General features: G+C 47.3%; 53 protein-coding genes (2 of these 53 cut by a window edge). 24 read left to right on the top strand and 29 right to left on the bottom strand.

The window, feature by feature from the left end:
• The 5 genes in view from ubiB to tatC are tightly spaced (at most 20 nt apart) and all read left to right on the top strand, a layout consistent with a single transcriptional unit that may run on beyond the window.
• Positions 1 to 1,617: the 3' portion of a ubiquinone biosynthesis regulatory protein kinase UbiB gene (gene ubiB, locus ACZ5DR_RS07655; RefSeq protein WP_377366502.1), read on the top strand. Its footprint begins 27 nt before the window's first position; 1,617 of the gene's 1,644 nt are visible here — the last part of the coding sequence; its start codon lies beyond the left edge, outside the window; the stop codon is at positions 1,615 to 1,617.
• Positions 1,618 to 1,633: 16 nt separating this feature from the next.
• A complete protein-coding gene (locus ACZ5DR_RS07650) occupies positions 1,634 to 1,966 on the top strand; it encodes a phosphoribosyl-ATP diphosphatase (protein ID WP_377366503.1) in 333 nt (110 codons plus the stop codon).
• A gap of 11 nt (positions 1,967 to 1,977) precedes the next feature.
• The gene (tatA, locus tag ACZ5DR_RS07645; protein ID WP_377366504.1) at positions 1,978 to 2,193 is read left to right on the top strand and encodes a Sec-independent protein translocase subunit TatA; all 216 of its coding nucleotides are present in this window, start codon (positions 1,978 to 1,980) and stop codon (positions 2,191 to 2,193) included.
• Between the two features lie 3 nt (positions 2,194 to 2,196).
• Complete coding sequence (gene tatB / locus ACZ5DR_RS07640) at positions 2,197 to 2,559, top strand: Sec-independent protein translocase protein TatB (protein WP_377366505.1); 363 nt, start codon at positions 2,197 to 2,199, stop codon at positions 2,557 to 2,559.
• 20 nt (positions 2,560 to 2,579) lie between these two features.
• Complete coding sequence (gene tatC, locus ACZ5DR_RS07635) at positions 2,580 to 3,338, top strand: twin-arginine translocase subunit TatC (protein ID WP_377366506.1); 759 nt, start codon at positions 2,580 to 2,582, stop codon at positions 3,336 to 3,338.
• A 59-nt stretch (positions 3,339 to 3,397) separates the two neighbouring features.
• On the opposite strand, the gene dtd is transcribed toward tatC, so the two are convergent.
• From dtd to thiI, 3 genes are all read right to left on the bottom strand, one after another.
• Complete coding sequence (gene dtd, locus ACZ5DR_RS07630; RefSeq protein ID WP_377366507.1) at positions 3,398 to 3,832, bottom strand: D-aminoacyl-tRNA deacylase; 435 nt, start codon at positions 3,830 to 3,832, stop codon at positions 3,398 to 3,400.
• A 105-nt stretch (positions 3,833 to 3,937) separates the two neighbouring features.
• The gene (gene typA / locus ACZ5DR_RS07625; RefSeq protein ID WP_464543892.1) at positions 3,938 to 5,755 is read right to left on the bottom strand and encodes a translational GTPase TypA; all 1,818 of its coding nucleotides are present in this window, start codon (positions 5,753 to 5,755) and stop codon (positions 3,938 to 3,940) included.
• 237 nt (positions 5,756 to 5,992) lie between these two features.
• The gene (gene thiI, locus ACZ5DR_RS07620; RefSeq protein ID WP_377366508.1) at positions 5,993 to 7,444 is read right to left on the bottom strand and encodes a tRNA uracil 4-sulfurtransferase ThiI; all 1,452 of its coding nucleotides are present in this window, start codon (positions 7,442 to 7,444) and stop codon (positions 5,993 to 5,995) included.
• A 331-nt stretch (positions 7,445 to 7,775) separates the two neighbouring features.
• Between thiI and glnA the strand changes: the two genes are divergently transcribed.
• The 5 genes from glnA to tsaC all read left to right on the top strand — a co-directional run bounded on the left by glnA (position 7,776) and on the right by tsaC (position 13,130).
• A complete protein-coding gene (gene glnA / locus ACZ5DR_RS07615; protein ID WP_377366509.1) occupies positions 7,776 to 9,182 on the top strand; it encodes a glutamate--ammonia ligase in 1,407 nt (468 codons plus the stop codon).
• A gap of 261 nt (positions 9,183 to 9,443) precedes the next feature.
• Positions 9,444 to 10,514, top strand: a complete 1,071-nt coding sequence (gene glnL / locus ACZ5DR_RS07610; RefSeq protein WP_377366510.1) for a nitrogen regulation protein NR(II) — start codon at positions 9,444 to 9,446, stop codon at positions 10,512 to 10,514.
• A 9-nt stretch (positions 10,515 to 10,523) separates the two neighbouring features.
• Positions 10,524 to 11,948 carry a nitrogen regulation protein NR(I) gene (gene ntrC / locus ACZ5DR_RS07605; RefSeq protein WP_377366512.1) on the top strand — a complete coding sequence of 475 codons (1,425 nt, stop codon included), beginning with the start codon at positions 10,524 to 10,526 and terminating at the stop codon, positions 11,946 to 11,948.
• A gap of 159 nt (positions 11,949 to 12,107) precedes the next feature.
• Positions 12,108 to 12,488 carry a DUF3461 family protein gene (locus tag ACZ5DR_RS07600; RefSeq protein WP_377366514.1) on the top strand — a complete coding sequence of 127 codons (381 nt, stop codon included), beginning with the start codon at positions 12,108 to 12,110 and terminating at the stop codon, positions 12,486 to 12,488.
• An 84-nt stretch (positions 12,489 to 12,572) separates the two neighbouring features.
• Positions 12,573 to 13,130 carry an L-threonylcarbamoyladenylate synthase type 1 TsaC gene (gene tsaC, locus ACZ5DR_RS07595; protein ID WP_377366516.1) on the top strand — a complete coding sequence of 186 codons (558 nt, stop codon included), beginning with the start codon at positions 12,573 to 12,575 and terminating at the stop codon, positions 13,128 to 13,130.
• A 61-nt stretch (positions 13,131 to 13,191) separates the two neighbouring features.
• Here tsaC and ACZ5DR_RS07590 read toward each other — a convergent pair whose 3' ends face one another.
• The 12 genes from ACZ5DR_RS07590 to amaB form a co-directional block, all read right to left on the bottom strand.
• Positions 13,192 to 13,905, bottom strand: coding sequence for an ABC transporter ATP-binding protein (locus ACZ5DR_RS07590; protein WP_452600450.1), 714 nt, complete (start codon positions 13,903 to 13,905; stop codon positions 13,192 to 13,194).
• Positions 13,902 to 14,783 (bottom strand): ABC transporter ATP-binding protein, encoded by an 882-nt coding sequence (locus ACZ5DR_RS07585; protein ID WP_377366518.1) that lies wholly within the window; start codon positions 14,781 to 14,783, stop codon positions 13,902 to 13,904. The genes ACZ5DR_RS07590 and ACZ5DR_RS07585 overlap by 4 nt, the downstream gene beginning before the upstream one ends.
• Entirely contained in the window at positions 14,780 to 16,057 is a 1,278-nt protein-coding gene (gene livM, locus ACZ5DR_RS07580) for a high-affinity branched-chain amino acid ABC transporter permease LivM (protein ID WP_377366520.1), read from the bottom strand. Before livM ends, ACZ5DR_RS07585 begins: the two co-directional genes overlap by 4 nt.
• Positions 16,057 to 16,968 (bottom strand): ABC transporter permease subunit, encoded by a 912-nt coding sequence (locus ACZ5DR_RS07575; protein WP_377366522.1) that lies wholly within the window; start codon positions 16,966 to 16,968, stop codon positions 16,057 to 16,059. The genes livM and ACZ5DR_RS07575 overlap by 1 nt, the downstream gene beginning before the upstream one ends.
• A gap of 82 nt (positions 16,969 to 17,050) precedes the next feature.
• Positions 17,051 to 18,166: a branched-chain amino acid ABC transporter substrate-binding protein gene (locus ACZ5DR_RS07570; RefSeq protein ID WP_377366524.1), complete on the bottom strand. Its 1,116-nt coding sequence runs from the start codon at positions 18,164 to 18,166 to the stop codon at positions 17,051 to 17,053.
• A 438-nt stretch (positions 18,167 to 18,604) separates the two neighbouring features.
• Positions 18,605 to 19,564, bottom strand: coding sequence for a divergent polysaccharide deacetylase family protein (locus ACZ5DR_RS07565; RefSeq protein WP_377366525.1), 960 nt, complete (start codon positions 19,562 to 19,564; stop codon positions 18,605 to 18,607).
• Complete coding sequence (locus ACZ5DR_RS07560) at positions 19,565 to 20,842, bottom strand: S41 family peptidase (protein ID WP_377366526.1); 1,278 nt, start codon at positions 20,840 to 20,842, stop codon at positions 19,565 to 19,567. It abuts the gene before it with no gap.
• 28 nt (positions 20,843 to 20,870) lie between these two features.
• Positions 20,871 to 22,004 (bottom strand): murein hydrolase activator EnvC family protein, encoded by a 1,134-nt coding sequence (locus ACZ5DR_RS07555; RefSeq protein ID WP_377366528.1) that lies wholly within the window; start codon positions 22,002 to 22,004, stop codon positions 20,871 to 20,873.
• 15 nt (positions 22,005 to 22,019) lie between these two features.
• Positions 22,020 to 23,549, bottom strand: coding sequence for a 2,3-bisphosphoglycerate-independent phosphoglycerate mutase (gene gpmI / locus ACZ5DR_RS07550; protein ID WP_377366530.1), 1,530 nt, complete (start codon positions 23,547 to 23,549; stop codon positions 22,020 to 22,022).
• Between the two features lie 97 nt (positions 23,550 to 23,646).
• Complete coding sequence (locus ACZ5DR_RS07545; RefSeq protein WP_464543891.1) at positions 23,647 to 24,480, bottom strand: LysR substrate-binding domain-containing protein; 834 nt, start codon at positions 24,478 to 24,480, stop codon at positions 23,647 to 23,649.
• 198 nt (positions 24,481 to 24,678) lie between these two features.
• Positions 24,679 to 25,953 (bottom strand): NAD(P)/FAD-dependent oxidoreductase, encoded by a 1,275-nt coding sequence (locus tag ACZ5DR_RS07540; RefSeq protein ID WP_377366534.1) that lies wholly within the window; start codon positions 25,951 to 25,953, stop codon positions 24,679 to 24,681.
• Between the two features lie 100 nt (positions 25,954 to 26,053).
• On the bottom strand, positions 26,054 to 27,598 hold the full coding sequence (gene amaB, locus ACZ5DR_RS07535) for an L-piperidine-6-carboxylate dehydrogenase (RefSeq protein ID WP_377366536.1): 1,545 nt from the start codon (positions 27,596 to 27,598) through the stop codon (positions 26,054 to 26,056).
• A gap of 152 nt (positions 27,599 to 27,750) precedes the next feature.
• Between amaB and ACZ5DR_RS07530 the strand changes: the two genes are divergently transcribed.
• Both ACZ5DR_RS07530 and ACZ5DR_RS07525 read left to right on the top strand, forming a co-directional pair.
• On the top strand, positions 27,751 to 28,599 hold the full coding sequence (locus ACZ5DR_RS07530) for a LysR family transcriptional regulator (RefSeq protein ID WP_377366538.1): 849 nt from the start codon (positions 27,751 to 27,753) through the stop codon (positions 28,597 to 28,599).
• A 153-nt stretch (positions 28,600 to 28,752) separates the two neighbouring features.
• Positions 28,753 to 29,556: a DUF1338 domain-containing protein gene (locus tag ACZ5DR_RS07525; RefSeq protein ID WP_377366539.1), complete on the top strand. Its 804-nt coding sequence runs from the start codon at positions 28,753 to 28,755 to the stop codon at positions 29,554 to 29,556.
• An 86-nt stretch (positions 29,557 to 29,642) separates the two neighbouring features.
• On the opposite strand, the gene ACZ5DR_RS07520 is transcribed toward ACZ5DR_RS07525, so the two are convergent.
• A complete protein-coding gene (locus ACZ5DR_RS07520) occupies positions 29,643 to 30,275 on the bottom strand; it encodes a hypothetical protein (protein WP_377366541.1) in 633 nt (210 codons plus the stop codon).
• 95 nt (positions 30,276 to 30,370) lie between these two features.
• Between ACZ5DR_RS07520 and ACZ5DR_RS07515 the strand changes: the two genes are divergently transcribed.
• From ACZ5DR_RS07515 to ACZ5DR_RS07490, 6 genes are all read left to right on the top strand, one after another.
• Positions 30,371 to 30,787, top strand: a complete 417-nt coding sequence (locus tag ACZ5DR_RS07515) for a rhodanese-like domain-containing protein (protein WP_377366543.1) — start codon at positions 30,371 to 30,373, stop codon at positions 30,785 to 30,787.
• A gap of 15 nt (positions 30,788 to 30,802) precedes the next feature.
• Entirely contained in the window at positions 30,803 to 31,060 is a 258-nt protein-coding gene (gene grxC, locus ACZ5DR_RS07510; RefSeq protein WP_377366545.1) for a glutaredoxin 3, read from the top strand.
• A gap of 18 nt (positions 31,061 to 31,078) precedes the next feature.
• Complete coding sequence (secB, locus tag ACZ5DR_RS07505; RefSeq protein WP_377366547.1) at positions 31,079 to 31,546, top strand: protein-export chaperone SecB; 468 nt, start codon at positions 31,079 to 31,081, stop codon at positions 31,544 to 31,546.
• Between the two features lie 230 nt (positions 31,547 to 31,776).
• Entirely contained in the window at positions 31,777 to 33,459 is a 1,683-nt protein-coding gene (locus tag ACZ5DR_RS07500; RefSeq protein ID WP_377366549.1) for a COG3014 family protein, read from the top strand.
• A gap of 31 nt (positions 33,460 to 33,490) precedes the next feature.
• A complete protein-coding gene (locus ACZ5DR_RS07495) occupies positions 33,491 to 34,084 on the top strand; it encodes a penicillin-binding protein activator LpoB (protein WP_377366551.1) in 594 nt (197 codons plus the stop codon).
• Between the two features lie 6 nt (positions 34,085 to 34,090).
• On the top strand, positions 34,091 to 35,086 hold the full coding sequence (locus tag ACZ5DR_RS07490; RefSeq protein WP_377366553.1) for an LPP20 family lipoprotein: 996 nt from the start codon (positions 34,091 to 34,093) through the stop codon (positions 35,084 to 35,086).
• An 89-nt stretch (positions 35,087 to 35,175) separates the two neighbouring features.
• Here ACZ5DR_RS07490 and ACZ5DR_RS07485 read toward each other — a convergent pair whose 3' ends face one another.
• From ACZ5DR_RS07485 to pobA, 4 genes are all read right to left on the bottom strand, one after another.
• Positions 35,176 to 36,462, bottom strand: a complete 1,287-nt coding sequence (locus ACZ5DR_RS07485) for a TRAP transporter large permease (protein WP_377366555.1) — start codon at positions 36,460 to 36,462, stop codon at positions 35,176 to 35,178.
• On the bottom strand, positions 36,459 to 36,968 hold the full coding sequence (locus tag ACZ5DR_RS07480; protein WP_377366557.1) for a TRAP transporter small permease: 510 nt from the start codon (positions 36,966 to 36,968) through the stop codon (positions 36,459 to 36,461). Before ACZ5DR_RS07480 ends, ACZ5DR_RS07485 begins: the two co-directional genes overlap by 4 nt.
• Before the next feature lie 108 nt (positions 36,969 to 37,076).
• On the bottom strand, positions 37,077 to 38,105 hold the full coding sequence (locus ACZ5DR_RS07475) for a TRAP transporter substrate-binding protein (protein WP_377366559.1): 1,029 nt from the start codon (positions 38,103 to 38,105) through the stop codon (positions 37,077 to 37,079).
• Positions 38,106 to 38,354: 249 nt separating this feature from the next.
• On the bottom strand, positions 38,355 to 39,566 hold the full coding sequence (pobA, locus tag ACZ5DR_RS07470) for a 4-hydroxybenzoate 3-monooxygenase (protein WP_377366561.1): 1,212 nt from the start codon (positions 39,564 to 39,566) through the stop codon (positions 38,355 to 38,357).
• A gap of 264 nt (positions 39,567 to 39,830) precedes the next feature.
• On the opposite strand from pobA, the gene ACZ5DR_RS07465 reads away from it, so the two are divergent.
• From ACZ5DR_RS07465 to ACZ5DR_RS07450, 4 genes are all read left to right on the top strand, one after another.
• Positions 39,831 to 40,712 carry a helix-turn-helix domain-containing protein gene (locus ACZ5DR_RS07465; protein WP_377366563.1) on the top strand — a complete coding sequence of 294 codons (882 nt, stop codon included), beginning with the start codon at positions 39,831 to 39,833 and terminating at the stop codon, positions 40,710 to 40,712.
• 152 nt (positions 40,713 to 40,864) lie between these two features.
• A complete protein-coding gene (locus ACZ5DR_RS07460) occupies positions 40,865 to 41,029 on the top strand; it encodes an RSP_7527 family protein (RefSeq protein WP_377366565.1) in 165 nt (54 codons plus the stop codon).
• A gap of 212 nt (positions 41,030 to 41,241) precedes the next feature.
• Positions 41,242 to 43,044, top strand: a complete 1,803-nt coding sequence (locus ACZ5DR_RS07455) for a GGDEF domain-containing protein (RefSeq protein ID WP_377366567.1) — start codon at positions 41,242 to 41,244, stop codon at positions 43,042 to 43,044.
• A 77-nt stretch (positions 43,045 to 43,121) separates the two neighbouring features.
• On the top strand, positions 43,122 to 43,919 hold the full coding sequence (locus ACZ5DR_RS07450; protein ID WP_377366569.1) for a UDP-2,3-diacylglucosamine diphosphatase: 798 nt from the start codon (positions 43,122 to 43,124) through the stop codon (positions 43,917 to 43,919).
• A gap of 25 nt (positions 43,920 to 43,944) precedes the next feature.
• Here ACZ5DR_RS07450 and ACZ5DR_RS07445 read toward each other — a convergent pair whose 3' ends face one another.
• The 9 genes from ACZ5DR_RS07445 to ACZ5DR_RS07405 form a co-directional block, all read right to left on the bottom strand.
• Positions 43,945 to 44,616, bottom strand: a complete 672-nt coding sequence (locus tag ACZ5DR_RS07445; RefSeq protein ID WP_377366571.1) for a 3'-5' exonuclease — start codon at positions 44,614 to 44,616, stop codon at positions 43,945 to 43,947.
• 24 nt (positions 44,617 to 44,640) lie between these two features.
• A complete protein-coding gene (locus tag ACZ5DR_RS07440) occupies positions 44,641 to 46,506 on the bottom strand; it encodes a DUF294 nucleotidyltransferase-like domain-containing protein (protein WP_377366573.1) in 1,866 nt (621 codons plus the stop codon).
• 111 nt (positions 46,507 to 46,617) lie between these two features.
• Positions 46,618 to 47,400 (bottom strand): diguanylate cyclase, encoded by a 783-nt coding sequence (locus tag ACZ5DR_RS07435; RefSeq protein ID WP_377366575.1) that lies wholly within the window; start codon positions 47,398 to 47,400, stop codon positions 46,618 to 46,620.
• Entirely contained in the window at positions 47,397 to 47,774 is a 378-nt protein-coding gene (gene siaC, locus ACZ5DR_RS07430) for a biofilm regulation phosphoprotein SiaC (protein ID WP_377366576.1), read from the bottom strand. Before siaC ends, ACZ5DR_RS07435 begins: the two co-directional genes overlap by 4 nt.
• Before the next feature lie 10 nt (positions 47,775 to 47,784).
• Positions 47,785 to 48,321: a biofilm regulation protein kinase SiaB gene (siaB, locus tag ACZ5DR_RS07425; protein WP_377366578.1), complete on the bottom strand. Its 537-nt coding sequence runs from the start codon at positions 48,319 to 48,321 to the stop codon at positions 47,785 to 47,787.
• Between the two features lies 1 nt (position 48,322).
• On the bottom strand, positions 48,323 to 50,287 hold the full coding sequence (siaA, locus tag ACZ5DR_RS07420) for a biofilm regulation protein phosphatase SiaA (protein ID WP_464543888.1): 1,965 nt from the start codon (positions 50,285 to 50,287) through the stop codon (positions 48,323 to 48,325).
• Between the two features lie 78 nt (positions 50,288 to 50,365).
• Positions 50,366 to 53,332: a bifunctional diguanylate cyclase/phosphodiesterase gene (locus ACZ5DR_RS07415; protein WP_377366582.1), complete on the bottom strand. Its 2,967-nt coding sequence runs from the start codon at positions 53,330 to 53,332 to the stop codon at positions 50,366 to 50,368.
• Positions 53,333 to 54,003: 671 nt separating this feature from the next.
• Entirely contained in the window at positions 54,004 to 55,257 is a 1,254-nt protein-coding gene (locus tag ACZ5DR_RS07410) for an NAD(P)/FAD-dependent oxidoreductase (protein ID WP_377366584.1), read from the bottom strand.
• A gap of 14 nt (positions 55,258 to 55,271) precedes the next feature.
• Positions 55,272 to 55,679 (bottom strand): protein tyrosine phosphatase family protein, encoded by a 408-nt coding sequence (locus ACZ5DR_RS07405; RefSeq protein WP_377366586.1) that lies wholly within the window; start codon positions 55,677 to 55,679, stop codon positions 55,272 to 55,274.
• Between the two features lie 400 nt (positions 55,680 to 56,079).
• Between ACZ5DR_RS07405 and ACZ5DR_RS07400 the strand changes: the two genes are divergently transcribed.
• Positions 56,080 to 57,405 carry an aminotransferase class I/II-fold pyridoxal phosphate-dependent enzyme gene (locus ACZ5DR_RS07400; RefSeq protein ID WP_377366588.1) on the top strand — a complete coding sequence of 442 codons (1,326 nt, stop codon included), beginning with the start codon at positions 56,080 to 56,082 and terminating at the stop codon, positions 57,403 to 57,405.
• A gap of 177 nt (positions 57,406 to 57,582) precedes the next feature.
• A protein-coding gene (gene nspC, locus ACZ5DR_RS07395; RefSeq protein WP_377366590.1) for a carboxynorspermidine decarboxylase crosses the window boundary here: on the top strand, positions 57,583 to 57,671 show its beginning. The gene runs 1,009 nt beyond the window's last position; only the first 89 of its 1,098 coding nucleotides appear in the window; the start codon lies at positions 57,583 to 57,585; the stop codon falls past the right edge of the window.

The following is a 57,671-nucleotide window of genomic DNA, read 5'->3' as shown; positions in this document are numbered from 1 at the left end:
CGAATCTTTCTAACGGTCCTGCGCTATCGCCTAGACGTTTTCATCCCACTTCAGTTGCTGCCTTGGTATGTTAAATACACCCTAGGTTTGTTCCTTATGGTGGGGCGAGAACGCGCCCTTAAAAATCGCGGGGAGCGTCTGCGTTTAGCACTGGAATCACTAGGCCCTATCTTTGTGAAGTTCGGGCAAATTCTGTCTACCCGAAGGGATCTCTTACCCGATGATGTGGCGGACGAATTAGCACGCCTCCAAGACCGAGTCCCCCCTTTTTCTGGCGAGCTGGCCACCAAGATCATTGAGAAAGACCTAGGGGCCTCGGTTGATGACATTTTCGATCAATTTGATAAAACACCTCTGGCTTCAGCGTCCATTGCGCAAGTACATACCGCACGCCTAAAAACCGGTGAAGAGGTGGTCGTAAAGGTCATCCGTCCTAAGATCGAGCGTACGATCCGCCAAGACATTGGCCTGCTTTACACCTTGGCTCATTTTGTCGCCAAGATCAGTGCTGATGGCCGCCGACTGCGTCCAGTTGAAGTGGTGACAGATTACGAATACACCATCTTAGACGAACTGGACCTTGCCAAAGAAGCAGCGAACACAGGCTTACTTCAGCGCAACTTCACCGATTCTGAACTCCTCTATGTGCCGCAGATTTACTGGGACTATAGCCGTCGCAACGTCATGGTCATGGAGCGAATTTCTGGGATTCCTGTGGCAGATATTGCCGCTCTAAACGCAAAAAACGTCAATATGAAGGTGCTCGCGGAGCGAGGCGTGGAGATCTTCTTCACCCAGGTGTTTTCCCACAGCTTCTTCCATGCTGATATGCACCCTGGCAATATTTTTGTGGACGCTTCGAACCCAGAAAGTCCAAAGTACATCGCCATCGACTGCGCCATCATGGGTAGCCTAGACGATGCCGACAAAAATTACCTCGCCCGCAACCTACTGGCCTTTTTTAAGCGTGATTACCGCATGGTGGCAGAGCTGCACGTAGAAAGTGGCTGGGTCCCCAAAGGCACGCCTGTCCATGCGTTCGAATCCGCCATTCGCAGTGTCTGTGAACCCATGTTCGCCAAGCCACTAAAGGACATTTCTTTCGGGCAAGTTCTACTGGGGTTATTTCAGACGGCACGACGCTTCAACATGGAAGTACAGCCACAGCTTGTATTACTCGAAAAGACTCTACTTAACATTGAAGGCCTAGGTCGCCAGCTTTACCCAGATCTAGACCTGTGGGTAACGGCTAAACCCTTCCTAGAGCGCTGGATGAGTGAGCAAGTGGGTCCTCGCCGCCTGTTCGAAGAGGTGAAAAAACAAGCCCCTGATTGGGCTGCACATTTGCCGCAGATACCAAACCTTGTATTCTCGACCATGACTCATGTTGCGAAGCAAGAAGAACGCATGCAAGAGCAAACTAAAGCGATTCAGCAATTGCATAAGGAACTGAAACGCTCCCGTAAAAACCAACCCTTCAAACTGCTTGGTATTCTATCCTTGGGAGCGGCATGGCTAACGACGGACAGCATTGCCTTAGAGCATTTAGCTCAGGCAGATATTTTGAGCCTAGCACTGTTTATAGCCGGTATTTACCTGCTAGTATTAAAACCGTAACAATTGAGAGACTATAATGAAAATCGATGTTTTGGCTGAATTAGCCACTACGTTAGCTGAACGAAAAGCTGCATCCCCTGACTCATCTTATGTTGCTAGCCTCCATGCAAAAGGCCTGAACAAAATACTTGAGAAAGTGGGAGAAGAAAGCGTTGAAACCATTATCGCAGCGAAAGATGCCGTGATCTCTGGAGACAAACAAGACGTTATCTACGAAACCGCAGACCTTTGGTTCCATACATTAGTCATGCTGTCTCACCTAGACTTGGAACCTCAAGATATTCTAGATGAGCTAGCACGCAGATTTAACTTATCTGGCTTAGAAGAAAAAGCCAATCGCACCAAGTAGGAGTAGCACACATGGGCGGCATCAGCATCTGGCAACTACTTATCGTTTTAGCCATTCTTGTATTGATCTTTGGCACCAAGAAACTCAAAAGCTTAGGCTCTGATCTTGGCGGCGCAGTTAAAGGCTTTAAAGAAGCCGTTAATAACGACGAAGAGCAGAATAAAGATGGCCAAAGCCAAGCAAAGGTCATCGAAGGCGAATCCAAAAAAGACGACAAGAGCGCTTAATCTGTGTTCGACATTGGCTTTTCTGAACTACTGGTTGTCTTTGTCGTAGGCCTAATTATTTTAGGGCCTGAACGCCTACCTATGGCGGCAAAGACAGCAGGACTTTGGGTACGCAAGATTCGCCGAAGCATACAATCGGTTCAGCGTGAGATTAACGCACAGTTGGATCAAGAGGAGTTACAACGCTCCATCAAAGAAACCAACGATCGTATCCTGCGCGAGACAGCAGACTTCCAAAAACAAGCGGAAGCCCCTGCAACACCGAAACAGACCAGCGAAGCACCATCATCAACATCTCCGCAAAACGTTGCAGCTACCAAGAGCCAATCAAGCCAAGCCGCTGACGACGTTCAAACTCGCGCATAAGCGTATTTGGAACTGTTTTCATGAGTCAAGACGAACACTCTCAGGCACCATTAGTTGCTCATCTAATCGAGTTGCGAAACCGCTTACTCAAAGCCGTTTTAGTGATTCTGATACTGTTTGCAGGCCTATACAGCTTTGCCAATGAACTGTATTCGTTTATCTCTGAACCACTACGTATGCTGCTCCCAGAGGGAAGCTCTTTGATTGCGACAGAAGTCGCCTCGCCCTTCTTGGCTCCCTTAAAGCTGACCTTTGCTTTATCTGTGCTAATCAGTATCCCTTATACCCTTTATCAGGCTTGGTCGTTTATCGCCCCAGCCCTGTATAAAGAAGAAAAAACCATTGCGATCCCACTACTCATTTCCAGTGTATTGCTGTTTTACTGTGGCGTGGCCTTCGCTTACTTTGTTGTTCTGCCCCTAATCTTTGGTTTCTTTACCTCTGTAGGACCTGGGGAAGTAGCAGTCATGACAGACATCAACAACTATTTAAACTTCGTATTGAAGCTGTTCTTCGCATTTGGTGTGACATTCGAGATTCCAGTCGCCACTTACCTATTGATCAAAGCAGGGGTTACCACGGTTGCCTCGTTATCAAAGAAGCGACCCTATGTGTTTCTAGGGTGTTTTGTCATTGGCATGTTGATCACACCGCCAGACATTTTTTCTCAAACCTTGCTTGCCATCCCAATGTGGCTACTGTTTGAAATAGGTCTAATCGCTGGGCGCAGCGTCCCCGTTGAAAAAGACGAAGAAGAAACCGAAGCAAGCCAAGCTTAAGCTAAGCAATGTCGAATGAAGCAATATCAAAAAAAGCCAGTCAGTGACTGGCTTTTTTATTACTCCAACATAAAGGTGACTGGCCCATCATTGGTAAATTCGACCTTCATGTCTGCCCCAAATTGGCCTGTTGCCACATGGGGGTATTGAGCCTTAACCTTGGCGACAAAGTCATTAAAGAGGCGCTCGCCTTCTTCTGGAATGGCTGCCGTCGAGAAGCCCGGACGCAATCCCTTTTTAGTCTCTGCAGCTAAGGTAAACTGAGAGACCAGTAACACACCGCCGTTGACCTGCTGGACATTCAGGTTCATCTTACCGTCTTCATCGCTAAACATTCGGTACTTTAAGAGTTTATCTGCCAAGCGCTGGGTGTCAGCCTCAGTATCACCTTTCTCGATTCCGACCAGCACCATTTGCCCATGTTCAATGGCACCCACTACCTTTCCGTCCACCTTAACACTTGCTGCAAGGGAACGCTGAACCAGTACTTTCATAACTCTCCTTACCCGCTCTCCAATCACCAGACAAAATAAAAGCGCCCTAAGGCGCTTCTATTCCGCTCAAGACCTTGCGGTCTATTTGCTGCTGCTCATTACAGATTAACGGCTCGCACGTTTACGTTCGTTCTCTGTCAAAAGCTTCTTACGAAGACGAATGCTTTCTGGCGTAACTTCTACCAGTTCGTCATCTTCGATGAACTCTAACGCCTGCTCAAGAGTGTGGCGAATAGGTGGCGTCAAAGTCAACGCTTCGTCTGTACCAGACGCACGTACGTTGGTCAGCTGCTTCGCTTTCGTTGGGTTAACCGTTAGGTCATTTGAACGAGAGTGAATACCGATGATTTGGCCTTCGTATACTTCTTCACCGTGACCTTTAAATAGGCGACCACGCTCTTGAAGGTTAAACAGACCGTATGACAAGGTTTTACCTTTCACCATACTGATCAATACGCCATTTTGGCGACCTGACATGTCACCTTCTTTCACTGGACCATAGTGATCGAAGACACTTGTCATGATACCAGAACCAGACGTCAAGGTTAGGAACAAGCCACGGAAACCGATCAAACCACGAGAAGGCACGATGAACTCAAGACGCACTCGGCCTTTGCCATCTGGCTCCATGTTGGTTAGCTCAGCTTTACGTAGACCAAGCTCTTCCATGATGGAACCTTGGTGCTGCTCTTCAACGTCAATAACAACTTGCTCGTATGGCTCTTGGATAATGCCATCGATCTCTTTCTGAACTACTTCAGGACGAGACACACCTAGCTCAAAGCCTTCACGACGCATGTTTTCAATCAATACAGACAAGTGCAGCTCACCACGACCAGATACGATGAATTTATCTGGTGAATCACCTTGAACAACACGTAGTGCCACGTTGTGGATCAACTCTTGGTCTAGACGGTCTTTGATGTTTCGAGAGGTAACGAATTTACCTTCTTTACCAGCGAATGGTGAGTCATTAACCATGAAAGTCATGCTTACAGTTGGCTCATCAACCGTCAATGCTGGCAATGCTTCAACGCAATCTGGGTTACATAGCGTGTCAGAGATACTCAGACCATCAATACCAGTAATACAAACGATGTCACCTGCAGACGCTTTGTCTGTATCCACACGGGATAGACCATGGTAGCCCTTAACATTTAGGACTTTACCTTTACGCTCTTTGCCATCACGTGATTTAACGATCACTTGTTGGTTTGGAGACAAGGTACCACGGGTGATTCGACCGATACCGATAACCCCTACGTAGCTGTCGTAATCCAATGCAGAAACCTGCATTTGGAACGGTGCTTCTGGATCAACCTCAGGAGCCGGCACGTTGTCCACGATCATTTGGTAAAGTGGTTCCATGCTGTCTTCTAGCGCTTCAGGATCATCACCCGCCAAACCATTTAGTGCCGATGCGTAAATCACAGGGAAGTCTAGCTGCTCTTCCGTCGCACCAAGGGAGTCAAACAAATCAAATACTTGATCCATAACCCAATCTGGACGAGAGCCTGGACGGTCAATTTTGTTGATAACAAGAATTGGTTTAAGGCCACGCTCAAAAGCTTTAGACGTTACAAAACGAGTTTGTGGCATCGGGCCGTCTACTGCATCAACCAATAGCAAAACAGAGTCTACCATCGACATTACACGCTCTACTTCACCACCGAAATCGGCGTGCCCAGGGGTGTCCACGATGTTGATGCGGTAATCATTCCATTTGATAGCGGTGTTTTTCGCTAGGATGGTGATACCACGCTCTTTCTCTTGGTCGTTGGAGTCCATGATACGTTCTGAACCCATTTCTTTACGGTCCAGTGTACCTGATTGACTTAGAAGCTGGTCAACCAGCGTTGTTTTACCATGGTCAACGTGCGCGATGATGGCGACGTTACGTAACTTACTGATATCAATAGACATTAAAATTTCTCTGCATTTAGCGACATGGAATGAGGCAACACGGCAAGCGGGACTTCGGTACGCTAACTGCCGCCTAGATTCATCATTCGGGGTAAAATTCGCGCAATTGTACCCTTATATTTATGAACTTCCTATGAAGTTCCCGAAAAAAGGCAAAATAAAATCAGCGCATTTAAGCTATTAAAAAGGGGATATGACATGGACTCAGCCAATAACCATCGACTGAGCCCCGCAATATTAAGGTAAATACACCCCAACGTTTTTATAACCTTTCGACATAAGATGCGACGCATGAATACGGCTCATCACACCCTTGCCACAATAAAGTAAGTATTCTTTCTCTTGATCCAATTCAGGCCACTTTGTCCCCAAAGTAAAGAAAGGCACATTCACCACAGGACGACCAGCCACTTTAACGGGCTTACGCTCTGCTTCATCAGGATGGCGAATATCAACGATCACTTCCTCACCAACAGGCATGCGCACGACGGGCACATCCCCTTGATACTGCTGATCGACGTCTTTAATAACATCCTGAATCGACATAACACGCGCGGTGTCCACCGCACGTTGCAGCACATCAAAGTCGAACTTGCCTTCTTCACGCTCCACTCGGTGCATTTTGGCCCGAGTCGTTGGCTTCACAGAAATCACACCACAGAACTCTGGCATGCTGGCCGCAAAAGGAGCCGTACCGATTTCCTTGGCCTTATCAATGATTTCTTGTTTATTGCTAGTGACCAAAGGACGTAATACCAGCTCATCAGTCACAGTATCAATCACTTTTAAATTCACCAAGGTTTGACTAGAGACCTGAGCAATACTCTCGCCTGTCACCAAAGCCTTCGCACTGACACCTTCCATCACCTGTGACGCGGCACGCAACATCATGCGCTTCAGTACTACACCCATTTCGGCGTTATCAACGTTATTTAAAATCTCTCCCACTACTTCTTCAAATGGAATGGTGATGAATTTAACCCCAAGGTTCGAGCCATACTTGCTCCACAAGAAGTGAGACACCTGCTTCACACCTATTTCGTGAGCATCTCCCCCTAGATTGAAGAAACAAAAGTGTGTCTTCAATCCACGACTCATGGTCATGAAAGAACTCACCGTGGAGTCATAACCACCTGAAATGAGAGACAAGACAGAATCTTGTGAACCGAGAGGGTAGCCACCTAAGCCTTCCACTCGCTGCTCGATGATCCAGACACGGTCGTCACGAATATCGATAGGCACCAAAACTTCAGGATCTTTCAATCGTACTGCTAGGGCACCACACTGGGCCTTAAGGCACCCGCCCACATGACGCTCAGCTTCCACTGAAGAGAAGTCATGCTTGCCGACACGTTTCACACGCACCGCAAACACCGAATCTTTCAATACGTCACCGTAAGATGCAGCGGCTTCCGCCACAATGCCATCAAGGTCGGTTAAGGGAAACTCACGCACATATTGGAAGTGTGCAATACCCGCAATGTTTGATAAGGACTCTGTGAAGGCATCACGTTGGTCATCACGTTCTGACAACACCTCAATGAAGTCCCAATTACCCGCCACTGTCACGTTGTCGTCATGCTCACGCAACACCAAACGAATATTGTGTCTTAGCTGTTTGACAAAGGCCTTGCGGACTGGGCGGCTTTTGATAGTAATTTCAGGGAAAAATTTAACGATGAATTTCATGAGGTGTGTGTTTTTCGTACAGTCTGATTTAAAAGGCGCACAGTATAAAGGAATCCCACACGAAACCAACCCCAAAAAGATGCACCAATAAGGACCACTGCACCAAATTAGCGCACCAATAGTGAGCGCATTTTTATTTACCTAGGTTTTTTATTGTGCGTTTTATTAAGCCGAAAACTAATCGCGTATATAAATATTTGAATTTATTAGATTTTTAACAACGCCCAAAATTCTGGCACAGCTTGTGCTTTCAATTACGGCAATTACGCTTCATATTGAAGCAGTATAAGTTCCGAAAGCAATTTCGAATAAACAACACTGGAGAACCATTATGTCAAACAAGACTCTTAGTTTGATTGCTGAACACGACGTAAAGTGGGCAGACCTTCGCTTTACAGACTTCAAAGGTAAAGAACAGCACGTAACCATTCCTGCCTCAAGCGTAGACGAAGAATTCTTCGAAACAGGTCAAATGTTTGATGGTTCTTCTATCGCTGGTTGGAAAGGTATCAACGAGTCTGACATGATCATGATGCCACAAGATGACACTTCTCTTCTTGACCCTTTCACAGAAGATGCAACCGTTATCATCCGTTGTAACATCATCGAGCCTGCAACAATGCAAGGTTACGACCGTGACCCACGTTCTGTTGCACTTCGCGCGGAAGAATTCCTTAAGTCTACTGGTCTAGGCGACACAGCATTCTTCGGTCCTGAGCCAGAATTCTTCATCTTTGACGACGTAAAATGGCACGCAGACATGTCTGGCTGTGGCGTTCAAATCAACTCTGAAGAAGCAGCTTGGTCTTCTAACAAGTCTTTCGAAGGCGGCAACACAGGCCACCGTCCACGCGTTAAAGGCGGCTACTTCCCAGTACCACCAGTGGATTCTCACCACGAAATCCGTACTGCAATGTGTTCTGCTATCGAAGCAATGGGCCAAGAAGTTGAAGTACACCACCACGAAGTTGCGACTGCTGGTCAAAACGAAATCGGTGTTAAATTCAACACTCTAGTTAAGAAAGCTGACGAAGTTCAGGTAATGAAGTACTGCGTACACAACGTTGCTCACGCATACGGTAAAACAGCTACTTTCATGCCTAAGCCGATCGTTGGTGATAACGGTTCTGGCATGCACGTTCACCAGTCTTTCTGGAAAGACGGCGAAAACCAATTCGCAGGTGACAAATACGCTGGTCTATCTGATATGGCCCTTTACTACATCGGCGGTATCATCAAGCACGCTAAAGCTATCAACGCTTTCGCGAACGCTTCTACTAACTCTTACAAGCGTCTTGTACCAGGTTTCGAAGCGCCAGTTATGCTTGCTTACTCTGCACGTAACCGTTCAGCTTCTATCCGTATCCCATACGTTGCGTCTCCTAAAGGCAAGCGTATCGAAGCACGTTTCGCGGATCCAACCGCTAACCCATACCTATGTTTCGCAGCAATGCTGATGGCTGGTATCGACGGTATCAAGAACAAGATCCACCCTGGCGATGCTGCTGACAAAGACCTTTACGATCTTCCACCAGAAGAAGGTAAATTGATCCCAACAGTTGCTGGTAGCCTTGAAGAAGCGCTTCAGTGCCTAAGCGATGACCGCTCTTTCCTAACAGAAGGTGGCGTATTCTCTGACGACATGATCGATGCTTACATCGCTCTTAAGTCTGAAGAAGTTGAGCGCGTAAACATGACAACTCACCCAGTTGAGTTCGAACTTTACTACAGCGTTTAATACTCGCTTAAGTTAATCGAAAAGCCCCGACCTCAGTTGGGGCTTTTTTTTGCCCCCATTTCACGCACCCCAAAATAGTTGCACCAAAACAGAACACGCGAGACCATTTACTGCTTATAAAACATAGAAAACATAAGGCATTAAAAACGCCCAATGTTGGTTCGTATTTTGCAATACATAGAAATCCAGCCGATCCCCCATAATACCTTCGGCCTGGAAGACATCAGCTTACGGGCGAAATAACAAAGAGGCACACTCAAAGTGTACAGTTTACTGATAGACCATTTATCCACTGCCGTACTACAGCTCAATCGTGAGCTATGTATTGAGTACCTTAATCCGTCTGCAGAAATGATGCTGGAAGTAAGCCGCCGTAGAATCTATGGCCAGGACCTGGCCGCCGCTTTTTTCGAAAACAACGAGAGCCGTGAAGCCCTATTAAATGCAATAGAATCAGGACATGCCTTTACCAAACGTGAAGCGGAAATCACCCTGACCACAGGCAAAACGGTACTTTGCGATTACAACGTGACACCTGTCATGGGTGCCCTGAATCTAACGGATAGTTTACTGATAGAGCTCCATCCTCGAGATCGCATGAAGCGCATATCCCAAGAAGATGAGCTCATCGCCAACCATCAGACCAGCAAAGAACTTATTCGCGGTTTGGCCCATGAGATAAAAAACCCTCTTGGTGGCATTCGCGGTGCAGCACAACTTATCAGTCGTGTATTTAACGACGAAGGCCTTAAAGACTACACCCAAGTCATCATTGAAGAATCGGACCGCCTTAGAGATCTTGTTGATCGTCTACTGGGGCCAAGACAACTGCCCCAATACCGTCCACTCAATATTCACCGGGTAACCGAGCGCGTTAACCAACTGATCTCTGTCGAATCAGAAGGCCAAATCACCTTAACTCGCGATTACGACCCCAGCATTCCTGATTTAGTCGGTGACGAAGCCCAGCTTATTCAAGCCGTGCTAAATGTCATGCGTAACGCTATGCAAGCCCTATTAAACCAGGAAGACAACCAAGATAAGCACATTACCGTCTCTACTCGCACCCTGCGTCAATTCACCATTGGCGCTAAACGTCACCGCTTGGTATGCCGTATCAGCATTGTGGATAACGGTCCTGGTATCCCAGATAACATTATGAAAACACTCTTCTACCCAATGGTAAGTGGACGCGCGGATGGTACAGGCCTTGGTCTATCCATTGCGCAATCCGTTGTCCACCAACACCACGGAATAATAGAGTGCAAAAGTCAGCCACAGCTCACTGAATTTAATATCCTTATACCGATCGAAAAAACGGTAGCAGGCTAGGAGGAACACATGTCACAACAAGAAACTGTCTGGATCGTAGATGATGATCGGTCTATCCGCTGGGTACTAGAGAAAACCCTCGAGCAAGAAGGCATTCAGTGCCGCCTGTTTGACTCTGCCGATGCTCTAGCAAACATGATCGGCAAAGAGCAACCTACTGTCATCATCAGTGATATTCGTATGCCAGGCATGGACGGCCTCACTCTGCTCAACAAATTGCAAGAAGATCACCCTTATATCCCGGTGATCATCATGACGGCCCATTCAGATTTAGAGAGTGCCGTGGCGTCCTATCAGGGAGGTGCCTTCGAATACCTACCTAAGCCTTTTGATGTGGAAGAAGCCGTAAGCCTTATTAAGCGCGCAATCCTGCACCACAATAAGTCTAAACCAGAAGCAACCACCGAAGACATTGAACCCCTTGCACAGACAGAAATTATTGGCGAAGCCCCAGCCATGCAAGAAGTCTTTCGTGCCATCGGTCGCTTAGCAAATTCCAATATCACCGTATTAATTAACGGAGAATCAGGTACTGGTAAGGAACTGGTAGCGCAAGCACTGCACCGCCATAGTCCACGAGCAGCTAACCCCTTTATCGCCCTAAACATGGCAGCCATCCCCCATGACCTAATCGAGTCAGAACTGTTTGGTCACGAAAAAGGCGCATTTACAGGGGCCAACACCCAGCGCCGCGGACGGTTTGAACAGGCAAATGGCGGTACGCTTTTCCTAGACGAAATCGGTGATATGCCAGCAGAAACCCAAACTCGTTTGCTACGAGTATTAGCCGACGGGGAATTCTACCGCGTGGGCGGCCACACCCCAGTGAAAGTAGATGTACGTATCATTGCTGCCACCCACCAAAACCTAGAAGGTCTGGTTGAAAAAGGCTCCTTCCGTGAGGATTTATTTCACCGTCTAAATGTCATCCGCATTCATTTGCCTAAACTTGCGGAGCGCCGTGAAGACATCCCGAAATTAGCTCGACATTTCCTAAGCCGAGCGGCAGAAGAACTGGCAGTAGAACCAAAGATCCTAACCAAGGACACTGAAAACTACCTAAGCCGATTAGATTGGCCTGGTAACGTACGTCAGCTTGAAAATACCTGTCGCTGGTTGATCGTCATGGCTTCTGGCCGCGAAGTACTCATTGAGGACTTACCACCAGAACTGTTGAACACCACACCATCCGAACGCCCATTTGGTTCTTGGGAAGATGCTCTGAAAAACTGGGTGGACAGTGCCTTAGCAAGCGGCCAAAAAGGCATCTTGGAACAAGCGGTGCCGAAGTTTGAACGCATCATGATCGAAACCGCCCTCACCCATACAGCCGGTCGTCGTCGGGATGCCTCTCTACTACTCGGTTGGGGACGCAATACCCTCACCCGTAAGATCAAAGAGCTCGGCATAGACAATGCAGATATGGACGATTAACCCTTCCCGTTATTTCCATTGACCTAACGCAAGCCCAACAGAAGAATCTGTTGGGCTTTGTGCAATTTGATGAAGTTTTATACAAAATCTCTTGCGTTTATCCTAATGATCCCCTAAAAATACCCTTTGATTTAGGCATAAATACACAAGGACCTTCACATGTACCCTACTCTTGAGTCGATGGGAATCAACAGTTTTGAAAATATCGAGAAATACACCCTGCGTTACGAAGGTGGTTTCGATGTTTTGAAGATCTATTACCGTCGTGAAAAAGGCTCATTGCTACCAAAAAGCAAGAAATTCAAATTCGGTCGCGCTACTCGCACCGTACTTGCTGATGGCGGCTTACAACAATACCGCGAAGTCAGCGAACCATCTTTGGTCGTACTGCGCGCTGTAGACGAACTTGGCCGCCTACTTGGCCAAGAGTTCGAAGACAAGCTAACCAAAGAAGATCTAATCAAAGAATTGGATCATCTTGAGCGTGTTGTTGCTAATAAAGTGGCTGAGCTTAAAGAAAAAATCGAGAAACTGTCTTAATTTCTCAATCACGGCCATAGACAACTATGGCCGTTTTTCATCCAAAGCATTACACTCCGCAGATATTTTTTGACGGAGCCCAATATGCTTATCTCTTCTAACGCCTCCGAAATTGCTGACATTATCCGCCAAGGTGGCGTAGTTGCTTACCCGACTGAAGCCGTATGGGGATTAGGTTGTGACCCCTTTAACGAGCAAGCAGTTCAACAAATTCTGACCCTAAAGTCTCGCCCAATGGAAAAGGGCCTAATCCTTATTACGGGTCATGAAAGCCAATTAACACCTTGGCAATATATGTTGCCCGCTGAACAGTTTGCCCGTCTTATTGCTAAGACAGAACGTCCAACCTCTTGGGTTGTGCCAGACACTCAAATCACCCCTGCTTGGGTTCGCGGTCAGCACCCTAGCGTCGCCATCAGACTCAGTCAACACGAGCCCGTTCAAGCGCTCTGTCATGCCTATCAAGGGGCTATTGTTTCTACTTCTGCTAACCCTGCCGGACTCGAACCAGCAATATCTAAAGAGAAAGTGATCGCTTACTTCAGCGATAAACTTGATGCAATTTTTGATCAACCCCTAGGCCAAGCAAGCAAGCCTTCACAGGTACTCGACTTAATGACCGGACAGCAATTCCGAGCCTAACGCCATGCACAAAAAAGCCGAGACACGTCTCGGCTTTTTAACCCTAAATCATGGATTATGATCAATGACCACCCAGATACGCCTCGCGCACCTCAGGGTTCACCAAGAGTTCTTCACCGGTACCCGTAAGACGAATCTCTCCGTTCACCATGACATAACCTCGATCGGCCAACTTCAATGCATGGTTGGCGTTCTGCTCCACCAAGAAAATGGTCATTCCTGTACTGGCCACATCCTCTAGGATTTTAAAAATCTGTTTCACAATGATAGGCGCCAAACCTAAGCTTGGCTCATCTAGAAGCAATAACTTAGGACGGCTCATCAAAGCACGCGCAATGGCCAACATTTGCTGCTCACCACCGGACATGGTCGATGCCCGTTGGTTACGGCGCTCTTTTAGACGAGGAAATAACTCAAACATACGCTGCATGTCTTCGTCACAGTGCTCCATACCAATTGGAATCGTCCCCATTAGCAGGTTCTCCTCCACGGACATACCAGGGAAGATACGACGACCTTCTGGCGATTGTGCCAAACCATTGGATGCCACGTAGTGAGCCGATTTATCAGAGATGTCTTCACCACGATAAATGATCTGACCACTGGAAATACGAGGCTGTCCAAAAATCGACATCAATAGTGTGGATTTACCCGCACCATTGGAGCCAATCATGGTAGCAATCTCACCCTCTTTCACATCAAGACTGACCTTTTTCAAGGCTTGGATGGGTCCGTAGTGGACATCAACATCCTTAAATTCTAACAAGGTTGTCATAGTGTCACCTCTTCACCTTCTTCCGCACCGAGATATGCCGCGATCACCTTAGGATTCGACTTGATATCATCTGGGCCGCCTTTTGCAATCACTTCCCCATGATCCAACACCACAATGTAATCGGAGATATTCATTACCATCCCCATATCATGCTCGATCAACAGCACAGTCGTATTATGCTCATCTCGAAGGACTCGAATCATAGCCGCTAGGGCTTCCGTCTCAGAAGGGTTCAAACCTGCTGCTGGCTCATCCAAGCAAATAAGCTCAGGATTGGTACACATAGCACGAGCAATTTCTAAACGACGCTGCTGGCCGTAAGACAACTCACCCGCCAAGCGGTTAGCAAACTCAGTCAAGTGCACCACTTCCAGCCAATAAAAAGCTCGCTGAAGGGCCTCTTCTTCAGATTTTTTAAACCCTGGCGTATTAAGAATCCCGGCAATCATGCTGCGATTGGCACGCATATGCTGGGCCACTAGCAGGTTTTCAACCACCGACATTTCTTTAAATAAGCGGATGTTTTGGAAGGTACGCGCCAAGCCCGCACGGTTAACTAAGTGAGAGCCACCAAACATCTTGTATTTGATACGCTCATACAATTTTGCTGGGGAGGTAAAATCTGCCCCAGAAAATTTCTGGCCCAACACTTTCACCACACTGGTCTCTTTCCCCCCAGCATTTAGCATGATGCTACCGCCAGTTGCCTTATAGAACCCCGTAAGACAGTTAAATACTGTTGTCTTACCTGCACCGTTAGGACCAATAAGAGCAGAAACAGAGCCGCGCTTGATATCAAAGGTCACGTCATTCAACGCCTTAATACCACCAAAGTGCATCACCAAGTTTTCTACTTTTAGAATGTTTTCTTGGCTCATTTAACTGCTCCCTTTCTCGTAGCAAAACCTGTTCGCGTTACACGAACCAAACCGCGAGGTTTCCAAATCATCATGATTACCATCAAGCAACCAAACATCAACACACGGTAATCAGCGAATTCACGAAGCATTTCAGGCAAAACGGTGAGAACGAACGCCGCAATAACGACGCCAACGGTCGAGCCCATACCCCCCAATACCACGATCGCTAGAATCAACGCTGACTCAAAGAAGGTGAACGACGAGGGATTAACAAACCCTTGGTACGTTGCAAAAAACACCCCAGCAAGACCACCCGTAGAAGCACCTAGCATGAAAGCAGACAATTTCACTAGTACGTGGTTTAAGCCCAACGAACGACATGCAATCTCGTCTTCACGCAAAGCTTCCCAAGCACGGCCAATAGGCATGCGAGTTAAACGGTGCTTAACGTACAAGACAGCCAAACAAACCAAGAACAACACCAAATAAATAAAGATATATTTGTAAGCGGAATCGTAAGGCAAACCGAAGAATTCATGGAATGGTGTCCCCTCTCGGGAACGGCGGGTAAACTCAAGACCAAACAAGGTAGGTAGCGGCGCAGAGACACCGTTTGGACCATGGGTAAACTCAGTCCAGTTGGTTAATACCAAACGGATAATCTCACCAAAGCCCAAGGTTACAATGGCCAAGTAGTCACCATGCATCCGCAACACAGGGAAGCCAAGTATGGCCCCAGCAATGGCGGCCATGATGGCTGCCAGCGGTAACATAGACCAAAAGCCTAACCCTAGATTTTCATAACCTAGCGCCAAACCATAAGCACCAATGGCATAAAACCCCACGAAGCCTAAGTCCAATAGACCCGCAAGCCCCACCACAATGTTTAGACCTAGCCCCAATAAGACGTAAATCAAACCTAGGATCACCACTGTCAAAACATACTTAGAGGCAATGAATGGCACCAACAAGCCCACTACAATCACTACAGGGATGATAAAGCGCATCTTGCTCTTGTAATCCGGAGCCGTGACCACAACCCCATCATCTTTGGTGGACTGGCGATAAAGGAAAGCGGCACCAAATTCAGATTGAGCAAATAATGACACAGCAAAACGCCCTGCCATGACCACAGCAATGATCCATGCCACATCAGCGCCTTGGAAGTTAAACTCGTAACCATCCAACAAGACACCAACGACCGGACCAAATACGATCAACGCCAAAAGACCTGCAATCAGCGTGTCTTTAATGGCTGCTCCAATATTAATTCCTGACGTTTGTTGGCTCATTACACTTTCTCCACTTCAGGTTTACCAAGCAAGCCACTTGGACGGAAGATCAAGATGATCACCAACAAAGAGAAAGAGAAAACGTCTTTGTAATCAGACGAAATCAAACCAGCAAACAAGGCTTCGGACAAACCAAGAATAACCCCACCAAGCATAGCGCCCGGCAAAGATCCTATACCGCCCAATACCGCTGCGGTAAATGCCTTAATACCAATGATGAATCCCACATAGAAATCGAATGCACCGTAATCAAGGGTAATCAATACCCCAGCCAGAGCAGCCATGGCAGCACCGATCACAAATACAGAAGAAATGATGCGATCTGTGTTGATACCCAGAATGGACGCCATTTTACGATCTTGCTGTGTCGCACGACACATACGGCCTAGCTTGGTTTTCTGAATGATATAGGTAAGCACCCCCATACCCAAAAACGCAGCACACAAAATAAACAGCTTCATGTAAGTCAGCTGAACAAAACCATCCCCTACATCGATACGAATCGCACCAGTTAGCATGGTAGGAACACCTTGCTGACGAGCACCTTGGGCGATCTGAACATAGTTTTGCAGAATAAGAGACATACCAATCGCAGAGATTAATACAGCTAAGCGGCTAGAGTTACGAAGAGGACGGTAAGCAACTCGTTCAATAACCCAACCATAAGCACCTGTCACCACAATGGTGAAAATCAGCGTACCGAAAATGATGATTGGGAAAGACTCCAAACCGAAAAAAGAAAGAAGGGCAATAGCGATAGCCGTTAGGTAACTAGAAACCATGTAGACATCACCATGGGCGAAGTTAATCATCCCAATAATGCCGTATACCATGGTGTAACCGATCGCGATGAGCCCGTAAACGGAACCAAGTGTTAAGCCGTTTACTAACTGCTGGAGAACGATATCCATCAAAAAAACCTCTGGGGAATTTAAAACAGGGGGAGTAAGGGAGGCGAGATAATGCCTCCCTATTTTTCATCAACTAAGGGTATTAATTGTCTAGCATTGAGTATTTACCGTTCGCATCCCACTCGTACATGACGTAGTCAGACACTAGCAAATCACCCTTGTCGTCAAATTGCTTGGTTCCCATAACCGTTTCAATTTTGTTGGAATGCAACCAGTCAGATGCTGCGATTGGGTCAAGATCACTTGCTTCTAGGGCCGCTGCAACCACCTGCATCGCAGTGTAGGAGTACATGACATAACCTTCTGGCTCAATACCTTCAGCACGGTATTGTTCCACTACCGCTTTACCTGCTGGGTAAGAGGTTGGATCTGCACCAAATGTCATCAATACGCCATCAACGTATTCTGGAGAACCAGCAACCGATACAAATTCGTCAGATACGATACCGTCACCAGAAATGAACTTCGCCGTTAAGCCTTGCTCACGCATTTGGCGAACCAATGGACCCGCCTCAGAGTGCAAACCACCGAAGTAAACCACGTCAGCATCTACTGAACGAATCTTAGTTACTAGAGCGTTAAAGTCTTTCTCACCACGGGTTAGACCTTCGTATAGCACTTCATCTAGACCGTAGGCGTTCATCGTCGCCTTCATGGCATCAGCCAGACCTTTACCGTAGGTATCTTTGTCGTGAATGATGGCAACACGTTTCGCACCTAGCTCACCCACGATGTAGCTTGCCGCCACATCACCTTGCTGGTCATCACGACCACATACGCGGAAGACACTTGGTAGACCACGATCAGTCAATGCTGGGTTAGTAGATGCCGGTGTGACCATTAGCACACCCGCTTCGTCGTAGATTGCAGAAGCTGGAATGGAAGAAGAAGAACAGAAGTGGCCGACAACCGCGACAGCTTCGTCGGAGTCCACTAGACGGTTAGCAATAGAAACGGCTTGCTTTGGTTCACAGGCGTCATCTGCTTTAACAAGCTTGATCATTTCGCCATTGATACCACCTTTAGCATTGATGTCCATGGCAGCCTTCTCAGCACCACGCCATAGCTGCTCACCGAATGCTGCGTACGCACCAGTATGAGGACCTGCTACACCAATTACTACATCCGCTTGAGCCAAAGTTGCTGCACCAGCTACTGCCAATGAAACAAGCGTTTTTCTAACAACTGCTTTAGACATGTTCTGAACTCCTAACTCGTTTTGGTTTTATCGTTATAATTAAAAAGCAAGAAGCGTTCCAAAAATTTCAACCCATGAAAGTGAGTAAATTTAGGAAGCATTACGTAAACAATTTAAGAAATGTGCACCGTAATATGGCTCAAACAATAATCTCTGTTCAATCTGTGGTCAATAGGAGTGCACAAAATAAGCGCAACAAACATTCTATAAGGCACAATAATGGCAGCATAAAGCACTAGAATTATCTTGTTTTATAGCTTAAAAAACTTTTTAGTATTAAATTTGCACAGAAATGTGCGAGGAGAAAATAGCCAGGTGAGCGTCATCAAGGTGACGAATGATTCGAATTTAAGAATTATTAATATATAGGAAGCGACAGCCAAATTCCTATCAAAAAACTACGGTTTTTTATCAAAAAAATCTGGCTGTGGATCAACCCTAATGTAACTGCTCTTTTATCGAGACCAATTGCACTGATAAAGGCTGGGCAAGACGCTCATGAAGGTAATGCATGGTTTCAGGGTAAGGGTGACCAATCGCAACGGCCGCCCCATATTTGTGGGCTTTCTTGATTAAGATTTCGAACTGCTTATTAATAGCGCTTTGAGTTTTCACATTGTCTAAAAAGACATCCCGTGTAACGGTCCTGATCTGTCTTTCCGACGCCACCACGTGAGCCACACTCTTAGCGTCCGTCAAACTGTCCACAAAGAACAAAGACCGCTTCGCCATCACATCCATTACCCATTCCATGGAGGCCCTATGGGTCGTCAACAAGCTTCCCATGTGGTTATTGACCCCTTGAACCCAAGGCACGCTATCTAGATCTTCATTCAATACTTTTTTAAACGCCGCCTCATCCATGTTGACATATAGTCCTCCGGGGCCCAGTTTCAACTCACGCTGGTTTTCCATTGGTGCATGCAAGATGGTCACTCGTTGCTGCTTTTTAGCCGCTTCTGCCGCTTGATTGGCATAGGGAGTCATTGGCAATATGGCCAGCACCACTGGGAGCGGCAGAGCAAGGCTTTCCTCCATCCCTCGGCGGTTATAGCCCACATCATCAATGATTACAGAAATCTTGGGAGGCGCTGGCAGAAAATCCATTGCCGAGATGTTCCCCAATGCCATGTCGCTTTTGGAATCGTCCAACATTGGGGAATCAGGCTGTTTAAAAAGCGGAGGCCACTCGGGTTTCGACTTTTCTACCGGCATCAAGATGGGAAAGAGGTGATCATGGGCAGGCTTAGAGCGATCCAACACAGGAAAAAGCACGCTCGCCTCTTGCCCTTTCACCACATCAGAATCACCGACTAACGCCCAGCCGAAAGATCCCCACAGCAAGGCAAAAACAAGCAGAGTCTTTTTAACGACTCCTAAGGTCTCACTCAATTTCATTTAACGAGCCATAAACTGCTGAGCACTTTGTAATACAGAGAATGCTTGGAACAATTGGAAATCAGACGTGGCTAGCTCATTAAGCGTATTATCCACATCGGAGCTGGTGCGTTCTTTTCCACCGGTACCATTTCCCAAATGCCCTTTGAGTTCCGCTTCTTTGATAAAGAAGCGTCCTGTTTCGACACTTACTTTCGCCTGTGGAATCACCATATCAGGTAAGATGCCCTGAGCCTGAATAGAGCGACCATTTGGCGTGTAGTACAGTGCTGTGGTGAGTTTGACAGCCGCGCCATTAGACAAGGGCACTACTGTCTGAACAGAGCCTTTCCCAAAGGTTTCCATCCCCATTACCATGCCACGCTTATGGTCTTGTATCGCCCCCGCCACAACTTCTGAAGCGGATGCCGAGCCCTCGTTAACCAGCACCACTAATGGCGCTTTAGGCAGCAGGGTGCCTTCTTTGGTCGCATTAAACTCGGACTTTGAAAAATCGTGACGCCCATCGGTATAAACAATTAATCCCTCATCGATAAAGCTGTCTACAATAGACACGGCACTTTGTAGGACGCCACCAGGGTTATTTCGTAAATCTAAAATCAGGCCTTTAATAGGGCGCTGCTTTTGCAGAGCAACCATTTCATCCCGGAACTCTTCCGCTGAGTTACCCAAAAACTGGCTAATACGAGCGTAGGCAATGTCGTTACCAAGCCACTCAGTGGTGACACTGCTGTCTTTGATCTCATCACGCTTTAACTCGAATTGAGTAATTTCGTCATCTCGCTCAACATCCAGTACGACCGTTGTCCCCTTTTTGCCTCGCATTAGGGTCACGATTTCTTGCAGGCTCATACCAGAAACCAGCTGATTGTCGATGCGTATGATCACGTCACCGGCTTTGATTCCCCCTTCTGCAGCTGGGGAGCCATCGATAGGAGCGACGACGGTTAATTTGCCCTCTACCATCTCCACTTGCACGCCAATACCCGCGTAGTTGCCAGACGTTTGTTCATCAAAGTCGGCCACTTCTTCTTTAGTCAAAAACTCAGAATGGGGATCAAGAGAAGACACCATGCCCTTTAACGCTTTGTTCAAAATGGTTTGATCATCCATTTCTTCCACATAGCCAGCACTGATGGTTTCAAAGGTTTCCACGAAGGTTTGAATCTCTTCTAGAGGTATTGTCTTTTTCGTCGCCCCTTCGTCAGCTGCCCAAACAGCCCCCGATAATGCGAGACTCATTCCCACTGCGATAAGAGATCGCTTGAAACCTAACATATACTTTTCCTTATTTTGGAGCGGAATATTAACCCGTACGCACCCAACTTAATGGAGATAAAGGCTCGCCATCATGACGAATTGAAAAAAACAAGCTCGTTTCAGAGCGCCCGCCAGAACTGCCTGCTGTGGCAATCACATCATTGGCGCTGACCCACTCACCTACTTCTTTGAGTAAGCTTTGGTTATAGCCATAAAGCGACATGTAGCCGTCACCATGATCTATAATCATTAAAAAGCCGAAACCACGCATCCAATCAGCGAAAACCACTCTGCCATGGTAGGTCGCTCTGACTGACTCCCCATCACGGGCCGCTAGCGCCACACCTCCCAAGTTGATTTGGGAATTATCCGGTAAGCGCTTCAACACGTTAAGTGGTTTGATCAACTTTCCTTTTTGCGTTCCAAAAGGCGTGTCTTGGTCAGGAATCTGTATGTCTGCAAGGGCTTGCTCAAGCTGTTTTAGCAATGCCTGCATTTGCGCTTCGTTTTTTTTGAGCTGTGCCGCCTTTCGATCACCAGAATTCAAATCGGTTTCAATTTTCGCAAGTAATTTTTTACGCTGGGCTTGCTCTTCGGTGACCCGAGACTGTCGCTTTTTTAAATCCGCTTGCTCTTGAACCATTTGCGCCCGCTGGCTGCGGATGCTTTTTTCAATCAAGTTAAGATCGTTTGCTTCCGCCGAAAAGCCATTAACAAGGGACTGACGGGCATTAGAAAAATAGCGGTTGTAGTGGATCAGACGCATGGATTCATCCGTGGGCCGATCATTGAGTAGGTATTTCAGACCATCATCATCACCAGAACGATAAACCGCCCTGAGTTGGGCGGCTATCTGTTCATGCTGTTGTTGGATGCTAAGCTGCAAACTACGTTGCTGGGATTGCAACGTTTTCAGTTGAGCAGCGCCCTTTTCCAAGCTTTGTTGCAGCTCTTGGATCTGTTTCGACAGGTCTTGAATCGATTGCTCTTTGCTTTCCAGTTGCTTCTCAACACTGGAGCGCTCGTCTTTCAAATCCTTAAGCCAATCATTTAACTTGGCCAGATCTTTTTGCAACGCTTGAATCTGTTGGCGCGCCTCCTCCGGTGTTTGCGGCGCTGCCGACCAGGCAAAGCTGGTCAGCAGGAGGCTTAGCATCAATAAGCAGGTCTTCAATCCCATTAGGATTTCCTTACATTATTGACGAATAAGTAGGCTGTGGCCGGTCATCTCTTCTGGTTTATCCATGCCCATCATATCCAGTAGGGTCGGAGCAATGTCACACAGTGCACCTTCTTGCAGAGCGAGGTCAGCATTAGGTGAGACAAGTACCAGCGGCACAGGTTCCAATGTATGTGAAGTCAGTGGCTGGGAGCCATCGTCGCTCAACATTTGTTCTACGTTACCATGGTCCGCTGTAATCAAGCACTGGCCACCGTTCACTTCCAGAGCAGCCAAGATACGACCTAGACAAGCATCCACGGCCTCTACTGCTGCCACCGCAGCTTCAAAGATACCACTGTGCCCCACCATGTCACCGTTAGCGAAGTTACAAATGATGGTGTCGTACTTACCCGCTTCGATTACTTCCACCAGTTTGTCCGTGACTTCAGGCGCACTCATTTCTGGTTTAAGGTCGTAGGTTGCCACATCTGGTGAAGGAATCAATTCACGCTCTTCACCATCAAATACGGCCTCTTCACCACCATTGAAGAAGAAGGTAACGTGGGCGTATTTTTCCGTTTCTGCGATACGCAGTTGCTTTTTGCCAGTCTTAGACAAGACTTCGCCCAGCGTATTACTTAGGGCAACAGGTGGGTAAGCCACATCCGCTTTGATGTCGGACGCAAATTCCGTGAAGGTTACAAAGCTCGCCAAGGCTGGCGTGGACTTGCGAGCAAAACCATCAAAGTCAGCGTCAGTGAAGGCGCGAGTCAGTTGACGAGCACGGTCAGGGCGGAAGTTAGCAAAGATCACAGCATCGCCATCTTCTACACTCACTGCCTCACCAATGGCAGTCGCTTTAACGAATTCGTCGTTTTCATCACGGTCGTAAGCCGCCTCAATGGCCGCTTTAGCGGAATCCGCTTGGTACTCAGAAGCACCGTCGACAATGACATTGTAGGCTTGCTCGACACGATCCCAACGGCTATCACGATCCATAGCATAGTAACGACCAGTCAAAGACGCGATACGTCCTACGCCAAGCTCTGCTAACTTAGCTTCAAGCTCTGCAATAGGATCTTGTGCGGAGCGTGGCGGTGTGTCGCGGCCATCAGTGAAGCCATGGACATAGACAGCTTTGGCACCTTTACGGGCTGCCAATTCACACATTGCCATAATTTGTTCGTGGTGACTGTGAACGCCACCTGGCGATAGAAGCCCTAGTATGTGTACGGCTTTACCCGCCGCCACCGCTTTGTCTACCGCGCTTACTAAGGCGTCATTTTCAAAAAAGCTACCGTCTTCAATGGCTTTCCCGATACGGGTAAAGTTTTGGTACACCACTCGGCCTGCGCCAAGGTTCATGTGACCTACTTCTGAGTTACCCATTTGCCCGTCTGGTAATCCAACGGCCATACCAGAGGTTTTAATCAGAGTATGTGGGCGATTGCCCCACAGTTTGTCCCAATTCGGAGTGTTTGCGGCTGCGATCGCGTTAGAAGTAGAGGTTTCGCTGTATCCCCAGCCATCCAGAATAAACAGTGCCGTTGTTTTCTTATTCATGTGTACCAATCCCGATGAGTAATTGACGATTACATTTGATACTACCATAGCCCTCCCACGGCTTTACAGCACGTAAAAGGCTATAGCTGTAATAAAATTACATAATGTCCGAGTGCTTGAGCAACCAATCCCTAAAGGTCACCACCTGCTCAAGGTCCGCTTTGTCCGCCGGATACGATAAAAGGTACTCGTGGGGGGTTTCCACACTGTCACCAAATGGCGCGATCAAATCCCCTGCGGCTAAGGCTTGTCCTGCAATAATAGTGGGCAAGATGGCAATACCCATACCGTGCTTAGCGGCCTCTAACAACATATGAAAGTGGGCAAAGGATGGCCCCGCAAACGAGCCACTTTCGAGGTCTTGCGCCACCATCCAATCCGGCCAAGCATTGATGCGAGAGGATAAATGCAGCATCGGGAAATCCACTACATCTTTAGGTTCTAACCCTGTTAATTCAAGCCCTTCTAACAAGCTTGGCGCACAGACTGCTACGACTCGCTCACTGAGCAAATGGTGACTCACGGCCCTTGGCCAATGGTCGCCACCGTAGTGCAGAATAATATCGATGCTTTCTGGGTCAATCTTGGCCGCATCATCAAGGGATCGAACTTTGATTTGGAAGCGGGGGTGTGCCTTTTCAAAGGCAGCGAGTTTGGGCATTAACCAGTAGGAAGCAAAGGTGGGCAGTGCAGAAATCGTCAAAGTCGTCTTTTCATCTTCCCGATGCAGCATACGCAAACTAGCGTTCTCCATGCTGTCTAATAAGGGCACCACTTCTTTGTAATAAGCCGCCCCAGTACTGGTTAAGACCAAGCGCTTGTTAAGGCGGATAAACAAGTCCCGGGATAGGAACTCTTCGAGGTTACGGATTTGGCGGCTGACCGCACTTTGGGTTAGATGCAGCTCTTGAGCTGCCCGGGTAAAACTCAAATGCCGAACAGACGCTTCAAAACATTTAAGCGCCGTAGAAGAAGGGATGTATCTCCGCATTGATATGCCATATTTACCGAATGTTATGGGAAGTCGTAACTTTACAGCAAGTCGTCACATTCGCCTATCAAGAGAACAAAGGAACACCCATAGATTACGCATTCCTTTGCATTTGTTTGCCAATATATGGCGTCTATCCTAGTCCAATACGTGGGTACGCTGCCCCACATGGTAAGTGTGTGCCCCCACTTCATAGAACATACGCTTCACCTCACGTAGAGGAATATCACGCAAGGTCGTCATTGGTGCCGACAGAGCATCCCGTTTACCGGCAAACCATTGGGCTAACTCTTTGCCCATAATGGTGCCTGGGCCGATGCCTCGCCCACTGTAACCGGCCACACTATACAACCCACGCTGAAGCTGCTGACAATGGGGCAGATGGTCTTCGCTGTAGGCGATCTTGCCTGTCCAAGAGTATTCCCAGCTGACCTTCTCTAGAACTGGCCACAGCTCCTTAACACGCTGTGTCGCCCAGCTTGCGTGGTAATGCTTTTCGCCCCCCATACCGCCAAACACCAAACGGCCCTGCTGATCTAGGCGGAATGAGCTCATCACGGTACAAGTGTCCCAACAGCCTTCTTTATTCGGGAGAATGACGTCTAATACGTCTTGCGGTAACGGCTGGGTGGCGAGTTGGCTATAAAAAATAGGGACAAACTTACGCGCCTGTTGTTTTACCCCATATTCGCCGTAGGCGTTGGTGGCCAGAACCACCTTGTCAGCTTTCACACTGCCGCGGGCGGTTTTTACCAACCATCGATCCCCCTCAGGTAAGACATTTTCTACCGGAGATTGGTCAAATAGTTGAGCCCCTTCTTTCAGAGCCGCATGGGCCAACCCTCGAGCATAGCCCAATGGTTGAATCGTCCCTGCACGAGGGTCGAATAGTGCCGAATTGAACTTTTTCGAGCCAATACGCGCCTGCGCCTCAGGCGCATCTAATAAGGTTACTGGCGCTCCCCGCTGTTGCATTTGTTCACAGCGGCGTTGTAGCTGAGCCAAGCCAGCCTTTCCTACACCACAGTGCAGAGTGCCATTGCGAGTGGCCTCACATTGAATGCCGTATTCTTCCACCAAGCCATAAACGTAATCTGGAGCGACGGCTAAAGCATCGTATAAAGTTTTACCCGCTTCTTTACCTAGCTGGCGGTCAAGATCGTCTGGCTCCAGCCATAGTCCAGCATTGGCCAATCCCACATTACGTCCAGAGCCGCCATAACCGATTTCAGATGCCTCAACCAGAGCCACACTTAAACCAAACTTTGCTAGATGCAGTGCCGCAGACAAGCCAGTAAACCCACCACCAACGATAGCAACATCAACGTCTAATTCTTGCTCCAATGGCATCAGTTCCGAAGCCGCTGGGGCACTCGCGCGCCATAGGGAATCACAAGGCTGTTGAATAGACATAAAGACGACCTCTCAAAAAAAACAGACAGGGAAAACAATCAACAAAAACCAAAACAGGCGAGCTAGACTCGCCTGTTTACTTTATGGAAGGTACTCGCTGTTATTCGAATACAATGCCTTGTGCCAACGGTAGGTCACCACCGTAGTTGATGGTATTTGTTGTACGACGCATGTAGTTGCGCCATGCATCAGAACCGGACTCGCGACCACCACCAGTTTCTTTCTCACCACCGAACGCACCACCGATCTCAGCGCCAGAGGTACCGATGTTAACGTTAGCGATACCACAATCTGAGCCCGCTGGAGACATAAACAACTCTGCCTCACGCATGCTTTCAGTGAATACCGCAGAGGACAGACCTTGTGGTACTTCGTTTTGAATTTCGATGGCTTCATCGAAAGTTTTGTAGGTCAAGACATATAGAATAGGCGCAAAGGTCTCTTCATGAACGATTGGTGCATCATGGGCAATACGAACGATGGCAGGCTTCACATAGAAACCACCTGTTGGTACGCCTTCGGTCACACGCTCGCCACCACAAATAATTTCGCCGCCTTGTGCTTTCGCCGCTTCCAGAGCATTTTGCATGCGTGCAAAGCTGCCTTCATCGATTAGAGGTCCAACTAGGTTTCCTTCTTCCAATGGGCTACCAATGCGCAAGGTGCCGTAAGATTTCGCCACGCGCTCCACCAAGCCATCAACAACTGACTCATGAGTGATTAGACGACGCAATGTTGTACAACGCTGACCAGCCGTACCTGCGGCAGAGAATACGATTGCACGTAGTGCTAGATCTAAGTCTGCCGTGTCAGACACGATCATGGCATTGTTGCCACCAAGCTCTAATAATGAACGACCTAGACGTGCTGCTACGGTTTTCGCCACTTCACGGCCCATAGCAGTGGAGCCTGTTGCAGACACCAGTGGGAACACTGGGCTTGCAGAGATAGCCTCACCTAGGTCACGGCCGCCGATCATTACGCTAACAGACGCTTTTGGAATATCAGGCATATCAGCAATGACGTTTTGTGCGATCTGGTACATTGCCAAAGCACAAAGAGGCGCTTTTTCAGACGGTTTTAGTAGGATTGGGTCACCACATACGAGACCTAGCATTGCGTTCCAAGACCAAACCGCCATTGGGAAGTTAAATGCTGTGATCACAGCAACTGGGCCAAGTGGCTGCCATTGCTCCATCATGCGGTGCCCTGGACGCTCAGACACGATAGACAAACCGTGTAGCATGCGTGATTGACCTACCGCGAAGTCACATACGTCAATCCATTCTTGTACTTCACCCAGTGCTTCTGGAAGGATCTTACCCGCTTCAAGAGAGATCACTTGAGCCAATTCGTTTTTGTACTTACGTGCTTCTTCACCAATGCGACGTACTAGCTCGCCACGACGTGGTGCAGGGATCACACGCAAGGCTTTAAAAGCGTCTTGGAGTTCAACGTTTACAGCCTCTAATTGAGCCGGTGTTGCGTTGTTAAACTGAGACAATTTAGCGCCATCAATCGGGCTGTGAGCAGAAAAAGCCTCTCCTTCACCTAGGGATACCTTGTTACCGGTTAGGACGCTGTAAAACGTATCCCCTTGTTTAAGGGAGTTAACACCCAATGTGTCTAAGCAAGCTAAAGTCATGATTGAACCTCGTTATGTGATATCTAAATTCGATGGATTCACAGTACCCCCTAGAGCTATCAATGAGAAATATTGATTTTATGGTTCTGGTCTAGCTTTTTCCTATAGCTAAACCCATACTAATAAAAACACCTGAATCTTGAGACCTCTGTATGGACGTTCGCTCCCTCCGTTACTTTATTGCCGTATTTGAAGAACGCAGCTTAAGCGGTGCAGCAAAACGCTGTTTCGTAGCACAGCCTTCTATCTCGGCTACCTTGGCACAGTTAGAAGATGACCTAGGCACCCAGCTGTTTGTACGCCATTCAAAAGGTGTCACCGCCACGGACAGCGGCGCTCAGCTTTACCCCCACGCTTGTCGCATGGTGAACGATTTAAATGCCATGCGGAGCATGTTTTCCGACTCCAGCGCACCATTAGAGTTGTCTATTTCGTTAGCACCTTTCTTATCTGGGGCTCTCGTCAGCCAGGTATTGAAAACCCTATTAGATGAAATCCCAGGGTTGACCTTTAATTTGGTGGATGAATCAGAGCAAGCGGATTTGCGTTTCACGTGTAATAGCTACACCAGTGACAGCGATGTGTTTTACCCACTCTGGGAAGATAACTATGTGATCGCCATGAACAACGATCACTGGCTCGGGGATTTCCCCTCCTTATCAATAAAACAGATCGATAAGCTGGCGTTCATTTCGCGAAAGCCATGCGATATTCAGGAATCATGGAACTACCTCATGCAGAAACAAGGGGTCACCATGGATATTCGTGCTCAAGTCAAAACAGAGGAGTACGCATTGGATCTGGTAGCAGCGGGTCTAGGTATTTCCTTGATCCCGGAGCACTCCCTACGGGAGCGAAATGACGTCTTGATTCGTCCGATCAATGATGTGAGCTTAAAACGGGTGGTGGGATTAGCGCACTCTAAGCAAACCAGCTTGCCAGCCCATTTAATCAATACGATTTTGGCGGTTAAGCAGCAGCTTTTGAGCACCCATTTTTAGAATGTTTCAGCCCCTATAAATTGATTGCTAATGGTTGAATGCATGATTTTTCAGCATTAGAAGATGCTTTTTTACCTTTTGCAGGGACGCAACGGAGCGCATACAGTGACCCCATCGGTGATGATGACACACACCAAACATTAGGAGAGAGCCATGCAAGTGAATCAATTTTTCGACGCCCTATGGGACGCCTACACAGACGTTACCCCTCAAGCCCATAAGATTCAGACCCTATTCAAACAACAGGGTGAAACAGTGATTAACGATCACGTTGCCTTTCGTACTTTTGGCAACTCTCCTATTTCCTTGGCCAAACTTGAACCCTTGTTTGAACAAATGGGTTACCAAGCTTACGGCCAATTCCGTTTTGAAAACAAACACTTAAAAGCCCGTTGCTATAAGCATACTGAGCAAGCGGATGCGCCAAAGATTTTCTTATCCGAGCTTTTAACAGAAGAACTGACCCAGGACTGCCAAGACATCATTAATGGCCTGGTAGCGCAAATTCCTGCGGATGTGGTGAAAGGCCCAGAAATTTTCTGGCAAAAACGCCTTTGGGATATACCAAGCCTAGAAGACTACCTCACACTGGTAGAGCACAGCGAATACGCCGCTTGGTTAAGCACCATGGGCATGCAAGCGAACCATTTCACAGTGAGCATCAACCATTTAGAGAAGTTCCCAACCATTGAGCAGGTGAACGAGTTGATTCAATCAGAAGGCTACGCTTTGAACCAAACCGGCGGCCTAATTAAAGGCTCTCCTGAGTCCTTCCTACAACAGTCTTCAACCATGGCTGACAAAGTGGATGTGACCTTCTCAGGTGGTGAGACACGGACCATTCCAAGCTGCTTTTACGAGTTTGCTTTGCGCCACAAACAACCCAATGGAGAGCTGTTTGATAGCTTCATTGAAGGCAACGCCGACAAGATTTTTGATTCCACCAACACCAAGTAGTTGGCGAGCGAAGAGCAAGACCTTGCTCTGACCTAAAAAAGGGAGCCTCCTAGGTAGGATGGCCCCCTTTTTTTGTTTTTAACCAATTACAACCGCGGCACTTTTACCTGCAGCACCACATTTAAAGAAACCTGCGCCAGGACCTGATTCCCGTAATAAAACACCTGCGTGGCAAAAGGCACATCACTGCTGGCAGGGCTCAAATCCATCACATCCTGACCTTCCACATAAAGATTGCCATCTTCATTCCATACCACCCGTAAATCTATGGTTCCACCATCCTCTGCCACAAAGGGCCAACGGGTCTGCTGCCCACGATAAATCGCAAGGGGCGATGCATAGTATTGAATCTGCTTTTCACTGGTCGCCACTAAAATATGAAGCTGAGCTAAATCCCCTGTGCTTGGGTTTAACTGACGCTGAGCTAAACGCTCATCGACCAAGGAAAGCTGCTCTTGGGCGATTTTTAGATTTTGCGCATTCTGATGTGTGATGGCGCTCTGCCCGCTCTCCGTAGAGCTAGTCAATGGCGCGCCTTTTTGCAATTCAGGTATGACATGGGCCCGCTCCCAAAGAGCTTCGAGAGTCTGCGCCAACACTAACTGCTGCGCATTACGGGACGTTTCAAAATCCCCTTGAGGATTAATAGTCGTGCACCCCGCCAAGGCCCCCATCATCAGAATGCAACACATGGCTCCTAGGATATTGATCTTTGACACAAGAAACTCCGTCTAACTCTCATTGTTGCTAGTATGTACCCATTGCCCTTGCCGTGTATAATGCTTCGCAGTTTTTTTATAGGCTTGAGACCAACATGATCAATCAATTAATCGAATTCGCAACTAACCACTGGGAAATGGTCGCAGTATTTTTAGCGATCGCAGCGACACTTATCTTTGTTGAAACTCGTGGCGGCGCTCGTACCGTTAGCCCGTCCTCTGCAACGAACCTTATTAATGATAAAGATGCAGTGATTGTCGACATCCGCCCAGCAAATGAATACCGCACTGGCCATATCACAGGTTCCATTAATGTCCCGTCTGCTAAACTAAAAGATCAAATGGGCACATTGGAAAAACACAAATCGTCTCCATTAATCATTGTATGTAAGAACGGTATGACAGCTGGCTCAAGTGCCAAAGAGCTGATCAAAGCAGGCTTTGATGTGTACAAGCTTCAAGGTGGCATTACCGAGTGGCAAAATGCTAGCTTACCGTTAGTGAAAAAGTAATTAATGAGGCCCACCATGGCAAATGTAACCATTTACTCAAGCGACTTTTGCCCGTTTTGCATCCGTGCAAAACAGCTCCTGTCGGCCAAACAAGTGAACTTTGATGAAATCAACGTTGATGGCAACCGTGCGTTGCGTCAAGAAATGATGGAGAAATGCGGACGCCATACTGTTCCTCAGATCTGGATCGGGGAACAACATGTGGGTGGATGCGATGACCTATTTGCCTTAGAGCGTGCACAGAAACTTGATGAAATGCTCGCCAAAAACTAACAATACCAAGGAACTATCATGGCTGAAGAAAACAACCAAGCTCAACCACAACTACAGATTCAACGTATTTTTCTAAAAGACATCTCTTTTGAATCACCACGCTCACCAATGGTTTTTCAAGAAGAATGGAAGCCTGAAGTAGGCCTTGAGCTAAACACTAAGAGCCGTCAAGTAGGCGAAAACCTTTACGAAGTAGTACTAGAGATCACAGTTAACGTTAAAAACAACGGTGAAGCAGCCTACTTGGTACAAGTACTTCAAGGTGGTCTATTCACTATCTCTGGCTTTGAAGAAAAACAATTGCATCACGCACTGGGTGCATTCTGCCCAGGCACGCTTTTCCCATACGCCCGTGAAAACATCGATGCCATCATCACCAAAGGCAGCTTCAACCCAGTCATGCTAGCGCCAATCAACTTTGACGCTCTGTACATGGAAAGCCTACAGAAGCAACAACAGCAAGCTGCAACAGAAACGGCTCAGTAATCCTTTAGCCGGATCAATTAATGCACATCTAAGGAGGCTTCGGCCTCCTTTTTTGTTTATAGTCTGAATAAAGTCTTCCTGATCATCAGATTTGAGCCTTCACATGACAAAGAAAAAACGTAAACCCTGTCCTTACTGCATGAAAATGCGCTGGATGGTGCTCTATTTAACTTGCATGGCATTGATTGGCCTATTATTTTTGCATCAGTTCTTAGGGAAAGGAAGCTAACGTGCGTTTACTCATAGTCACGCTTTTCATCAGCCTATTAAGCGGCTGTGCCACCTATCGGCAGGATGTTGATGAAGGCTTGTCCTTAGCTCGTCAAGGGCAATGGCAAGCAGCAGAAGCGGTATTTGATGAAGCGCTAGACTCTCCTAAAGACCAATTACTTTATTACATGGAAAAAGGCGCCCTCGCCCAATACGAAGGCGACTATGAGCGCAGCAATCAGCTTCTAGAGCAAGCAGAACGACTCAGTGACACCTTTTTTAGCACTAACTTTAGTGACCGAGCTTGGGCCTTTGTCAGCAATCCTCGACAGGGCAGTTACCGTGGAAATGGTGTGGAACGGGTATACATCAGCTACTTAAAATCCCTCAACTATCTCGCCCTATCTGAAACAGCGCCCCAACGACAAAGCAAGGTGCAGTTATTGGATTCCGCCTTGGTGGAAGCCCGTCGCATTGATCTTAAATTGAATGAAATCGCTGCCCAGACCTTGAGTTACAGTGATTTAGAAGCCAAAGAAAACCAGCCCTTCTATCTCAAGGCCGTAGATTGGCTGGGCAACTTTTACTCAGGCGGCCGCAGTACCGAACAGTACCAGTATCGGGAAGATGCTTGGGGGCGCTATCTCGAAGGCCTCCAATATGAAGCGTCAGGACAATATGACGACGCTCGCATCAGTTATACGGATGCCGCCACCCTTTATGAACAAGGTTACGCAGAACAGTACAACCTACCTCAAGTGACTGGAAAGAGAGCGTGGCTCGACGCCATTCGCATGATGCAAAAGTCTGGTTGGAGCAAAGCAGAGATCGAACAAGCGAAAAACGAACACCTCAATGCTCAAATGCTCGATCAATATGACCGCTATCAATCCCACTCAGCTGAACTGGTGATTCTAGAACACCAAGGATTTATCCCGGATAAGAGCGAAATGTCCCTACTCTTATACCCTGATCCACAAAGCTACTCCTTGCTGCTTGACCCCATCATCCCCAACCAGTCAGGTAACCGCAATCTAAACAGCTATGATGAATTCCGCTGGTTTACCATGGTGTACTCGGATCTCACTCCCCTTTCCATGATCGCCAATTACAAAAATGGTGGCGGCTGGGATGTCTTCACCGGCATCTTCACCAAACGCGTCCTCCTAGGCAAAGCAGCTTGGCAGCAACTCGACAGCCTTCAGCTTGATAAAATGCTATATGACATCCCTTTGCGCGTCACAGTGCCATTTTATCGACGCTTTGAACTGGATGCCCGACCTACGGTCACACACCTAGTGGATACCCAAGATAACGGCTCAGATTCAAGTATTCGCATGGCGTCTTTGGCGGACATTGCCTTCCAGGACCAGTTAGCAAACGCCCAACGGGATATCTATGAAAGCCTCGTAAGAGAAATGGTTCGGGCTTGGTTGGCTTATCAAGTACAAAGCCAGCTAACCCAAGACGACACCCTTGGACTGTTTTTAAACCTAGCGAGCCAAGTGACCCTGTTTGCCACTTCTGCCGCGGAAACTCGTAACTGGCTAACCTTGCCCGCGCAAGTCCGCTTAACACGTATACCATTGACACCGGGAGACTATCGCCCCACTTACCAAGCCACAGGCAAGGAATTTACCTTAGGGCCCATCACTCTCGAACAAAACGAATTGAAGATTTGGAATCTTCGCAATCCAAACTAAACTAGAGATCAATGACTTAATGGAGATCCACATGAAAACACTAACATGGCGTACTGCACTGATTGCGCTGCTGAGCACAGCTTTGATGGCCTGTAGCTCAGGTGGAGTTAAGCGAATCGACGTGAACGAGGAAGTTGCCCTATCTGATCGCTGGAACGATACGGATTCTCGCCTTGTGGCAGAAGAAATGATGACAGACATGCTGACCTTCCCATGGTTCCGCGACTACCACATGGAACACGACGGCAACCCAACGGTGATCATCCAAAATATTCGTAACAAGAGCCATGAGCACATCCCTGTGGACACCTTTGTGAACGATATCAAGCGTAGCCTACTCCGTGCCGGTCGGGTCGATTTCGTTGTCTCTGGTGAAGAACGTGAAGACATCCGTACCGAACGAGCAGACCAAGAAATGAATGCAAACCCTGATACCGCCGCTCAATTTGGGTTGGAACAAGGGGCAGGCTTTGCCTTGTCTGGCACCATCAACTCCATCGTGGATTCTGACGGCGACCAACGTGTCACCTTCTACCAAGTGGACTTGAAACTGATTGATATGACCACGAACCGAGAGGTTTGGAACGGCCAGAAGAAAATCAAAAAACTGCTAACAAAAGGCTAAGCTCTCATGCGCCAGACACTCATGCCATGGAGTTTGCTCGGAGCATCAGCCCTGCTTCTAGCAGGCTGTGCTTCAGCACCTAAAGAACCTATCGAAACCCTGCCTGATTGGGTCGCTAACCCACCCAAAAGTAGCCGTTACCTTTACGGTGTGGGCAGCTATGAACGTATCGATAATCTGGCGCTGGCTTTTGCCCAAGCAGAACAAAATGGCAATGGGCAGATTGCTCAACAATTAAAGACTCAAGTCAGCCAAACCACGACGAGTCAGGTGAACGTTGCCCAGTCTAGCCAAGGGGAACAAGTTACCCGAAATGACACCCTCTATACTCGGGTTAAGACAGCCCCCATCGAACTGGAGCAAACCAGCAACCAGGAGCGGTATGCCGGTTTAGACTACGTCTATGCTCTGCAAGTATTGGATCGCAGTCGCGCTTTAAGCCGCCTTCGTCTGCAGATTGATGAGGTTGAAAGTGATATTCTCAGTCAAGCAAAAGCGCTTTCTCCCAAGGTAATCGAAGCGGACTGGCCCATTTACATGCAGCTCATTCCAAGCTTCGCACAACGCTCCAAACTTGTTGAAAAGTATCAGCTTTATTCACAAAGCGGTGCATCATACGAAGGTGATGACCGGGTAAAAAGCGTTGAAAAAAAGCTTACTTCGGCCTTTCAAACCTACCGGTTTTACGTCCCTAATTCGGCACAGCAAAGCTCCCTTGAAGCCGCTTTTACGGAAGCAGGTTTTCAAACTAGCCGGCAAGCTTCGACCTTTACCGTCATGAGCAATACCCAGACTCGCAGTGAAACACAAAAGACCCGCCATTATGCTTTTATGGAAGGGACTCTCACCCTGACTGACCGCAATGACACCATGATTGGCAGTTGGCAAGTTTCCGCGCGGGGCATTGGGCTCAATGATGTGTCAGCTGAGCAAAAAGCTCGCCAAGCCTGGGCAGATGCAGCCGTCGAAGCTTTAGTCACTCACCTCAGCGCTCGCCCTTAAAGCCTCCTCCTGAAGTGACCTTCCAGACAACAAAAAGCCCTGTTAAATCACTCTAACAGGGCTTTTTAATGCCGTTGTATCGGACAGGATTACAGCAAACCAACTGCCAACATTGGAAAGGCGATAATCAAAATCAAACGCACCAAATCAGAGATCACAAATGGCATCACGCCCTTATACATCTGACCAATGGAAATGTGCGGTGCGACAGACTTGATCACAAACACATTCATTCCCACTGGTGGTGTAATCAACCCCAACTCCACGGTGATAACAGCGATGATACCAAACCAGATAGGATCAAAGCCTGCGGCTTGAATCAATGGATAAACCACAGGGACCGTCAGCAGCAGCATAGCAATACTGTCCATAACGCAACCCAACACCATGAAGAGGATCAAAACACAGAACAACACCATGTAAGGCGATAGCTGCATGGCATCTACCCAATCAACAAGAGTGAAAGAGATACGAGAAACTGACAGGAAGTAACCAAAGATCTCTGCACCAATGATCATAAAGAAGATCATGGCCGACATTACCAAGGTTTCTTGAATGGCATCAATAAAGCCTTCAAAGCGCATGCCACGTACTACAGCGATGACCAAGGTTGCCGCCGCACCCACAGCCGCCGCCTCTGTTGGCGTAAACCAGCCACCATAGATACCACCAATGATGAACAAGAACACCCCAGTAAATGGCACCAGTCCTTTTAGACCAATCAGCTTTTCTTTTAAGCTCGTTGCCTCACCTGGCTTGGCGATATTTGGATAAACCGTCACCAACACGGCTACGGTTAGTCCATAAAGCACCAATCCTAATAGGCCCGGAATCAAGCCAGCAATGAACATATCCCCAACAGACTGCTCAGTAATCAAAGCGTAGAGCAACAAAGCAATAGATGGGGGAATCATGATTCCCAAGGTGCCACCAGCTGCCAAGGTCCCTGTTGCTAAAGTGGGCGCGTAGCCGTTCTTTTCCATTTCAGGCAATGCCACACGGGACATACTCGCAGCCGTCGCCATCGAAGAGCCAGAAATAGCAGAGAAGATGCCGCAGGAAGTCACTGCCGCCAAAGCCATGCCACCACGCCATGCACCAAACGCCTTACGGGCTCCGGTAAACAGCTCTTGGGACATGCCTGCCTTTGAAGCAAACACCCCCATTAAAATAAACATTGGGATGGGGCTGAAGCTGTAGTTTGACATGGTTTCAAAGGGCCCTGTGGCCAAGATAGAAACCGCAGGTTCAAACGCGACAATCCAACCAAATCCGATAAAACCCATGGCCGCCATGCCTAAAGCAATAGGCGCACGGAGGGCGATCATTAACAACATGATCGCAATACAAGATAATCCAATCGCTGTGGTACTCATGCGTCAGCCTTCCCATCAATAATTAGTTCAAGCGCGTGTAAAGTCGCAGAGATGCACAGCATTGCTGTAGCAAATGAGGCAATCCCATAGAAATACGTCATAGGAATCAAAAGATCTTGAGTGGTCTCATAACTCATGGCCGCTTCATCTACTAAATGATAGAAGCTGTAGGCCATAGCGCCGCCCAAGAAAGCGAAGCACAGCAGATAAAAACCTTCTAAAAACGCTTTTTTGCGGTCACTTAGGTGATCCGTAAACAAATCCACAATCACCTGTGAACGACTCACGGAGTGAGGCAGTACAAATAATACGGTGAATAACAGACCATATTTAACCAGCTCAACCCCGCCAATAAAGGTGAAGTCAATGGCACCGTCCGTGATGGTGAAAAGTCCTCGCGAAATAACGTCGGCTAAAGTTGACACCATCATACTGATTAGAAAGACACCGCCAATCCAATGCATTAACAGGGTAAACTTCCCGAACACACGAGTAATTGCATTCATAATAAACTCCGAAGACTGCCAAACTGAGTAGACCTTATAAACTATATAGGCCTACTCTCGTTTAGCAACGACATGACAGCAGGACGCCGTCATGCGATAAAGCGATCACTATTTACAAGTGGTTTGACCTAACTCTACTGCACGAGCGTAGACCTTATGAGCAGGCAAACGCTTCTTATCCAATTCGTTTAGGTAATCTTCTGTTGCTTGGTAAAGCACTGGTTTCCAAAGTGGGTTTTCTGCGCCACCTTCGATCACATTAATTTTGTGACCCATTTCTACCGCTTGCTTACGGCCGGCTTCATCAAGACGATCAAAAGAAGTCGCTGCAATTTCAGACCATTTCATGCCTGAGTTGTCATCGATCACCTTTTTAAGGTCCGCTGGAAGTTTGTTGTAGAAGGACTTATTCATCGTCACGATGAATGAAAGCGTGTACAAACCACCTACTTCTGTATGGTGCGGTGTAAGCTCATTCAAACGGAAGGTATATTGACCTTCCCAAGGCAGAGACACCCCATCAATGACACCACGTTGAGTAGATTGGTAAGCACTTGGCGCTGGCATACCTACAGGCTGGGCACCTAGACCTTCAAGGATTTTGGCCACTACAGCGGTCGGACGACGAATACGCAGGCCTTCCAAATCAGAAGGCTTAGTCACTTCTTTTTCAGTGGTGTGGATGCCACCTGGTCCATGGGTGAATAAGAACAGTGGTTTAGTATCACTGTATTCTTTATCTAGGAAACCTTCGTCATAAATAGACTGCAAAATACAGGAGCCTTGGGCGGCACTTTGAGTCACGCCAGGCAGCTCTACAATTTGAGTCAGAGGAAAGCGGTTAGCTGTGTAGCCTTGAACCGTTGCCGATACGTCAGCAATACGGTTTTTCGCTGCATCGTATAGTGCAGGTGGCTTAGCCAACGTAGAGGATGGGTACATTTCAACTTTGATGCGGCCATTTGATTGCGTTTCGATGGCTTCTGCCCATGGCTCAAAAATATCTTTCTGAGCGCCCGCTACAGGGGGAAAGAAGTGTGCGAAACGTAGGGTGTAATCCGCAGCATTAGCATTTGCCGAAGCGATAACCGTTGTTGCAATAGCGGCCAACGCACCGTGTTTTATTATTGTTTTCATAACAGAGCTCCAAAGTAATTATTATTAATGTTGCTATGGTTCTATCGGTTTATATAACAAAGCTAACAACCCATTTATCAAAATGGTAATTGATTATTAAGCCGCCTCATTGAAAAATTGGATAGCATTTTTGATTTATCACGTTAAAAAATCGGCAAAAAAATAATTAAGCCCATGTTTTATATGACTTTATTAAACCCTAAAAGATATCCAATTATTTCGATAAGGTTACATGAGACGACTTATGAGTTAGCCTTTTAGGTCTTCATAAGGCAAGCCAACATATTGTGTTGCAATGACTTTTCGCCCCGCTTCATTGTCAGTATAGAAGCTCAATTCGGATTCCATAAACTTAGCAAAGGTCACAGAATCCGTACCATTGACTTCCACATCGCCAAAGTCATGCATCATGTTCGTCATCCACCAAGAGAATCGCTCCCCATGCCAAACTCGGCGTAGGCAAATCTCGGAGTATTGGGACACGCAGCTGTGGTCGCCTTGTTGGTAGGCTCGAGTCATAATTTTATATAAGGTCGCCACATCAGACGCCGCGAGATTCAGGCCTTTGGCACCGGTTGGCGGCACAATATGGGCGGCATCTCCTACCAAAAACAGCTTACCGTATTGCATAGGCTCACACACAAACGAACGCAAAGGGGCGATACTCTTTTCGATGCTCGGGCCTGTTTCCATGGTGGCCGCCACATCAGCAGGTAAACGGCGCTTTAACTCTGTCCAAAAAGCTTCATCGCTCCAGTTTTCAACTTTGTCCGTTAAGGGCACTTGGATGTAATAACGGGAACGGGTAGCAGAACGCATGCTGGCCAAAGCAAAACCACGGTCAGTTTTACAGTAGATCAACTCATCGTGAGCGGGTTTGGTATCAGACAGCAAGCCTAACCAACCAAAGGGATAGACACGCTCATGCTCTGTTTTAACCTCGTCTGGAATGGTTTTGCGAGACACCCCATGAAAACCATCACAACCTGCGATGTAATCACAGTCTAGACGAACTGTTTCCCCATCTTTTTCAAAGGTCACATAAGGGGCGCTTGCGTCCGACTTCACATCATGGAGCTGAACATTGCTTGCCTCGTAAACGGTCGTTAAACCTGCTTGCTCCCGTGCCACCATCAAGTCACGAGTGACTTCCGTTTGCCCGTATACCATGACAGTGTCGCCACCGGTCAATTCATCCAAGGCAATGCGCACACGCTTGTCATTGAAAGCAAGCTCGACACCTGTGTGCACTTCTCCCTCTTTGTCCATGCGCTCTGATACGCCAGCTTCACGAAGTAAATCCACCATGCCTTGTTCCAATACACCAGCGCGTATACGCCCCAGCACGTATTCACCTGAAACACGCTCAACAATAACGTTATCGATCCCCTGCTTTGCTAACAGTTGACCCAACAACAAACCAGACGGACCCGCACCGATAATGGCAACTTGAGTTTTCATAGTAATCTCACCTTGTTATTTTTGTTCGCCGAGGCGATTGACATAAGATGGATTAATAGTGGCTAAGGATGAGTCAAAGCATTAGGAACTTTCGGGACAATAAATTGTACTTTTTGGACAAAGTTAAACTATCCTATAGAATCAAACTTAATGAAATTTAAGCTCACAAATACCGAAGATGACCTATTTTAATATCATTTAACTAGCATTATTCAAATTTTAGACATGTATTGGTTTTTCACAATCAATTGAGAATTTTCTCCTATGCAGAAAAACATCCCCCAATTTGGTCTTTATGGTGAGGGTCGCTGGATAGACGATCCAGAGTTCGTCCATATTGAAGACATTGAGGCTCGTAGTGGCGAGCTAGGCTGGCGTATCAAAGCCCACCAGCACACCCAGCTATTCCAAATTTTGCTACTCAACCACGGTTCCGTACAGGTTAAGATGGATACGGAGACTCGCTACTTAGAAGGCAAATGGGCCATCATAGTGCCACCAGGGATTGTTCATGGGTTCCGTTTTTCCCCGGAGACCGATGGCAGCGTGCTGTCCATTTCTGACTCCCTACTCGAACAAACGCCAGACAAACTGGGAAAGCATACTCAAGCACTCACAACCCCAGGCTTTATCAACTTCAATCGTTTACCAGAAGCCTTTCAACATGTGAGGCAGTTAATTGAGCTATTGGAATATGAATTCCAGCAAGTACATGAGGGTAAGAATGCCCTGATAGAACACCTTCTAAAGGCTATATTAGTGCTCGTGGTTCGCCATCAAGTGGCCACCTCTCCTGATGCTCCTCTCAGTAACGATGACACCCTCATTAATCGACTCAAGATACTCGTCAATGAGCGCTACAAAAATCACCTAAAAACCCTCGACTATGCAAATCAGCTAAATGTCTCAGAAAAGAAGCTCAATAGAGTCACTCAGCAAGCATTTGGTAAGACAGTGGTGCAGCTTGTTCATGAGCGCTTGATGCTAGAGGCCAAACGTCATTTGGTTTACACACAAAAATCTGTCGAAGAAATCGCCTATGACTTAGGATTCAAAGATGCTGGCTATTTTTCTCGCTTTTTTAAACGCCAAGAAAAACTCACCCCAGGAAAATATCGTCAACTATCTGATCCTATAGCCCTTTAGAGAAAAAGATAACCTATTGTTTTTGAAATCAAAAAACATATTCGATTAGATATTTTCATCATTCTGTTTAGAATTGATCGTTTGTACAAATTCTACCCATTTCCTACTATTACCACATCGAAACACACATTAACTTTCTCAGGAGAAAGACCATGAACAACACTTCTTATGACAACTTAGACACTGACTTTTATGTAGAACGCGCTTACGAACTTCGTCGTCTTTACGTGGCAGCTGCGGTAAAAAACTTCGCACTTCGTGTAAAAGCTTTCTTCACTCCAAGCCCTCGTTCTTTCCAAGGTAAAGCGGCGCACTAATCGCCTCACTTATCTGTAGCACTCGTTTCTGATCGCACAGTAAAAACAACACCCCGATCAGCAAAACGTGGCTCCAGAATCCCTCTCCCTAGCTTCATTTTCTTTCCCACACACCACTCTTTCACCCAGTTTCTACTACGTTTTTCTGTCACATTACTGTAACCATTCTTTCATAACATGACGCTTCAACCTCATGTTCTGACAGTGATAAAATGCAAACAGATAAGGCTCTTTTACTTGATCAAATACTTCAACAGGGACTGATCACTCCATTATTTCAACCCATCTATGACCTAAGTAATGGTCAGGTATTTGGGTTTGAAGCCTTATCCCGTGGACCTCAAAACAGTGAACTGTTCGCACCGGACGTCTTATTTCCATTTGCCCAATTGTCAGGCCGACTGCATGAGCTGGAGCTCCTATGTCGCGCTAAGGCCATTTCACAATTTGCCCAATTAAAACTTCCAGGGCAGCTATTTTTGAACGTAAGCGCGTCTCTCCTAAGCAGCCCAAATCATCAAAAAGGCATGACCTTAGCCATCCTCAATAAATTGGGACTCAGTGAAAAGGACATTGTCATAGAATTGTCAGAGCAACATCCCTACGACCACAATGGCTTAAGTCGCAAAAGTGTTGACCATTACCGGGAGATGGGGTTTCAAGTTGCAATCGATGACCTAGGTGCTGGGTATTCTGGGTTGCGTCTTTGGTCCGAACTGCGTCCTGACATTGTCAAAATTGATAAACACTTTATTGATGGCATTGATAGAGACGAGGTGAAGCGGGAGTTTGTGCGCTCAATTGTAAGCATTTCTCGCCGTTTACGCTGCATCCTGATCGCCGAAGGCATTGAACGCCAGCAAGAGCTAGATCAACTCATCGAATTAGGGGTTCAGTACGGTCAAGGTTACTTTCTGGCGTACCCCACCGCCCAACCCAGCAGCCAAACTAACAGCTATTTAGAGCGTAGCTCTGAGCGACGTGATCGTTTCAATCAGGATCAAAGTGAAACCGTTTTGACCTTGTGTCGCGAGAGCACTTGTGTCGAGAGCCACATTCCTCTGAGCGATGTGGCCAAGATTTTTAAAGACAACCCGAGCCTGGTAGCTTTGCCAGTTGTTGAGGGCAAACACCCCTTAGGTGTCATTCGACGTCACGCTCTCCATGAACTATTCTCGACCCCCTATGGCCGCGCATTGTATGAGAACAAACCGGCTGTAAACATCACAACGAATGATGCCTTAATCGTTGAAAGTCACATTGCCCTAGCCACCGTGTCCACCATGTTTACGGATCAGGAAGCCGATCTACTCAATAACGAGATATTAATTGTGCGAAATGGCGAGTACCTTGGCACAGGACATCTAAAAGACTTACTCAAGCGTATTACTGAGCTAAAAATTCAAAACGCCACCTACTCCAACCCGCTCACCTTGTTGCCAGGTAATGTGCCGATCAATCGGGACATCGATCTTCGCCTACAACAGCAACAAGATTTCTACGTTGCCTACTTCGACCTGAACGATTTCAAGCCTTTTAACGACTATTACGGTTACGCAAAAGGTGACGATGTGATTCAACTACTTGGTAGCATCATTCGTCATGTGGTGACGGGCGATCAGAACTTTGTTGGGCATATTGGTGGAGATGATTTTGTGGTGGTCTTTAGTGACGATAATTGGTGTGAACAATGCCAAAACATCCTCGATCTGTTCGCCGCAGAAGTACGACAATTCTATGATGAAAAAGCTCTGACAGACGGTGGCATCTGGAGCAAAAGTCGGGACGGGGAAAACAAGTTATTCCCGATCTTAAGTCTGGCAATTGGCGTTGTAAACCCGAATCCACAGGCCTGTAATAGCCATCACTTTGTCGCCGAGCTAGCCGCAGTGGCAAAGAAGTCTGCTAAGCAAATTGGGGGCAATGCCATTTATCAGCAACCCTATCAATATTTGTATGACGACGAGCCAACGAAAGCGAGCGAACGTTGCTGTAACGAACTCTCACAAATCTGACACAGCGCCGTCACTAAAGCGTCATGGACAACTTTTAGCCTCAAATATAACCGCTAAAGAGGCTAGAGGCTCATTCTATGCAAACAACCTATCGCGCTGTCTTCATCTCTGACGTTCACCTAGGCACCAAGGCTTGCCAAGCTACCCACCTGCTCGATTTTCTAAACACTATTTCTACCCAAACCTTATATTTGGTGGGAGACATTGTGGATTTGATCGAGATGCGAAAACGCGCCCACTTCACAGAGGAACAACAGCAGGTAGTGCATCGGATACTGGCCTTGGCAAAGGAAGGAACTCGCGTCGTGTACATTCCCGGGAATCATGATGCCTTCTTTCGCCAATTCTGCGGTCAACGCCTTTCTGGAGTGGAAATAGAACAACAAGCGATCCATAAAACCGCAGATGGTCGTCGCTTCTTAGTGAGCCATGGGGATGAATTCGATCAAATGGTAAAAGTCAGCCCCATCATGCTGGCTATTGGTGATAAAGCACACGGTCTGATGTTGGCACTCAATCGTCACATCAATCGCCTGCGCCGGGTGATGGGCATGCCATACTGGTCACTGGCTGGCTATATCAAGCAGCATATTAGTAAGGCTCAAGAGTTCATTACTCGTTTTGAAAGTGCTGCGATTAAAACCGCGCGTAATAAAAAGCTAGATGGTTACATTGGCGGCCATATTCATTTTGCCCGGTTCCAGCGTCAAGGAGAGGTGCTCTACTGTAATGATGGGGACTGGGTGGAACATTGTAGCGCTCTCGTAGAATCAGGCTCAGGAGAGCTAAGCCTGATTCATTGGTCGGAACAACCTTGTCATCTGGCCACGGAACCAGCGAATGAAACTTTGGAGCACTCTCCTTCTTTAATTTAGGCCTGCTGGGTTTATTCCAACGGAGTTAAGACACCTTAGAGGTTAAATTCACCCTCCCGCCACCGAGTTTAATCAGCTCCTGTAAACTCGGTGTGTGATGAAAATGCGCCGTCTGGGCCAGCAAGAGTTCGGCGGTCGCCATAGCATCCGTTAGCGCGTCATGGCCAGGGTAGTCGGGCAATCCATAACGCTCTCGGCAAACAGCTAAACGGTAGCCTCCTTCTTGTATCACCTCCTGTGCACGCTCACGACGATGTCGTTCGATCTGCATGGTGTCCAACCAAGGAAAAGCCAATGAAGGCATGGGCTGGGTTTGCCACAGAGAACGCAGAAAACCGAGTTCAAGGGGGGAATAATGGGCCACCAGCACCTTATCCTTCATGATCTGGCGCAAATATCGCAGCACACTCTCATGACGACGCCCTTGTTCCAACACATCTGCATCGGTAATCATATGAATGCCCACACTGGTATCGTCAATTTGAGCACTGTCTAACAACAGATGCTGGGCGGTATCGAGCTGAATCACGCCGTTTTCAATGAGCACCCACCCAAGACTTATCACTTGATGCTGTTTTGGATCTAAACCAGTGGTTTCCATATCCAACACAAAATAAGAGGCTTCATGCCAAGGCCGCGAGGTTTCTTGACGGCGAGATTGCCAATGATGGAGCGCCTTTAAAACATGTTTAACCATGACATCCCCTAGTGCCTATGCTCATCATGCATAGCCCCGAGCAAAACGTTGCAAGGCAGCACTTTGAGCCTCAGAGATCATGGCGAAGGTTTGCTTGAGATGCTTGCGCTCTAAGGAGCTCAGCTCCGACGGATCAAGATACGCACTGGGTTCCCCAGAGCTTTGCCAATGCTTACGCTGGGCCTGCAACCTGAGTTCATTGAGTTCTTCCCAAGCGTCCATTAGATTGCGAGCGATGTCTAAGCCGATGAGTTTTTCACGGGCAGCTTGTTCCAAGCGGTCTTTGGTCCCGACCCGATAGCGCTTACAACCCAAGCCATAGATCCGAGCTAAGTCATTGATCAATGCCAACCCTTGGTGTTTTAAATCAAGCTGGTGTTTATGCTCCCCAGAGGACTCCAGTAGAAAATTCCGAAAGAAGCCTATGGGAGGCTTAGCGACGGTGCCCGTTCGGGTCAAAGTGGCTAAAAACAAAGACGTTTTTGCGACTCGGTTTTGCATCCCTTCAATCAAGCGCGCAACCCCAGAGTCATCCCCATAAACACAGCGAATATCGAAAAAGATGCTGGCATTAAGCAGCGAGGAAGGGGAGCTGGCCTCTACCCATTTAGCAAACGCTGCTTCCCAGCCTGCTTCGGATAAGCGCCACTTGGGGTTGGACGCCATAATGTCTCCGGGACACGTGCGCACGCCACATGCGGCCAAGCCTTCACACACAAACGTAGCCAATTTAGCAAAGTAAGTGGCTTGTTCGGCGTTAGGTTCTTGAGACAACATCATGCCATTGTCCTGATCACTTCCTAATGACTGATCTTTACGAGCCTGGGAACCAAACACCAAAAATTGGAACGAAAACGGTGGCCGACCAAATTGATCGAAGCCAAGGGCAATTAAACGGCGGGTTAAGCTGTCACTGATCGCGGCAATAACACTGCCAATATCTGAGGTTTTCATATCCGTGAGGATCAAGTTCACAATTAAGGTCGGAAGCTGCTGACAGGCCTGTTTTAGGCCATCTACCGTGTTTTGTCGGTTAATCTGATTAATTAACAATAACGGACTCAACTCTTGGTGGCGCAGTAAGTCTGCTGCGGTCACCATACCTAAAGGAGTCTTGTCTGTGTCTATGATGGGCAAGTGGTGAATATTCTTCTCGCTCATCAGGGTTTGGGCGTGCATGACCAAACTGTTGCTGTCCATGGCCGCTGGGTCGCGGGTCATGATGTCCGATAATGGCAAATCCGCAGACGCGCCAACCGCAAGCACTCGCGAACGTAAGTCTCGGTCCGTAACGATACCGACCAATGCCTTATCCTCTACTACTAAGATGGAGCTGACACGGGATTCTGTCATTTTAGCGGCCGCTTGTTGAACGGTACTGTCCACATGAGCCGTTACTAAGTTTTGGGTCATCACCTGATGTATAGGAGTGGAAAGCTGCAGAGCTGGAGTGGCTAAGTCTGTCGCGTGAGCACGGGATAATTTTCGTAAACGACTGGAACGGGTATGGGTGAAAAACACCGCAAAGTCTTCGCTTTCTTGGATAAGGGTTTGAAAGCCTGATTTTTTAAAACGGTAGATCAAGCTGTCTTCAAGGGCAACCACCTGCAAGCCATCGGGGTTTTGCTCTAGTACGCTGGCCACCCCAAAACAATCCCCATCTGCCAACTTATCCACTAAAGCGCCTTGGGCAGACCGGATCTCACAGGCACCACGCCGAATAAGATGTAACGTGGCTTTTTCACCCTCTAGGTTGAGCTTTTCCCCTTGGCGAGCATAGGTGAGCTCCACGCCTGCAAGCAATTGCTTTTGCTGCACGGCAGTGAGCCCAGAAAAAGGCGGTGTGGCATCGATAAATTTTAGAACTTCAGGAATGTCTATGGCAGCCATGTCAGCGCACCTGTTCATTATTGTTATGACAATAAAGATACGATGTGCGCTAGATTGTTACCACCTTTTCCCAAGAAGTTCGACTATGGTCTAAGCAGGTTGCTCAATGTATCAATGGCTGCTGTGATAGCGGTTACGGCCGGAATTTTTAGCGCCATAAAGGGCATCATCGGCGCGAGTTATCATGGAATCGATGGTATCTTCAGGTTGGTAAACCGCCAGCCCCACACTGACAGAGGTTTCGATCATCTGACCATCTAGTACGTCAAATTTAGCGCTTTTGACGATCTTCACTAGGCTTTCAACACAATGCTCGACTTCCGCTTGATCGGAGTGGGAAAACACCACAAGAAATTCTTCGCCGCCCCAGCGAGCCACATGACCAAGTTCCCCGACCGATTGCTCGATCAAATGCCCAACCGCAATCAAGACTTCATCACCCACTAAGTGTCCGTGCTCGTCGTTAATGCGTTTGAAGTAATCGATGTCGATCATGGCCAGCTTCAATTGCTCTGGTCGGTGATCAAACTCTCGCTTCAACAGGCGCAGCATTTTTCGACGATTTGGCAGTCCAGTTAAAGTGTCCATTAAGGACGCATGCTCAAGCTCTAGGTTCGCTTCTCGCAGGGCGGTTTGATAACGGTCAGAAATGCGAGTAATTTTCTCCAGTTGGCGAATATGCTTGTCAAAGCGCTCACCTAAAGTTTTCTCACGCTTGAGCATCATGTCTTGGTAAGCGTCTGAAACACGCACCATCTGCTCTACTCGATTCCACTGATCCTGATTGTAATCCCATAGATCAGCCAGTATCTGGTGCAATGGGTGATCCGAATACTCCACCGCCCCCAAGGCATCCGTTACACGCTTTTCAAGGTCCTTAATGTTTGATTTCATTCTTGGCCTATTATGTTAAAGGCAAAAGTACAATCTTCTTTAAACTCTTCTGCCAATTCAGCAACCCTTTCATTGTCTACATCATAGTGCCAATTGACGGTCACTTCACGTCCACCATGGTGAGCATCTTCAAACTCATCAAAGATATCCATCATCACTTTGATACTGCTGGTGTTGAGGTACAAGAGGGACAACTCTAAGGTGAGAGGACGGTCATTTTGCTTTAGGAATTCATCCACCCACGCCACTAAGTCTCCGTAAAATTCAAAGGAGTTTTCAGGGTAAGAGTCCCCTTCCATGTACACAATGCCACGACCAGTATCTGTCTCAATCAAAGGGGTTGATTGGGTTGGCGCTATTTTTAAATCATTCATCTTGGTTATCTCAAATTTGTACGCTTACACTAAAGTAGGCTTTAGTCTCATCAATTGCTTTGACCGATGCGGCCATTGGCGCGGTGGCCTTACGCGCCATATCTATTAATCCTAAGCCTGCCCCACTGATGGCATTTTCATCCCTTGGTTTACGCAGCTGCTCTTTGTAGACTTTCTTTAGCTCAGCTTTGTCTAGGGAGCTTAATGCTTCAATTTTCGCCACCAGAGCTTCGCCGTCTTCCAGACGCACAAGGTTACCTGCTGAAATATGGTAATGATCATTTTTGAAGCTCACGACGACGGTGGCGGTTTCGGCACCACCAATCGGAGACTGGGCCGCATAGTGACGAATATTTTGTGTCAGCTCTATATACACGGCAAAAACATCCAATGCGGCGGCGGGAGAAGCCTGTTCACTCTTAAGGTAATTGCGAAGAGCGTTTCCAATCTCTTCTATCAAACTACGGGAGATCGGCCCATTGAAGCACAACAGAATTTTTTCATCGTCAAAGCGCGCTCGCAGCTCATATAAATCCGGTGCAAACATATCAATCCTCCCCTTCACCATTCATCCATTTCTCGAAACGAAATGACAATACGGTAATGTCATCCCGTTGCGGTAAATCCCCCATGTAGGCATCCAGAGCGTCGGTAAACGCGCCAGCCTGCTCTGAGAGAGGTTTTTGTGCATTGTCCATTAATAGCTGTTCAAAACGCTTGTTGCCAAAGCCAAAACGTTTCTCGCCGCCAGCCTGATCTAGGTAGCCATCGGTGGTCATGTAATAGGTCCAACCAGACAAAGGCAAGTCCACGTTCTCATATTCCCCTTGCTTACGATCCCCTATGGCTCGCTTGGCACCGGAGTACTTTAACACCTGTTTGCCGTCACTGGCATGCAACGAAATCTTAGCGCCGCAGAATCGCAGCTCTGAACTCTTGTTACCAATAAATACCAATCCTACGTCGGCATTTGTCGCAACGGAGGCATTAGTAGAGTCATCATTCAACATTGATCGAATGGTTGAATCGATAGAATATAACAGTTTTGCGGGGTCTGCGATCCCTAGCTCATTAATGGCTTTATCAATCGCCGCTCGCATGAGCATTGTCATTAATGCTCCCGGAACACCGTGGCCAGCACAATCCACTACCCCCAGCAAACACCCTTGCTCATTGGTGTGGAACACATAGAAGTCTCCCCCCACAATGTCTCGCGGACGCCATACGACACTGTGATGGTCCCCTAAAAACTGCTGCAATTGTCCATCTGGTAAAATGGCTTTTTGAATCAGGCTAGCATAATCAATAGAAGCGCCAATTTTTCGGTTAACCGCTTGAATCTCTTCGTGGCTGTTTTCCAGCTCTCTGGTTCGCTCCTTAACCCTTAGCTCCAACTCACTCGTATGGCTTTCCACCTGCTGCGCCATCAGGTTAAAGGTGCGACTCAAATCACCAATCTCATCATCAAACTTGACCGGTAATCGTACATCATAGGAGCCTTGGGAAATGGCCTTGGCGGATTGCTGTAATTGACGAATGGGCTGCAACACTAGACGATCTACAGCCAAGCCAAAGAACACTAATACCACCAACAACAACAGCGCAAATACCACGCCCACGCCCATGATAAGGTCGGTATTCAGTAAGCGTACTTTCGCAAGGTTAACGCTGGTGGCAATCAACCAGTTTAACTCCGGCATATAACGCAGGCTTAGAATGTAATCTTCTTGATTGAACTTCACCTTGATGGTTTCTACCTCAAAGGAGCTCTTGGCTTTCGCCACTGCGGCTCTTAGACGCTCAAGGGACTCGGGCTCATCCACTAGCTGGTAAATGGTCTCCCCATCATCTCCACCAGCGATTCCATCAATGGATACAAAACTCGAATTTGCATGCGCTTCAATGCTTCCGGTAGTGCCATTCACCACAAAGGGTTGCACTCCAGGTTGTGGGGATGCAGCAAAATCTGCGATAAATTTGCCAAGGGCAAACCCAGTCCCTGCAATACCAAGAAACTCTCCGTCCTTACGCACCTGCACGTTGAGCCAGATATTGGTTTTGTCTAGGTACTCATTCAGGTCCACATTAATGTCGTAGGGCTTATCTTGTTTCCGGGTGAGGAAATACCACTTGTTGGCAGGAACCGTTTCATCGATGTAATACTGGGCAGGACCACCCACGGGTAGGTAGTCATCATAGAAGTAATATTGCAGGTCTTTGTCCGAGGCGATAAACACCGCACCACCTTCGAATCCTTTTTGAAAAGACGCAATATCTTCCATAGCACTGGCTCTGGCGGTCTGATCAGAGGGCTCACTCAGCCAATTTTTCAGAGAGCTTAGATCTGCAAATCGCTGTGCTAAGGACAACTCACGAATCATAGGAGTCAGGATTTTTTGGTAATTGAGCTCCGTATAACTTTCAGAATAGGTCGTCGCTGAATATTGCCGACCTTCCGTGATGACGTACCATCCCATAGCTATAGCTAAGCCAATGGCTAAAAGACCCGCCATGATTAATACCAATAGCGATTTCCACCTCAAACCCCAACGTGCCACGAGCTTTTCTTCCTTCTAAAAATCAGTTGGGCGCTACTCTACGTCCACTGTATTGCGATATAAGGACAACATATCCTCAACAGGCATTGGCCGAGCCAAGCCAAAACCTTGGAAAAGATCACAACCTTTATCATTCAGCCACTTAAATTGCGGGTCTGTTTCAACCCCTTCGGCGATCACTTCCATACCAAGACTATGGCCCAGACTGATAATGGATTCTGCTAGGGAGGCGTTCTTGGCGCCTTGTTCTATATTGGCCACAAAGGATTGATCGATCTTCAATTGATCGATTGGCAAACGATGTAAATAGCTTAAAGAGGAGTAACCGGTACCAAAGTCATCCAAGGAAATCAGCACGCCAATGGCCTTCAAGGCTTCCATTTTAGCAATGATATCCTGCTCATCATGGGCCAACATGCTTTCCGTCAGCTCAAGCTGTAGGCTATTTGCAGGGACATTGTATTCTTTTAGGATACGCTGCACTTGGTCCACAAAATCGTCTTGAGAAAACTGCACGGCACTCACGTTTACCGACAAGATGAAAGCTGTCATTTCCTGTTTCTGCCATTGGGCAATCCAAGCACAAGCAACGCGCAGCACCCATTCGCCAATTGGCAGAATCAGTCGACTTTCCTCCGCTACAGGTATAAAGACCCCTGGAGATACCATGCCCCGCTCAGGGTGATGCCAGCGTAATAAGGCTTCTGCCCCAACCATTTCTCTCATGCCATTCCACTGGGGCTGAACAAACAATTGCAACTCATCATGCTCTAAGGCGTGGCGTAAATCACTTTCTAATTGAACCCGCGCCAGAACCCGCTCTTGCATACTGGCTTTGTAGAAGCAGTATTGGGAGCGCCCAGTGTTTTTGGCTTCATACATAGCCAACTCTGACTGTTTGATGACTTCAAGAGGATCTTCACTGGCTTCATCCATGATGGCAATACCAATACTCACGGTCACCTGATAATCATTACCTTCCAATACAAATGGACGCTCAAAGGCTTTAAATACTTTACGAGCCACATGCCCAGCTCGATACACTAGACGATCAGGGTTAACGGATACATCCACGTCTTCTAACAGCAATATGAATTCATCACCACCAAAACGAGCCACAGTATCTTTTGCTCGTGTGGCATCCGAAAGTCGTTTCGCCACCTCTTGCAACAATTGATCGCCCGCTTTATGCCCCCAGACATCGTTTACATCTTTAAAGTGGTCCAAGTCGATAAACAACACGGCCGTTTGGCGGTTATACAGCCCTTTATCCTGCATCATGAAGTTCATACCTTCGATCAGCAAGTTGCGATTTGCTAGACGAGTTAAACTATCGTAGTAATTAAGCTGACGAATTTTACGCTCAGATGCTTTGCTCTCTGAAATGTCTCTAAAAGTCGCCACATAGTGACTGACTTTATTCTGTTGATCCAACACAGTGGAAATACTGAGCCACTCAGGATACACCTCGCCGTTTTTCCTGCGGTTCCAGATTTCTCCTTCCCAGCTGCCGGTTTCTTCCAACTGGCTGAACATTGCCTGATAAAACGTAGCGTCATGGCGACCAGAGCTAAACACACTTGGGGATTGGCCTATGACCTCTTCTTCCCGATAACCAGAGATGCGTTCGAAGGCTTTGTTTACCTTGATTATATGGTTGTCTTTATCACTGATGAGAATGCCATCCTGTGTCTCAAACGCCGTCGCAGCGACACGAAGTTGCTCTTCCGCATCTTGGCGCACAGTAATGTCCCTTAGCAGTACAACATAGCTTTGATGGTGCTCAAGGTTATCTGCTTGGTTACAGACCACAGATACTTCAAACCAGCTATTCACCTCGCCTATGGTTAGGTTAAATACCGCCCCCCTGTGACTCCCATTGCGCAAAGCTTCAGCAAATGAGTTATCTAGCACAACCGCCGCTTCATGGGGCAAGTGAGCAGAAAAATGCTCCCCCACTTTGAAGCAATTGTAGATCTCAGCTTCATCACTGGGCACATGTAAATCTGTGACTGTGCCGTTAGCGCATATTTCAATTAAAGGGTCGGGGATAGCCGTCAAGGTACTAGACAAACGCCTAGCAGTAGAAAGTGCTTGCTGGGTTTTCTCGGACAGCAAAAACGCTAGCTGCTGTTTTTGCTCATGCATGCGACAGGCCAAAAAGACGAATCGCGCTATGACGCCAGCCACCAACAGCGAAACGACAACGTACATACCAATCAGAGAGTTAGGAACCCAACCATCAACTGGCACGGCCTGAAGCTGCCACTGCACATTGGGCAGCTCTAAAAACACCGATACAGGCTCATCAAACCCATTACTCACCTGCTCAGATATCAAAATCTCTTCAGGTAAATCTGTTCGGGATAGCCGGTAGGAAAAGCCCTGTTCAAAGAGACCGCCCAAGTTCACCGACGTCAACAGGGGCTCAATCTTAATCACAGTATTGGTGAAGCCCCAAAACTGATCCTCTCCCCCCCAGCGATCTTCGATCAGCACAGGTAAACGAGCAATGACCCCTTGCCCTCCTTGCACTAGATCAACCGGCCCTGTAAGAATCATTTCTTGTTTGGTAAACGCTCGGCGCGCTTCTTCTCCCTGAGCCAAGTCTTTCAGTTGATTAAAACCAATCACTTGCTCATTTCCTTCCATTGGATATACCTGGTCAACAATGCCATTTGGAGATAAAGCAAAGTTGTTTACTTCTGGGTAAATACGATGAAGGGACTGGGCGACTCGGGGGAACCATCGCGTAAAACCGCCAAATTCATGGATAAGGCTGGCTAAGGCATAATTACTTGAAAGGGTATGTTCTAAAAGACTTTGTAGATGATAGGCGTGAGTTTGGACAAGAGACACAGCCTTCGCTCGTTCAGTACGAACATGCTGTTCTTTTAGGACAGTCGAAATATACAGTCCGATGGCACCGGCCAACAGAAAAACGACCACGCTTAAAGACAAAGCGTGTCGGGATATTCTTTTCTTAAATGGATCACTCATAGTGACAACATAAACCCAAACATAGCCAAAATTTAGCGATCCATGCGTGATGCAAAATATGCTATCCAGAATGAGCAAAATACAGGCATTTGCAACTTAATGCTGTAATAGTATGTAAGCACTCTGCCAAACATTACCACTAAGTTCGCAACTAACAGCCTACCTTTGCCCAATTGAAAATAGACACTTTACTTAGCACCGCGTCAAAAATCTTTATTTATCAGTATATTAAAAGAAATCTAACTCTCAAATAAAGCGCTAATCCAAAACATTGATTACAGAATCATTTAATAACTATACATTTCAATACACTTGGAATGCTAATTATTAAAGAGCGAGTAACTGGAAACAACAACTTAGACCCAGCACACCTTTCAAATACTTTTCCCCTAAAAATGATGACAATTTGCGGCACCCAGCAGTAGCTTGAAAACAAGGCCACTTAATTAAGTCAGAGCTTAAAAACCATCCACTTCATTATCCACAGCTCGAAATAACTTCTAACTTGACCCTAGCTGATTGAAAAGAAAGCAGTTTTATACCTCAACAAGGAATTGAGCAAATAGCAACCAGTCATGTGATTCAATTTATCCACAAACTGATACTATTTTGTGGCCATAAAAAAAGGAAGCCGGAGCTTCCTATTTTTGACGCTTCTAAATGACCCACTGTTAGCGTTTTGGTGCATCAGATAAGATCGTCGGCTTCACAAGCCATTCATGTCCTTTTAGCATGCCATTCCAATAGATCCATGGCAGAGTCTTTTCCTTTAATAGCCAAGCAAGATAGGACGGCTGTGTACCATCAATGAACCATTTTGGAAAAGACGGCTTCACCTTACCGCCATAAGTAAACTCCGCCAGTACAATTTTTCCTCGCTCTACCGTTAATGGACAGGAGCCATAACCATCGTAAAGAGCGTAAGGTGACTGCGTTGCCAAAACTGACAACACATTTTCCGCAACAACAGGCGCTTGGGCGCGCACTGCCGCAGCCGTTTTAGCATTCGGTGTATTACAACCATCCCCTAACCCAAAAATATTCTTGTAACGCTTATGCTGCAAGGTGTCTTGATACACATCTACCCAACCCGCCTCATCCGCCAAGGGACTGTCTTTAATAAAGTCTGGGGCACACTGAGGTGGGCACACATGCAACATATCAAAGGACTTCTCTACTCGCTCTTTATTACCATCAGCGTTTGTTACTTCAAAGGTGGCAACCTGATGCTCACCATCCACCGCAACCAGGGTCTCCCCAAGATTTAATTGAATACCGTATTTATCAATGTACCCCATCAAGGCTGGCACATAATCCGCCACCCCAAATAGCACACCGCCAGCGTTACAGAATTCGACATCGATATCCTTCAAAACTCCCTGACGCTGCCATTCGCTACAGGATAAATACATGGCTTTTTGTGGCGCACCAGCACACTTGATGGGCATAGGAGGCTGAGTAAAAATAGCCTTGCCACGCTTCAGCTTTTGCACGTTTTCCCACGTGTACGGAGCCGTTTCCCATTGATAATTGGAGGTCACACCATTTTTACCCAAGGTCTCTTTTAAGCCTGGAATCGCCTCCCAATTCAGTTTTAATCCAGGAGACACCACTAATACGCCGTAAGAAATAGACTCTCCATTGGCCAGCACCACCGCCCGATCATCGGGTAAAAATGTGGTCACTGACGCCTCATAATGGGTAACGGATTTAGGTACGACAGAAGCCATCGGTCGACGGGTCACAGCAGCTTTGAAAACGCCCCCTCCAACCATAGTCCAGCCCGGCTGATAGGAGTGCTCTTTCGCAGGGTCAATCACAGCAATATCGATACTGGGGCGGCGCTTTAATAGACTCGCCGCAACCGCTAAACCACCGGCTCCAGCTCCGATGATAACCACTTCATGATGTTTATTATTAGACATTTGAAACTCTCCGATTATTCTGCAACCCGGTCAATTAAACCGGACATGTTGTAGCCTGAAGACTCTGCCAATGAGAGCAACTCGGCACGGGATTTATGCTCTGGATTGGACAAAGTCCATAGGGAGAGGCTGCGAGTACCTGTGCGACAATACGCCAACACCTTGCCCTCCAAGGTTCCTATTAATTCACCAAATTGAGCGATGGATGTGTCAGAAAATACCCCCGGAGAGACAGGCAAAAAATAGAACTGTATGCCCAAGGCTTTTGCCACAGATTCAATTTTGTCACTGTTAACCTGACCTTCACCTTCGTTGTCAGGCCTATTGCAGATAATGTGCTGAACCCCTTCTTCAGACAGGCGACTCAAGTCCGCTGGCATAAGTTGCTCAGCCACATAAAAATCATTTGTGATACGTTTCATAGTTGGCTCCAAAGGGTTCAATAAGGGCATTAATAGACGCCCCAACCTTAAATAACATTATGGAATAAGCTTATAACATTAGGATAATTTAATATTAAATTATCCGATCAATAAATCACAGGCCCTGTGACAAAAAATTGCAATCCACTACTTAGAACCCCATGTGAGGCATGCGATTTATTTCGTTTAAATCATGCTTTTTATGCATAACAGACAAATCAAAAATCTTTAATAAGTTGTTTATTTTCAATTATTTAAAAAAATTCCCACCCATCAAAAAATCATTTCAAACGCCTCATCTACGCCAACCTATATCCACCCTAAAAAATAACTATTCCCCTTGATCTATGATTCTCGCTAGTCTGCTTCCATCGTTTATAAAGTAGAAAAGCACATACCCATGACTATGACATTTTCAGACACCCCCATTGATGCAGATGCGGTTTCCCACTGTTTAGAGCAATCCGGTATTCAGTCCATGGCCCGAGCGGGGATTCGAGAGCTGGTTTCCCTCGTCAATAAAATCGAGGCCCAGACAGGTACCCAATACGTGCGCATGGAGATGGGAGTGCCGGGGTTACCAGCTCCTGAGATTGGCATCGCTGCGGAAGCTGAGGCATTGCGACAAGGCGTAGGGTCAAAATACCCCATGATTGAGGGCGTTCCGGCTCTTAAATCGGAAATCAGCCGCTTTTGTAAGCAGTTTTTAAATATTGATGTGACACCAGAGACCTGCTTCCCTACAGTTGGGGCGGCTCAAGGGGCGTTGGCCATGTTTGTAGTTGGCAACCGAATCAGAGAACAGGGCGCCACTCTCTTTATCGATCCTGGGTTTCCCAATCAAAAACGCCAGTTATCCATGATCAACCAAAAATGGGGCAGCTTTGATGTGTACAACTACCGTGGTGAAGCCTTGCGTGATGAGCTTGAAAAGCACCTCTCAACAGGAGACTACACCACTCTTTTATACTCCAACCCAAATAACCCCGCTTGGATTTGCTTCAACGAGGAAGAGCTGAAAATCATCGCGGACGTGACCAAACGTTATGATGTGATCGTGATTGAGGATCTGGCTTACTTTGGGATGGATTATCGCTCTGATTATTCGGTACCAGGGGAAGCCCCTTATCAACCGACCATTGCTCACTATACGGATCAATACGCTCTTTTGATCTCTAGCTCCAAAGTATTCAGTTATGCAGGTCAGCGCATTGGCAGCATGGTGATTTCCGAAGCGCTATTTAATCGCTCATTCCCAACACTAAAAACAACCCTAGGCAGCGAGCAATTCGGTAAAGCCATGGTGTTTGGAGCATTACACGGTTTGTCTTCAGGGGTGACCCATTCTACCCAGTACGGTCTGGCTGCCATGTTGAAAGCTGCCAACGATGGTGCGCTGCCATTTTTAAACCTTACCAAGGTGTACCAAGAGCGGGCAGAGAAGATGAAGCAGCTATTCATCGATAATGGTTTCAAGCTGGTGTATGACAGTGATAACGGAGAGCCACTCAGCGATGGCTTTTACTTCACCTTTCAATACCCAGGTCTTAGGGGCGACGAGCTACTGACAGCGCTCTTGTATCACGGCATCAGCGCCATCTCTTTAGCCAATACGGGCTCCGAACACATAAATGGTGCTCGGGCCTGTGTGTCCCAAGTTCAAGACCACCAACTAAAAGATTTAGCTGACCGTTTAGTACGCTTTAAAGCGCGCTTCCCCAGTTAATTCAAAGTTTTTGGAGTCACACAGCCTCCCTAAAATTGTGTGGCTCCAATTCTTGGGCATGTGTCGCTATAAGGCGTAAACACGCAGGGAAAACGTAGTGAAAAGACACATTTCACGCTAGTAACCCTAATACCTTTCTACTAAAATACCGCCTTTTCAAAATCGAGTCCGGCGGCCATGTTACAAACTCCTTATTACCTCATCGATAAAGCCAAACTTCTCAAGAATCTAGAGAAGATTGCTTACGTTCGCGAACACTCTGGCGC

This window comes from Marinomonas vaga (assembly GCF_055388305.1).
This window is presented reverse-complemented; position numbering and strand designations above follow the sequence as displayed.

Coding starts and splice junctions, on each gene's coding strand:
- ACZ5DR_RS07455 (WP_377366567.1), top strand. CDS start 41,242: ATGCAAACAGATAAGGCTCTTTTACTTGATCAAATACTTCAACAGGGA.
- ACZ5DR_RS07440 (WP_377366573.1), bottom strand. CDS start 46,506: ATGGCTGCCATAGACATTCCTGAAGTTCTAAAATTTATCGATGCCACA.
- ACZ5DR_RS07530 (WP_377366538.1), top strand. CDS start 27,751: ATGGACGTTCGCTCCCTCCGTTACTTTATTGCCGTATTTGAAGAACGC.
- pobA (WP_377366561.1), bottom strand. CDS start 39,566: ATGAAAACTCAAGTTGCCATTATCGGTGCGGGTCCGTCTGGTTTGTTG.
- livM (WP_377366520.1), bottom strand. CDS start 16,057: ATGAGCCAACAAACGTCAGGAATTAATATTGGAGCAGCCATTAAAGAC.
- ACZ5DR_RS07575 (WP_377366522.1), bottom strand. CDS start 16,968: ATGGATATCGTTCTCCAGCAGTTAGTAAACGGCTTAACACTTGGTTCC.
- ACZ5DR_RS07415 (WP_377366582.1), bottom strand. CDS start 53,332: ATGAGTGATCCATTTAAGAAAAGAATATCCCGACACGCTTTGTCTTTA.
- ACZ5DR_RS07525 (WP_377366539.1), top strand. CDS start 28,753: ATGCAAGTGAATCAATTTTTCGACGCCCTATGGGACGCCTACACAGAC.
- siaA (WP_464543888.1), bottom strand. CDS start 50,287: ATGGCGGGTCTTTTAGCCATTGGCTTAGCTATAGCTATGGGATGGTAC.
- ntrC (WP_377366512.1), top strand. CDS start 10,524: ATGTCACAACAAGAAACTGTCTGGATCGTAGATGATGATCGGTCTATC.
- ACZ5DR_RS07540 (WP_377366534.1), bottom strand. CDS start 25,953: ATGTCTATTCAACAGCCTTGTGATTCCCTATGGCGCGCGAGTGCCCCA.
- ACZ5DR_RS07405 (WP_377366586.1), bottom strand. CDS start 55,679: ATGAAACGTATCACAAATGATTTTTATGTGGCTGAGCAACTTATGCCA.
- tatA (WP_377366504.1), top strand. CDS start 1,978: ATGGGCGGCATCAGCATCTGGCAACTACTTATCGTTTTAGCCATTCTT.
- secB (WP_377366547.1), top strand. CDS start 31,079: ATGGCTGAAGAAAACAACCAAGCTCAACCACAACTACAGATTCAACGT.
- ACZ5DR_RS07450 (WP_377366569.1), top strand. CDS start 43,122: ATGCAAACAACCTATCGCGCTGTCTTCATCTCTGACGTTCACCTAGGC.
- amaB (WP_377366536.1), bottom strand. CDS start 27,598: ATGACTTTAGCTTGCTTAGACACATTGGGTGTTAACTCCCTTAAACAA.
- gpmI (WP_377366530.1), bottom strand. CDS start 23,549: ATGAATAAGAAAACAACGGCACTGTTTATTCTGGATGGCTGGGGATAC.
- ACZ5DR_RS07570 (WP_377366524.1), bottom strand. CDS start 18,166: ATGTCTAAAGCAGTTGTTAGAAAAACGCTTGTTTCATTGGCAGTAGCT.
- tsaC (WP_377366516.1), top strand. CDS start 12,573: ATGCTTATCTCTTCTAACGCCTCCGAAATTGCTGACATTATCCGCCAA.
- ACZ5DR_RS07650 (WP_377366503.1), top strand. CDS start 1,634: ATGAAAATCGATGTTTTGGCTGAATTAGCCACTACGTTAGCTGAACGA.
- ACZ5DR_RS07555 (WP_377366528.1), bottom strand. CDS start 22,004: ATGGGATTGAAGACCTGCTTATTGATGCTAAGCCTCCTGCTGACCAGC.
- ACZ5DR_RS07400 (WP_377366588.1), top strand. CDS start 56,080: ATGACTATGACATTTTCAGACACCCCCATTGATGCAGATGCGGTTTCC.
- thiI (WP_377366508.1), bottom strand. CDS start 7,444: ATGAAATTCATCGTTAAATTTTTCCCTGAAATTACTATCAAAAGCCGC.
- ACZ5DR_RS07585 (WP_377366518.1), bottom strand. CDS start 14,783: ATGAGCCAAGAAAACATTCTAAAAGTAGAAAACTTGGTGATGCACTTT.
- ACZ5DR_RS07460 (WP_377366565.1), top strand. CDS start 40,865: ATGAACAACACTTCTTATGACAACTTAGACACTGACTTTTATGTAGAA.
- ACZ5DR_RS07590 (WP_452600450.1), bottom strand. CDS start 13,905: ATGACAACCTTGTTAGAATTTAAGGATGTTGATGTCCACTACGGACCC.
- ACZ5DR_RS07465 (WP_377366563.1), top strand. CDS start 39,831: ATGCAGAAAAACATCCCCCAATTTGGTCTTTATGGTGAGGGTCGCTGG.
- glnA (WP_377366509.1), top strand. CDS start 7,776: ATGTCAAACAAGACTCTTAGTTTGATTGCTGAACACGACGTAAAGTGG.
- ACZ5DR_RS07490 (WP_377366553.1), top strand. CDS start 34,091: ATGCGCCAGACACTCATGCCATGGAGTTTGCTCGGAGCATCAGCCCTG.
- ACZ5DR_RS07495 (WP_377366551.1), top strand. CDS start 33,491: ATGAAAACACTAACATGGCGTACTGCACTGATTGCGCTGCTGAGCACA.
- ACZ5DR_RS07480 (WP_377366557.1), bottom strand. CDS start 36,968: ATGAATGCAATTACTCGTGTGTTCGGGAAGTTTACCCTGTTAATGCAT.
- tatC (WP_377366506.1), top strand. CDS start 2,580: ATGAGTCAAGACGAACACTCTCAGGCACCATTAGTTGCTCATCTAATC.
- siaB (WP_377366578.1), bottom strand. CDS start 48,321: ATGTTTGCACCGGATTTATATGAGCTGCGAGCGCGCTTTGACGATGAA.
- grxC (WP_377366545.1), top strand. CDS start 30,803: ATGGCAAATGTAACCATTTACTCAAGCGACTTTTGCCCGTTTTGCATC.
- ACZ5DR_RS07445 (WP_377366571.1), bottom strand. CDS start 44,616: ATGGTTAAACATGTTTTAAAGGCGCTCCATCATTGGCAATCTCGCCGT.
- ACZ5DR_RS07475 (WP_377366559.1), bottom strand. CDS start 38,105: ATGAAAACAATAATAAAACACGGTGCGTTGGCCGCTATTGCAACAACG.
- ACZ5DR_RS07410 (WP_377366584.1), bottom strand. CDS start 55,257: ATGTCTAATAATAAACATCATGAAGTGGTTATCATCGGAGCTGGAGCC.
- dtd (WP_377366507.1), bottom strand. CDS start 3,832: ATGAAAGTACTGGTTCAGCGTTCCCTTGCAGCAAGTGTTAAGGTGGAC.
- ACZ5DR_RS07515 (WP_377366543.1), top strand. CDS start 30,371: ATGATCAATCAATTAATCGAATTCGCAACTAACCACTGGGAAATGGTC.
- ACZ5DR_RS07435 (WP_377366575.1), bottom strand. CDS start 47,400: ATGAAATCAAACATTAAGGACCTTGAAAAGCGTGTAACGGATGCCTTG.
- ACZ5DR_RS07565 (WP_377366525.1), bottom strand. CDS start 19,564: ATGAAATTGAGTGAGACCTTAGGAGTCGTTAAAAAGACTCTGCTTGTT.
- siaC (WP_377366576.1), bottom strand. CDS start 47,774: ATGAATGATTTAAAAATAGCGCCAACCCAATCAACCCCTTTGATTGAG.
- typA (WP_464543892.1), bottom strand. CDS start 5,755: ATGTCTATTGATATCAGTAAGTTACGTAACGTCGCCATCATCGCGCAC.
- ACZ5DR_RS07485 (WP_377366555.1), bottom strand. CDS start 36,462: ATGAGTACCACAGCGATTGGATTATCTTGTATTGCGATCATGTTGTTA.
- ACZ5DR_RS07600 (WP_377366514.1), top strand. CDS start 12,108: ATGTACCCTACTCTTGAGTCGATGGGAATCAACAGTTTTGAAAATATC.
- ACZ5DR_RS07560 (WP_377366526.1), bottom strand. CDS start 20,842: ATGTTAGGTTTCAAGCGATCTCTTATCGCAGTGGGAATGAGTCTCGCA.